Source organism: Paractinoplanes atraurantiacus (genome assembly GCF_900215205.1).
In the GTDB taxonomy this organism is placed as follows: domain Bacteria; phylum Actinomycetota; class Actinomycetes; order Mycobacteriales; family Micromonosporaceae; genus Actinoplanes; species Actinoplanes atraurantiacus.
The window spans coordinates 1-46,572 of the sequence record NZ_OBDY01000047.1; the positions used below are offsets into that span (position 1 = coordinate 1).

Here is a 46,572-nt window from a genome sequence, read left to right on the forward strand (position 1 = left end):
GGGCGAGGGTGAAGGGCTAGGGGCGAGGGGGCGATGGGCGAAGGGCGGCGGGTTCAGGGGTCAGGTGCTGGGGCGGTTGCCGGTGGGGATGGTTATCGGGGTGTAGGTGGCTGAGGTGCCGTTGTTGAGGAACAGCATGGCCAGGCCGCGGACGAAGCGGTCGAACATGGAGAAGCCGCTCGGGATGATGGGGGACAGGCCCTCGCGGAAGGCCACGTACGCGGGCCAGCCGACCTCGATCACGGCGCGTGAGGCGTAGTCGCGGGGCAGGCGCAGCCAGTCGCCGATGCGGTCGCTGAGCAGGTAGCGGGCGAACTCGCGCTGGAAGCCCCGGGTGACGCCGAGGTCGACCTGCGAGGTGAGGCCGAGCAGGATGTCGGCCAGGTTGATGCCTTCGGGGGTCGGAGCCAGGAGCGGGGTCAGCGCGTACGCCGATTGCTGCTCCGCCGCGGCCCAGGTGGCCGGGATGAAGTCGTCGCGCACGCCCAGCAGGTGCAGCGCCACCTGCCATTGGTGCAGGAAGGCCTCGTCCTCGGCGGCCGAGATCCGCAGGCCCCACGATTTCATCTCGCGCCGGACGAACGTGCCCAGGCTGTGGAAGGTGATCAGGATGTCGCCGTTGCTGATCGGGACGAAGTCGTCGGTGACCGCGCGCCATCCGGGGGACTGGGGCAGCAGATGCCGTACCGCCGCATGGGTCAATCGGGTCTTGTTGGAGGTGACCACGAAGTGGCCGGTCGGCTGGAACGCGTCGACGGCGTTCAGGTCGTATCCGTAGGTGAAGGTCTTGGCCGCCCGGGCCTTCATGTCGGCGCCGCCCTCGGACCAGTAGACGTTGCGGGCCTCGCGCGGGATGACCGTGCTCATGATGCCGCTGCCCAGGCCGTAGAGCAGGAACAGATACATGCTCATCCGCTTGTTGAACTGGGCCGCGCGGGCGAGTTTGGCCTGGTCGGTCCAGGACGGCAGCGTGTTGTGCCGCTGGAGCCAGGCGGTGAGCGGGGCGGGCAGGCCGGCCGGTAAGGCGTCGCCGTTCTCGATCCACGAGTCGAACGCGGTGTTCACCGCCGGGATCTGGCCGTTCTCCAGGAGCGAGGCCACGAGCGGGTCGGTGTCGTCGTCCCAGACGCCCCAGGGGTCGCTGACGGTGTCGGTCGCCGCGATCGAGCCGGCCGACGACCAGGCCCACGCCGTGGACGGGGCCGCCACCCCGGCCAGGCCCAGCGCGGCACCGAGGGTCAGGACGCGTCTCCTGCTGAGATTCTGCATTCGCTTACCTCATTCCAACTAGGGCTCCACCACATGTCACGATCATGCTTCGACGGTCATCAATGTGTGATTTCCCGTTAACATAGCGCCATGTGGTGGAGGGGGCAAGCGTCAGCCGTAGACCTGGCAGGGGACGTCGGCCGCGGCCTCCGGCCGGCTGCCGAGCGCCACCGCGACGGTGACGCGGTTGTTGACCTCGTCCGACTCGGCGATCTCGTCGTCCGGGTCTACCCGCGCGGTCAGGACGTGCGTGCGGTTGTAGTCGCCCGGATCGAGGTCGGCCTGCATGGCGGTGACGGCGGTGCCGTCGCTGATTCCGGAGCTTCCCCGCCCGGTGATCCCGGTCCGGCTGCTCAACCGGAACGGCACCAGGCGCCGGACCGGTGCGACGCCGGCGTTCAGGATGGCCAGATCGACCGCGAGGACGTCGGCGCCGCTGAGCGCGCCGTTCCGTACGACCGAGCAGCGCAGCTTCGCCGTGGACAGCGTGAGGTCGGGGCGAGGCTCCGGAGGGCCGGTGGTGGTCTCGGAGGGTGTCGGTGTCGTGCCCCGGCCGGTGAGCGTGATCCGAGACGCCGGGCCCTTCAGGTTCTGGTGGATCACGAGTTTGGCCGTGCCGTCCTCGGCGCCCGTGTAGGCGATGCGGATCTCGCAGCTCTTCTTGGGCTGCAGGCGCTGACCGGCGCAGCCGCCGTCGTGCTGGAAGAGCCGGGCGCCGGTTCCGGTGAACTCCACCTCGCCGATGGCCAGCGTCTTGCGGCCGGTATTGGTGACGACGACGGGGCCACAGGGACCGGGCCCGCAGGCGAGCTTGGTGGGCGTGACCCGGATGCACAGCGTCCCCTCGCACGTGCCGCCGGTGGCCGGAGGTGAGGTGGTGGGTGTTGTGCCACCGCCGCTGCCGCCGCCTTTACGCGGGCCGGGCACGGGCGGGAAGATGTCGACGCCCGGGCCGGCCGCCACGCTGACGGCACGGCCGCCGCCATAGGTGAGCAGCAGCGCGATGACCGTGATGGCGACCGCGGCGCCGGCCCGCACGTTCAGCCACGGCCCGGCCACGGTGAACAGCGCCGCCACCACAGTGCCGATGACCGCCCCGAGCAGCCGGGTCTCGGCCGAGCCGTCGAAGGCGGCGGCGAGCAGGGCGCCGCAGACGCCGGCGAGGATCTCGAACAGAAGGGCGGCGCCGAAGGGCTGTGCCCGGGCGCCGGGGCTTGCCGCGTCACGGGCGCCGGGCGTAGCGTCTCCCGCGAGCGGTACGGTCGGGTCTTCCTGCCATGAGGTTCGCATCGGTGGGCCGCCGTTCCGTGGCCGGCCGCCGGGTGACGGCCGCGAACGAACAGCGTGCCCAGGCCGCCTTATCGGAGTGCTTATACGCCGGCTACAGGCTGTGCCGCGATGAGCCGCAGACCCTCGGTGACCAGCGGGCGCCAGTCGGACTTCGCGCCGCTCAGCCAGGCCTCGCGAGCGCGGTCATCGCCGAGGACGGCGCTGACCTCAGCCCGGGCCGTGGCGACCCAGCGGTCGAGGAACGGGAACTGGCCGGTGCCGGCCAGGTCGCGCAGGGCGGCTCCGGCACCGAGGAAGCGCGCGGCCGCCAGGTGCCGCCCCCGGTTCGTCAGCAGGAAACCGGTCAGCATGAAGGTCTGCGACAGGCCGAGCACCGCGCCGAGCCGGGCGAAGATCACCAGCGCGCTCCGGAGGGCGACGCCGGCCTGCTCGTGATCGCCGCCGACCCAGTAGGCGCCGCCCCGGAGCAGACAGTTCCAGCCGGCGGCCTCGAGGTCACCGACGGGCGTGAGCGCGGCGTCGGACCGGTGAGTGCAGTCGATCGCGGTCACCCAGTCCTCGCGGGACAGGGACAAGGTAGACCGGAAGATCAGCGCCCAGCCGAGCTCCCAGGCCGCGCCTGACTCCGTGGCCACTGCCTCCGCCTCGGCCAGCAGCCTGTCGGAGCGGTCGAAATCCTCCGCCCACTGCGTGATGAAGCCCTGATAGTTCAGCGCGTGGGACAGGCCGGCCGCGTCACCTGCCGCGCGGCTGAGCGCCTCGGCCTGCGCGCAGGCCTCCGTCGCGCGTTCCGCGTCGCCCTGGAGCACGGCCAGGGTGGTGACACCCATCAGGACCCGGGTGCGGACCGGGGCGGTGAGCTCGCCCGCCGCCAGCGCCCGTTCCAGCCACTGCCGGCCCTCCCGGTACAGCCCGGTCAGGTCCCAGAACGGATAGATCGCCCCGGCCAGCCGGCCGGCCTCCTCGGCCCGGCCGGTCTCCAGGAACCAGGCCAGCGCCGCCCGCAGGTTGTCGTGCTCGGCCGCCAGCCGTTCGAGCCAGGCCGGCTGGTCGGCGCCGCGCAGGCCGTCCGCGGCCTGCTTGGCCAGCGTCTGGAAGTAGGCGCCGTGCCGGGCCCGCAGCGCGTCGACCAGCCCGCGCCGCCGCAGCTCGCGCGCCCCGTAGTCGCGCAGCGTCTCCAGCAGCCGGTAGCGGTACGCGGCCGCCGTGGCCGGCGCCTCGGCCTGCACGAACGACTTGTCGACGAGCCGGTCGAGCACCTGCGACATGTCGACCTCGGACGCGAGGAGCGCGCAGACGGCCTCGGCCGCCTCGAAGGTGAACCCGCCGACGAACACCGCGAGACCGTCGAAGATCGTCTGCTCGGCCTCGGTCAGCAGGTCGTAACTCCAGTCGATCACCGCCCGGAGCGTGCGGTGCCGGTCCTCGCCGCCGCGCTCACCCGCCTCGAGCAGACAGAACCGGTCGGCCAGCCGTTCGGCGACCTGCGCCACGCCGAAGGCGCCCATGCGGGCCGCGGCCAGCTCGATGGCGAGCGGCATGCCGTCGAGTCGCCGGCAGACGTGGGCCACGGCCGGCGCCACCTCCGGGGTCAGCCGGAAGCCGGGCCGGGCCGCGGCGGCACGCTCGGCGAACAAGAGCACGGCGTCGGCCCGCACCAGGCCGGACAGGCGGGACACGTGCTCCCCGGCCACGCGCAGCCGCTCCCGGCTGGTGCAGATCATCCGCAGCCGGGGACAGCCGCGCAGCAGCCGCGTGACGAAGCGGGCCACGTCGTCGGCGAGGTGCTCGCAGTTGTCCAGGATGATCAGAGTCGCTCGTTCCGCAGGGCGGCGACGATCTGATCGAGACGGTCGCGTTCGGGATGTTCGGGGATGCCCAGCACCTGGGCGGTGGTCGGCACGATCAGCCGCGGATCGAGCAGCGGCGAGAGCTCGACCAGCCACACACCGCCCGGGAAGTCGCCGCGCAGGTCGCGGGCCACCTCGGTGGCGAGGCGGCTCTTCCCGGCGCCGCCGGCCCCGACGATCGACACCAGCCGGGCGCTGCTCAGGTGGTGGCTCAGGGTGGCGCGGTCGGCGGCCCGCCCGACGAAGCTGGTCAGCGGGCTCGGCAGGTTGTCCCGGCGGCGCCGCGGGGCGGGCTCGGCGGACAGGGTGGGGTCGTGGCGGAGGATCCGTACGCGCAGGTCCCGCAGCTCGGGGCCGGGGTCGAGGCCGAGCTCGGCCGACAGCAGCGCGCCGATCCGGTCGTACTCGGCGAGCGCCTCGGACTGGCGGCCGGACCGGTAGAGGGCGAGCATGAGCTGCCGGCGGGGCCGCTCGCGCAGGGGCTGCGCGGCGATGACGGCCGGGAGCCGCGCGCAGACGTCGTGGTGGCGGCCCGCGAGCAGGTCGGCGTCGACGGCGTCCTCCGCGGCCCGCGCGCGCAGCTCGGACAGCGTCGCGATCCGGGCCGCGGCGAAGTCGCGGCCGGCGACCTCGGGCAGTGCCTCGCCCCGCCACAGGCCCAGGGCGCGTTCGAGCAGGTCGATGGCCTCGGCCGCCTCTCCCGCGGCCAGCGCCCGGCGCCCGGCCGCGGCGAGCTCCTCGAAGACCTCGGCGTCCACGTTGCCGGGTGCGGCCTGCAGGACGTAGCCGGCGGAGCGCCGGGCCAGCAGCGGGGCCGGCTCGTCCGTACGCAGGAAGCGCCGCACCTCGCTGACGCGAACGTGCAGCATCTCGGCCGCGCTGCGCGGAGGTGACGGGCCCCAGAGGATGTCGATCAGACGGTCGGCCGGCACGACCTGGCGGGGGTGTACCAGCAGGGCGCAGAGCAGGGCCCGGTGCCGCGGGCCGCCCAGCGGCACCTCCCGGTCATGATCGGTCACCCGCAGGGGGCCGAGGACGGAGAAACGCATGACGCCTCCAGCTCACCGCATGCCGGGCGGACAGGAAGTCGGGCGGCGGACAATATTTCGGGCCGATTTCCAGTTCCTTTCTTGACAACGTTGTCATCGGCGGTCGAAGCTGACGATCTTCGATTCTGTCTGCCGTGCACAGTGGAGTCCGTATGAAGTCAGTTCTGCCTCGACGGTGGGTGGCCGTCGCCGGTGTGTTTCTCCTACCGATAGGCCTGGTCGGGATCCCGTCCGTGGCCAGCGCCGCGGTCAAGCCCGGCAACTTCAGCTCCTCGTTCGAAACGGGCGACCAACAGCCCCTGGCCAGCACCGCCGAGGTCGGCGCGGACGGGCAGCCGGTGCAGGGAAACCTGAGCGGCTCGATCCGGACCGGGCTCCCCGGCAGCGTGCTCGGGCAGGTCACCGCGGTGACCGCCAGCGCCGAGAACCCGCCGAACGAGACCGCCGTCAAGCTCAAGGACGGCGACTCGTCGACCAAGTGGCTCGTGTTCAGCACCACCGGCTGGGTCGCCTATCAGCTGTCGGCGCCGGTAACCGTCGTGAAATATTCGCTGACCTCGGCCAACGACGCGCCCGGGCGAGACCCCAAGGACTTCGCCCTGCAGGGGTCGAACGACGGCTCGGAGTGGACCGACGTCGACAAGCGGACCGGTCAGAGCTTCGGCGGCCGGTACGCGACGAACACGTACACCTTCACCAACACCACGCCGTACGCCTACTACCGGCTGAACGTCACCGCGAACTCCGGTGACTCGCTGGTGCAACTGGCCGACTGGGACATCAGCGACGGCTCGAACGTGCTGCCGCCGGCCACCCCGATGGTCAGCGTCGTCGCCGACGGGCCGACCCGCGGGGCCAACATGCTGCCCAAGGCCGGGTTCACCGGTGTGGCGTCGCTGCGGTACTCCGGTGGCGCCCGGGAGGACGGCCGGTCGTACGCCACCAACAAGCTCTTCGACGTGAACATCCCGGTCGGGCCGAAGTCGCGGCTGAGCTACAAGATCTTCCCCGAGCTCACGGGGGAGAACCTGCAGTATCCGTCGACCTTCGCGGCCCTCGACCTGCACTTCACCGACGGCACCTATCTGAGCAAGCGCTCACCGGTGGATCAGCACGGCAACGCGCTGACCGCGGCCGGGCAGGGCGCGGCCAAGGCGCTGTTCACCGACGAGTGGAACGCGGTGCAGTCCGACATCGGCGCCGTCGCCAACGGCAAGACCATCGACCGCATTCTTCTTTCGTACGACAACCCGGGTGCCACGGCCTCGACGAGGTTCCAGGGCTGGCTCGACGACGTCACCGTCACCGGCACGCCGGCGGCGATCGACGGCTCGAAGCTCACCAACTACGTCGACACGCGCCGCGGCACCAACGCGTCCGGCTCCTTCTCGCGCGGCAACAACCTGCCGCTGGCGGCCGTGCCGAACGGGTTCAACTTCCTCACGCCGGTCACGAACGCCACTTCCAATTCCTGGGAGTACGAGTACCAGCGCGCCAACAACGCGGCCAACCTCCCGCTGTTGCAGGGCCTGGCCGTCTCGCACGAGCCCAGCCCGTGGATGGGCGACCGCAACCAGATGTCGATCATGCCGGTGCTCGCGGGTGGCAACACCACCGGGCAGCCGAGCACCCGGGCCGTCCCGTTCAGCCACGACGACGAGATCGCCCGGCCCGACTTCTACAGCGTCAAGCTGCAGAACGGCCTGACCGCGCGGATGGCGCCGGCCGACCACGCCGCGATCATGGACTTCACGTTCCCGGCCGGGCAGACCTCCGGTGCCCTCGTCTTCCACAACGGCACCTTCACGTACGCCGCGGACGGCACCTTCACCGGATGGGTGGACAACGGCAGCGGGCTCTCCGCCGGCCGGAGCCGCATGTTCGTCTACGGCGCCTTCGACCGCGCGCCGATCGGCACCGCGGCCGCGTCCGCCTCGTTCGACCTGGCGGCAGGCTCCACGGTCACCGTGCGTTTCGCGACCTCGTTCCTCTCGGTCGACCAGGCGCACAAGAACCTCGACCTCGAGGCCACCGGCAAGAGCTTCGACCAGATCCGGGCCGCCGCCACCGCCGCGTGGCAGGACCGGCTGGACCGGATCTCGGTGAAGGGCGCGACCGAGACGCAGCTGGTCACGCTCTACTCGAACCTGTACCGGCTCAACCTCTACCCGAACTCGCAGTCGGAGAACACCGGCACCGCGGCCGCGCCGCACTGGCAGTACGCGAGCCCGGTGTCGGCCGCGACCGGCACGTCGACCGCGACCACGACCGGCGCCAAGATCGTGGACGGCCAGATCTACGTCAACAACGGGTTCTGGGACACGTACCGCACGGTGTGGCCGGCGTACACGCTGCTCTACCCGGACATCGCCGGGAAGATCGCCGACGGCTTCGTCCAGCAGTACCGCGACGGGGGCTGGGTCGCCCGGTGGTCGTCGCCCGGCTACGCCGACCTGATGACCGGCACGAGTGCGAACGTGGCGCTCGCCGAGGCGTACGTCAATTATGTCGATCTTCCCGATCCTCTCGCGGCCTACGACTCGGCCGTGAAGGACGCGACGGTGGCCTCGGGCCGCAGCGCGGTGGGGCGCAAGGGCATCGAGACCTCGCTGTTCCTCGGCTACACGCCGACCACGACCGGCGAGTCGGTGTCCTGGGCCCTCGAAGGCTTCATCAACGACTACGGCATCGGCAACATGGCGTACGACCTCTCGCGTGACCCGGCCACCCCGAAAGCGCGACGGGCGCAGCTCGCCGAGGAGTCGACCTACTTCCTCAACCGGGCCCGCAACTACGTCAACATGTTCGACCCCAAGTCGAAGTTCTTCCAGGGCCGCAGCGCCAACGGCACGTTCAACGACAGCAACCCGCTCGACTGGGGTGACGCCTACACCGAGACCAACGGCTGGAACTTCGCCTTCACCGCGCCGCAGGACGGGCAGGGCCTGGCCAACCTGTACGGCGGCCGGGACGCTCTGGAGAAGAAGCTCGACGAGTTCTTCGCGACGCCGGAGAAGGCCGACCACCCGGGCGGCTACGGCGGCATCATCCACGAGATGCTCGAGGCGCGCGCCGTGCGCATGGGCCAGCTCGGCATGAGCAACCAGCCCTCACACCACATTCCCTACATGTACGACTACGTGGGCGCCCCGGCCAAGACCCAGTCCCTGGTCCGCGAGATCCTGCGCCGCCTCTACGTCGGCAGTGAGATCGGCCAGGGCTACCTGGGCGACGAGGACAACGGCGAGATGTCGTCCTGGTACATCCTGAGCTCGCTCGGCCTCTACCCGCTGCAGGTCGGCTCGTCCGGCTGGGCGTTCGGCTCGCCGCAGTTCAGCCAGATGACGGTGCACCGCCCGGGCGGCGACCTCACGGTCAAGGCCTCGAACAACAGCGTCAAGAACGTCTACGTGCAGAGCGTGAAGGTCGACGGCCGCAAGTACACCTCGACCACCGTCGACTCGTCGATCTTCCGGACGGGCAGCACCATCGAGTTCGTGATGGGCCCGAACCCGTCGTCGTGGGGCTCGGCGGCCAAGGACGCGCCGCCGTCGCTGACCGAGGGCACCGAGGCGCCGAAGCCGTTGCAGGACACCACCGGCCCCGGCCTCGGCACCACGAACGCGACCCAGCTGTTCGACGACTCGTCGGGCACGCAGCTGACCTTCGACTCGGCGACGCCCACTGTCACGTGGGCCTATCGGGGCGGCAAGCAGACGCCTACCTACTACACGCTCACCTCGGGTGCGGTGGCCGGCGACCCGGCGGACTGGAAGCTGCAGGGGTCGAAGGACGGGATCACCTGGACGACTGTCGACTCCCGTAAGGGCGAGGTCTTCCCGTGGCGTAACCAGACGCGGCCGTTCGCCATCTCCAAGCCGGGCAGTTTCTCGCAGTTCCGCTTGGTCGTCGGGGCTTCTTCTGCTGAGAAGACGACCCTCGCGGAGATCGAGCTGCTTGCGGGCGGCGACGTCGAGCTCGGCGGTGGCGCGGTCACGGTGGACGGCGTCTCGACGGTGCCGGCCACGTCCGGGACCGCGGTGTCGGTGCCGCTGGCGACCGTCACCGGCGGCACGGCGAGCGGCTACAAGGCGACGATCGACTGGGGTGACGGCACGCCGGTCACCGCCGGGACGACGGCGCTGAGCTCGCGGGCGGTGTACAGCGTGAGCGGTTCGCACACGTACGCCGAGCCGGGCTACTACCAGGCCTCGGTCACGGTGACGGACGGCGTCAGCCAGGGCTCGGCCACGGTCGGGATCGATGTGGCGTACGCGCCGGCGGGCGGCCTGGTCCGCGCGTTCGACAACGTCTGCATCGGCGAGGACGGGGTGCGGGCGGCCAACTGCGACGCCAAGAACTGGGCGTACTCGGCGACGGCGCTGGCCGCGGCCGGCGTGACCAAGGGCAAGCCGGTCACGGTGCCCGGGACGGCGCTGCACTTCACGCTGCCGGCGACACCGGCCGGTCAGCCCGACAACGCCACCGGCAACGGCAAGACGATCACGCTCAGCCTGCCCGCCGACGCCAAGAGCATCTCGTTCATCGGCGCCGGCACCCAGGGCAACCAGAGCACGACCGGCGTTTTTAAATTCGCCGACGGCAGCACGGCGAATGTTCCGATCCAGATGAGCGACTGGACCCTCGGGGGCAACCCCAACGGCACTCCGTCGTACGGCAATGTGATCGTGGCCAAGTCGGGCTATCGCCTGCTGGGCACGAGCCGGGACAACGCGCAGCCGTTCCTGTTCGCCACCGCGCCCTACCAGATTGCGGCCGGCAAGACGCTCGTCTCGGTGACCCTTCCGACGCAGACCGGCGATCCCGGCTCGGCGGGACGGATCCACGTGTTCGCGGTGGCCGACGACGGCACGCCGGCGCCGGCCCTGGAACTGACGGCCCCGGCCAACCAGACGGCCACGGCCGGCCAGTCGCTGACGGCCCAGCTGGGCACGACGACCGGCACCAACGCCCGCGTCCAGTGGGGCGACGGCACGGCGCCGGCGGACGCCACGGTCACGGCCGGGACGATCGGCGGTTCCCACACGTACGCCCAGGCGGGCACCTACACGGTGCACGTCACGGCGTGGGACGCGCTGTCGAGCAAAACGGCCACGTTCACGGTGACCGTGGCCGCGTCGCTGAAAGCCACGGCCACGACGGTCAAGCCGGCCGCCAAGTCGGCCGCCCCGGCCACCACCCCGGAGGCGTCCCTGTCGGTCACGTCGGGCCCACGAGGCACGGCGATCACGGTCGACGGCGCGGGCTTCGCCCCGAACGAGACCGTCACCGGCACCTTCGGCGACGGCCTGACCACCACAACCCTGAAGGCCAACGCCGACGGCATCGTCTCCGGCGAAACCGTCAGCGTCCCCGGAGGGGCCAGCCCCGGCACCACCGCCATCACCCTGACCGGCACCGACTCGTCGGCCAAGGTCGAGATTCCCTTCACCGTCACCAAGTGACGTGACCGCTGGTGGGCCGACCGCAACCGCGGCCGGCCCACCAGCTCGTAGGATCAGACATTGTGGGATACCGGCCGATGGCCGAGCACCTGGCCGCCCAACTCGATCTCGCGCCGCCGGAGTGGTCCCGATCGCGAACCCTGGCCACCCCCTGGTTCCCGTCCTCACTCCCCTCCAAGCGGATGGAGGCGCTGGTCTGGGCGCCGGCCGCTTTCCGTAAGCACGGCGTCTACCTCTCCGCCCGCGACTTGGAGGCGGCATGAGTTGCCCTGTGTCAACCCGTCACGATTTGATCTTGGTTGAGGAGTTGTTGGAGGGCTCGGTGCCGGTTGGGTTCGTAGCGGGTGTTGGTGGTCCAGCACTTCCAGATGATGTCGAGCCAGGCTTTGGCGAGGATGCGAACGGCGTGGGGGTGGTCGAGGCCGCGTCCGCGGGCGCGGTTGTAGAGCTCGGCGGCCCAGGGGTTGGCGCGGCGGCTGTCGCCGGCGAAGTCGCAGACGGCGTCGCGCAGTTGTTTGTCGACGGCCCAGCGGAACGCGACGATACGAACTTTGCCGGATTGGCGGGTCGAGGGGGCGACGCCGGCGAGGCAGGCCAGCGAGGCCGCGGTGGGGAATCTGCCGCGGGCGTCGCCGATCTCGGCGAGCAGCCGGGCGGCGCGGATCGTTCCCGAGCGGGGCAGGCTGGTGAAGATCTGCCGGTCGGGGTGCAGGGCGAGGGCTTCGGTGATCTGTTGCGCCAGAACCTCGATCTGGGCGGTGATCGTTTGCAGGGTGGCCAGGTAGGCGTGGGTGATGCCGGCCAGGGCCCGGCCGTGATCGCCGGCGGCGCCCGCCGGTGCTGCGGTGATGCGCTGGTGCAGCACGGCGGGATCGACACGTCCGCAGTAGCCGACGTTGGACAGCCAGGCAGTCAGGCGTTTGGGCGAGAGCCAGTCGAGGGCGTCCTGGGTGTCGAAGCGGGTCACGAACCGCAAGCTGATCGCGGAATCGAGGTCGCGGAACAGGTCGATGACTGCGGGCAGCGCGTTTTGCAGATGCGCGCGCAGCTGGTTGGTCACGGCGATGCGGTGGGCGACGAGGTCTTTGCGGGCCCGGACCAGTTTCCGCAGCGTCGTGGTGGCCGGGCTGTCGAGCAGCAGCGGAGTCAGCCGCCGCTGGTCGGTGCGCACGGTGTCGGCCAGGACGAACGCGTCGAACCGGTCGTCTTTGTTGCCGGCCGAGCCGTAACGCTGCCGCAAGGCTTTGACCTGCGACGGCGGTATCACATAGATGATGCGGCCGGCGGCCAGCAGAGCGTCGATGACCGGTCCGTCACCACGCTCGATGCCGATCGTGTTTACATCATGGCGGTCCAGGACCGCGTTGAGCCGGGCCAGGCCGGTCTTGTTGTGGGCCACGGTGAAGCGTTCGACCGGCTCACCGTCACTGTCGATGATGCAGACGGCGTGGTTGTCCTTCGCCCAGTCGACGCCGGCGGTGACCGCTCGCGCCGTGCCCGGGGTGTCCTGCACACTCATTATTGCCTCTCCGCTGCGCAACCAGTGGGGAAGCACCTGGCGGTTCCGGGACACCACAGCCGGTTGCTCATTGAGCGGCGTTCGCACACGCATAGCCCTGTGGCCGATCGGGGCGTCCCGGGCCGCCGGGCCTCGCAGAACTCATGCTGGATCTCGAAGATCGAGCGAGCGGGGCGATGGCCCGACGGTCACCGGTGCACTCGAACCAACATCAGCTCGAGTGAGACAAGGGTGCACCAATGAGCGCCGACGGCCTGCTGGGCCGCACGGAACTCGAGCGCGCCGTTGCCGCCCAGGTCCCACGCCATGCTTGAGGACTTGTTCCCCGCCGGCGAGAACACCGGCGACTCCGCGTAGCCGCTTCTATGAGCGCAGGTAGCTCAGGACGGCCAGGACTCGGCGGTGGTCGGTTCGGGCCTGGGGAAGGTCGAGCTTGGTGAAGATGGCGGTCACGTGTTTTTCGACGCTTCGCTCGACCAGGTGCAGGTGTTCGGCTATGGCCACGTTGGAGCGGCCCTCGGCCAGTAAGGCCAGGATCTCGCGTTCCCGGCCGGACAGACGGGCCAGGCCCGCGTCCACGGCGGGGGTGGCCAGGAGCTGGCGGACCACCTCGGGGTCGAGGGCGGTGCCGCCGTCGGCCACGCGGCGCAGGGCGCCGATGAAGTCGCTGGTGCTGACGATGCGGTCTTTCAGCAGGTAGCCCACGTGGCCCGCGTTCTCCGAGAGCAGGCGGCGGGCGTAACCCGTCTCGACCCATTGGGAGAAGACCAAAACCCCGATTCGGGGGTACGAGGACCTGATCGTCAACGCCGCCCGCAAACCCTCGTCGGTGTGGGTGGGTGGCATGCGCACGTCGACCACGGCGGCGTCCGGCGGGTCGGTGGCGACGGCCTTGAGCAGCGCCTCGGCGTCCGGTACGGCGGCGGTCACCTCGATGTCGTGCTCGGCCAGCAGCAGTGCGATGCCGTCGCGGAGCAGAGGGTTGTCCTCGGCGATCATCACGCGCACGTCAGGCTCCTTCGGGGACGGTCATGGTCACGGTTGTCGGGCCGCCGTCGGGGGAGTCGACGGTCAGGTCGCCGTCGAGGGCCGCCGCCCGGCGCGACAAGCCCGCGAGCCCGGTGCCGGTGCCACCCGCGGCCGCGCCGCCTTGACCGTTGTCGGTCACGGTCAGGCGGAGACGGCTGCCCTCGGGGCGCAGGTCGACCCGGGCCCGCGTGGCGTTCGCGTGGCGGGCGATGTTGGTCAGCAGCTCGGCCACGGCGAAGTAGAGGGCCGAGGCGGTGGCGTCGGGTGGGCGGGCGGTCAGGGACACGCTCACCTCGGCCGGGACGGCGCTGCGGGCGGCCAGCGTGGCCAGGGCCACCTCCAGGCCGTCGTCGAGGGCGGGTGGGTGCATGCCGCGGACGATGTCGCGGAGCTCGGCCAGCGCCTCGGTGACCGTGTCACGGGCGTCGGCGGCCAGCTTGCGGACCGGGTCCTCGGTGCTGCGGGACTCTATGCGGGACAGGGTCAGGCCCAGCGCCACCAGGCGGGCCTGGGTGCCGTCGTGCAGGTCGCGTTCGACACGGCGCAGCAGGGCGGCGGCGTCGGACCGCAGGGCGGCCCGGCCGGCTTCGAGGGCGGCGATGCGTTGCTGGGCCCGGCTCGGGTGGAGCAGACCCCGTACGAGGAAACGGTCTATCAGCACCATCAACCGCAACCACCAGGGCGTGGCCAGAAGCAGGGCCAGGCCCTGCAGCGCCACCCACCAGGTGCCGGCCCAGGTGTCGCTGTCGGCGAAGCGGAAACCGTCGGGGACCAGGAGCCACCACAGTGGATAGGTGATGCCGAGCGGGGCGACCACCACGCAGATCAGGCCCGGATAGGCGCCGGCGACCATGACCGGCCAGTGGGCGAAGCAGTAGGCCAGGGCACGCCACGCCGTCGGGTCGCCGGGCAGGGACCGGACGCGGACCCAGAGGGTCCGGCCGGCCATCGGCGGCGGGTCGTCCCACTCCCAGCCGAGCATCGCGCGGGCCGGGCCCCGGAAGTAGCGGGGGAGGAGCCGGGCCAGCGCCAGCACCCCGACCAGCAGGGGCAGGCCGATGGTCAGCACCGACGCCGCGGCGGCGACGATGCCGACCAGGGCGAGCGCGAACGGCAGCAGCCCCACGAACACGCCGGTGACCAGATAGACCAGCTCGCGCCAGGCGCGACCGGTCGCCCAGGCCGTCAGCGCGGCCACGATGGCCCGGCCCAGGACCGGTGGGGGCGCGGCGGTCAGGAGACCACCTCGATGGGTGGGCGGCGCATGGCCAGGGCGGCCGGCAGGGCGGTGCCGGCCAGCACCAGGGCGGCCGTGGCCAGGACGCCGGTGAGCAGCCAGGTCGCGGGCATCCACGGGGTCCAGGTGCCGAGGGCGGTGTGCAGCAACGGCACCGTCGTCGTGGCGGCCACCGCGGCGCCGACCACCAATGCTGTTCCGGTCACGAGCAGAGCCTCGCAGATGACGACCCGGAGCGCGCGCCCCCTCGTCGCGCCGGCCAGCCGGGTGACGGCCAGGTCGCGGCGCCGGGCCAGCACGACGGTCACCAAGGTGTTGACGGCGGCCACGGCCGCGAAGGCGACGTAGACGGCCGTGCCCGTGTACTCCAGCCAGCGGTCCGCGGCCGGTGGCGCCGTACCGGTCTCGTGCTCGGTGGTCTGCAGGACGATCACCTTGACCGCGGTGAACGCGATGGCCAGGGTCAGCGGCACCAATGCGCCGGAGAGCGCTTTCGCCCGTACACCAATGATGTCTCCCGCCATGCGGCCCGTGTCGCCGAACAACCGTCCCGCCAGCGCGGCGACCTTCAGAAGGGCCGGGCCGAGCAGGCCGGCGCCGACGCAGAGCGCGAGCATGACGAACAGGCCGAGGGCGTCGGTGGTCTCCGCATCGAGATCGGCGATCGCCACCGACAGCACAACCCCGGACAGGACCAGGACAAGGCCGGTGGTGGTACGCGCGGGGCCGATCCGCCGCCGCGGAGCGCTCGACTCGGCCAGGGCCATCGAGGGCCGTACCCGGGACGGACGGATCGCGGCGATCAGCGCGCCCGCCAGCGACGTGCCGACCGTGACGGCCAGCGCGATCGGAAGCGTGCCCGGGTGCGGGTGGAAGGTCACCCCGGCCGGCGCGAGACCGTGCGCGACGACGCCGTCGATCCAGGCGCGGCCGCCCACGCCACCCAGCGGCACACCGAGCAGGGTGGCCGGCACCGCGACGATGGCCGCCTGCGCGGCCACCGCCCGGCGCACCCGGCCCGGGGTGGCGCCGATCGCCCGGACCAGCGCGATGTCCCGGGCCTGCTGGGCGATGGTCGCGCTCATCGTCACACCCACGATGATGATCGACAGATAGATGGCGACCATGAGGAAGACGATCCCGGCGTCCTCGACGGCGGTGCCGATGCCGAGCCCGGCCGTGACCAGCGCCGCCGCCAGCATCTGGGTGGAGAACGGGCCGAGGAACGACCAGGGGTTGCGCCGCAGCGCCTGCCGGATCACGCCGCCACCTCCCGCAACCGGCCGGCGATCGCGGCCGCGTCCGGCGTCGCCGTATCGGTGGTCACCGAGCCCTCCCGCAGCAGCACGAGGCGGTCGCTCCAGGCCGCGGCCCCCGGATCGTGGGTCACCATCACCACGGTCACCCCGTCGCGGTCGACCGCGCGCCGCAACAGGCCGAGGATCTGGCCGCCGGTGGCCGGGTCGAGCGCCCCCGTGGGCTCGTCCGCGAAGATCACCGACGGGCCGGTGATCAGCGCCCGCGCGATCGCCACCCGCTGGCGCTGCCCGCCGGAGAGCTCACCGACCGGCCGCTTCTCGGTACCCGGCAGACCGACCGCGGCCAGCACGTCGCCGACCCCGTGCCGCCGGGGACCGCCGAGCCGCCCGGGTAGCCGCAGGTTCTGGGCCACGGTCAGCTCGGACAGCAGGTTGTAGGACTGGAAGACGAAGCCCACCCGGTCGCGCCGCCAGCGGGTGAGCGGGCCCTCCCGCATCCTCTCGATCTGCCGCCCGGCCAGCCGCACCGACCCTGAGCTGGGCCGGTCCAGGGCGGCCGCGCAGTGCAGCAGTGTGCTCTTGCCGGAGCCGGTCGCGCCCATCACGGCGACGAACTCCCCGGTCCGTACGCTCAATGACACGTTCCGCAGGGCGACGATCCCGCGCGGAAAAGCGCGGGCCACGTTCTCGAGTGCCAAGACGTTCTCCATGCCGTCGAGCCTCGTCGCCGGGCCGGTGCCGGGGCATCCGTGCTGGCACTGGTCCGCTGGTGCGGCTAACCGGGTAGAGTTTGCGGCTTGCTGCGCTTGGCGCGGAGGTGCCGTGATGAGGACGGGAGCCGCCCGCGGCTTCGTGGGCCACTTCCACGAGGCCGGCTTCTACGCCTCCGACGCCGAGTTCCTCCAGCTGATGGTGCCCTTCGTCGAGGAGGGGCTGGCCGCCGGCGAGCCGGTCGTCATCGGGTACGACGAGCGGAAATCCGACCTGCTGCGATCGCGGCTGAGCGCACCGTCGGCCGTGGAGTCCATCACCGGCCCGGGCCTGTACGCGACGCCGGCCCGGGCGATCGCCACATATCGCCGGTTGTTCGAGTTCTACATGACCCTGGGCGCCGAGCAGATCCGGGTCGCCGGGGAGTTGCCGCATCCGGGCAACGGGGGGCAGTACGAGGGCTGGGACCGTTACGAGAGCGCTGTCAACAAGGTGTGGCAGGACTTCCCGGTGTGGGGCCGCTGCCTGTACGACACCACCACGACCCCGGCGACCGTGCTCGACGTCGTCGAGCGCACACACCCGCGTCTGATCACCCCGGCCGGGCACCGCCGGGTCAGCGAACGCTTCCAGGAGCCGGCGGAGTTCGACAGGTTGCCGGCCCCACCCGAACCGCTCGAGGCGGGCCCGCCGCTGACCGAGCTGATCGACTGCACCCCGGCCGAGGCCCGCCGCGCCCTCATCCGGATCGGGCGCGGCCGGGTCGCCGACAAGACGCTGAAGGATCTGACCCACGGCATCTCGGAGGCGGTCACCAACGCCGTCTGCCACGGCACACCGCCGGTGACGACCCGGATCTGGGCCACCTGGCACCGGGTCGTGGTCAGCGTCCACGACCGCGGCCCCGGGCCCACCGACCCGCTGGCCGGCCTCGTCCCGGCGACCCCGGACGCCATGCTGCCCGGATGGGGCCTCTGGCTCATTCACCAGCTCGACATCGACACCACCCTCATCCGCTCCGGCGACGGTTTCACCGTCCGGCTGAGAGGCTGAGACGAACCGCGATCACGACGATCGGGATCAGCGTCAGGTGGCAGAGAGCCAACGCCACCGTGCTGACCGTGTCGAAGTCGGCGGGCAAGGTCATCAAGGGGATGGTGCCGAGCGCCAGCAGCGGGCCCAGGACCAGCGCGGTGCGGGCGGCCCAGGGGCCGAGCAGGGCCACCGCGGTCAGGCCGGCCAGCAGTGGGACCGCGCTGAAACCGGCGACGGTGACCGCGTCCACCTCGGCCGGCTCGCCCGACGTGGTGAAGCGGAAGGTGCCACCGGCGGCGCGGCCCACCGCGTACACCAGAAGGTTGACCGCGACCGCGGCGACCACGCCGAGAAGGACGATCCTAGGCATCGGCCTTCGCCTTCAAGAAGGCCTCGATACGGTCGAACGCCCCGGCCCACACCTCGCCGGTGAAGAAGTCGCGGACCTCGGGCACGGGGAAGCCGCTCTGCACGACGGTCATCAGCGTGCCGCCGTCGCGCGCCTCGAAGGTGATCTCGATGCGGGTGGTCATCGTGGTGCCGTCCGGGCTGGAGCCGGTCGAATCGGTGACCAGCCGGTGCGGCCGGTCGATCTCGACGAAGGTCTGTGTCTCGCGGAACAGCGCGTCCGGGCTGGGACCCCACACCGCGGTCTGCCGGCCGCCGACCCGCAGGTCCACTTCGATCTCCACGATGCCGGGCTGCTCGTCCAGGATGGTGAACCAGATCTTCTGCTTCTCGGCGTCGGTGTACGCGTCGAAGACCTCCTCGGGCGTCGCCGGCAGCTGTCGCGTCACTCGCATGTCAAGCGTCATGATCGGATTCCTCGCCTTTCCGCAGCGTGAAGTAGACGTCCAGCCCGTCCAGACGACGAGCCCAGAGGCGCTGGTAGAAGCTGATCCAGCTCATCGCCTCGTCCAGCGGCGCCGGCGCGAGCCGGCACTGCCGGGCCCGCCCGACCTTCTCGGTGACGATGAGCCCGGCCTCCTCGAGCACCCGAAGGTGCTTCTTCATCCCGGTCAGACTCATCTCGGCCGGCGCGGCCAACTGCCCGACGGTCGCCGGCCCTTCCCCGAGCCGAACAAGAACGGCACGGCGAACCGGATCGGCCAGGCACGAGAAGACGCGATCGAGGACCGCTTGCTGAACCATACGGTTCACCATATGACACTGAACCACAAGGTTCAACGTCTGAGAGTGGACCGCTTATGTAACCCAAAGCAGTCGAGCCGCCACTCAAGGTGTCGACGAAAGTGAGTGTGGTCGATAGCCTCAATCGACGGCGTCGATGACGTTCGACCCCGGTGACCTGGAAGCCCCGGCCCCGCGGCCTGAGTGGCGAAATTATGAACCTTCCGCGCCGGGGATGCTCTCGTCGTTGTTCGGCGGCCGTGAGCGTCATCAAGCCGCATCATCGCGGGCACGCCGTCGTTTCGACGACGCCATGGCCTCATGGGAACAGCAGGAGTCGGACCGGCAAAGGCGGCTGGCCGCGGCGCGCGCGGCGTTCGATGCCCGGGTGGCGGCCGACCGAGCGGAACGCGCCGAACACAACCGCCAGATCGACGAAGAGATCAAGGCCATCGCCGCCAGGCGCCGACCGAGCGTCGAGCGATATTGCGAGCAGGTGCTCTCACGGTTGTTGCTGCCGCCGCAATTCCCGCGCCGCGCCGAGGTCGCCTACAACCCCGAGGCAGAGCAGCTTGTCGTTCAGCTGCAGTTGCCTGGAACTGACATAGTGCCGACCGCGAAGTCATTCCGCTATGTCCAGAGCGGCCAGAACGCAGACACGATCGTCGAAACGAAGCGGCCGGACGCGGAGGTCAAGAAGCTGTACCGTGACGTCATCGCCCAGGTGACGCTGCTGGCGTTGCGAGATTTGTTCGACGCCGACCCCAGGTTGCGGGAAGTGGCCTTCAACGGGCACGTCGACTCGATCAATCCAGCTACCGGCCGCCAAGAGTATCCGTGCCTGATCAGTCTGGATGTCGAACGGGCAGCGTTCGAGCAACTCGTCCTTGATCGTGTGAAGCCGGCCGACTGTCTGCCTTACCTGCGGGCACGCGTGTCCGAGCATCCCTATGCGCTGAAGCCGATCGAGCCCATCCTCGTCTTCGACCTGAGCAAGTTCGCCTTCATCGACGGCCTTGATGCGGTCTCCACGCTCGACCACCGTCCGGACCTGATGCAGATGGGTCACGGCGAGTTCGAACATCTGGTGCGCCAGGTCTTCGAAGCCATGGGCATGCAGGGGTGGACTACCACTTCCAGCAAGGACGACGGTGTGGACGCGGTGGTCAAGAATCCCGACCCCTTCGTCGGCGGGGTGACGATCATCCAGGCCAAGCATTACAAGAACGTCGTCGGGGTCAACCACATCCGCGAGTTGGCCGGCGCTATGGAAGAGAAAAAGGCCGGCCGAGGCATCTTGGTCACGACCTCCTGGTTCACTACCGGTGGCCGGCAAAAGGCGTACGAGCATGGGCGAATGCAGCTCGTCGATGGTCGGCTGGGCCTGCATCGAGCGCTCGGGTTGCGGGCTGGCAAAATCGGGCTGTGAATGGTCCCGAATTGGTGCTGGTTCTGCGGTACCGCAAGGCGGTGACGTACGGCTTTCATGCGCTGCTGGGCGCGCTCGGCGAGCATGAGACCGCCACCCGGTACGAGGTTCGGTTCGGGGAGACGGCCGAGGCCACAGCCGAGCACATTCGGGCCGCCGGCGGCGCGCGGGTGCTGGTGCTCTGGTCGTTCTACTCGCCGGACGCGGCCGCCATGGCCGAGGAGTTGAAGGTGATCCGCTCCCTTGCCGATGGGCCGAACGTCACGCACGTCGCCGGGGGAGTGCATGCGACGGCGGAGCCGGTGCAGACTCTGGACGCGGGGTGGGACGTCGCGGCGCAGGGCGAGGGCGAGTCGACGCTGCTCAGCCTGGTCGACGCCAAAGGGGACCCGGCGGGGATCACGGGGCTGGCCTATCGGGATGCGGCCGGCGGGGTGAAGAGGACCGGCAAAGCGCGGCAGCGGCCACTTGACGACTTTCCGGGGTTCGCGCTCAAGTGGGGGCGGTTCAACGCGCTGGAGATCACGCGGGGGTGTGTCTACGCCTGCCGGTTCTGTCAGACGCCCTTCATGTTCTCGGCGCGGTTTCGGCATCGCAGCGTCGAGAATGTGCGGTGGCATGTGGATCGGATGCGGGAGCGGGGGCTTCGGGACGTCCGGTTCATCACGCCCACGGCGATGAGCTATGGCAGTCAGAGCGAGGAACCCAACCTGGCCGCGGTCGAGGAGTTGCTGGCCACCTGCCGGGAGGGCATCGGCCCGAACGGGCGGGTCTTCTTCGGCAGCTTCCCCAGTGAGATCCGGCCCGAGCATGTCAGCCGGGAGGCGCTGCGGCTGGTCAAGAAGTACTGCGACAACAAGAACATCATCGTGGGCGCCCAGTCGGGGTCGGACCGGGTGCTGGACGCGGCCAAGCGTGGTCACGGCGTCGAGGAGGTCATGCGGGCCGCGCGTCTCGGTGTCGAGGAGGGCTTCCAGATCAACGTTGACATGATCTTCGGGATGCCGGGGGAGGATCAGGGCGACGTGGACGCGTCGCTCGGTCTCGCCCGGGAGCTGGCCGATCTGGGGGCCCGCATCCACGCCCACACGTTCATGCCGCTGCCCGGCACCCCGTGGCGGGACGCCCCGGCCGGTGACGTCGCCCCGGAGACGATCAGCGAGGTCGACCGCCTGTCGCAGCGCGGCGCCCTCTACGGCCACTGGCAGCGCCAGCGCGACCACGCCCAGCGCCTGGCCGCGGCCGCCGAGGCGTACCCCCGGCCCGGTCGTAGCCGGACCCTGCTGCCTCAGGTGTCTCCGGAGTAGTCAGCCCCGTTTCCACCAGCGGCGGCCCGGGCGGGCGCGCAGGGCCGCGACCTCCTTGCGGATCCGGTCGAAGGGTGCGATCTCGTCCGGCAGGGCGACGCCGAGGCACACCAGCTTGGAGCTCCCGCCGGGGCGCGGAATGTCGGTGAAGACCGGCGCGCCGACGAGGCCGGCCAGGATGTCGCCGTTCCAGCGCAGCCGTCCTCGCTGGTCCAGGGCCACCTCGCCGACGACCACGATCTGGTCGCGCTCGCCGCCGGCGTAATGACCTAGGACGTACGCGGGCACGGGCGTCCGCCCGATCGTCGCGATGTCCGACTCGGTGGCGGCCAGCCCGTCGGTGATCTCATCGGTGGTCCACCGCCAGCCTTTGCGGTCGGCGTACGCGTGCATGTGCGCCGCCGGCATGGCGGCGACGCCGATGCGGGGGAGCCGCTTCCACTGTGCGGCGAAATCGAGCGTCAGGGCACCCTGGGCGCTCGGAGCGGGGTCGGCGAGCTCGGGCCGCAGGGTCCAGGCGGCGACGTCGAACGAGGTCAGGGCCTCGGCCGTGAGCAGGTACTGGACGTAGACCTCGCCCTCGATCAGATCGTTGTACCAGAAGGCCGTGCCCTGCAGGCGGCCTCCCGGCTCCTCCCGGAAGGGCAGGGTGGCGCGGGCGGCGTTCTGGAGGATGAGATCGATGACCTGTTCTGCGGGCGCGTACACGGCGGCACCCTACAGGGGGCGGTCGGCCGGGCGGTCCCAGCCGTCGCAGGCGTCCTCCTCCTCGGTCTGCTCCCGCAGGTAGTCGAGCAGGTCGGGGCCTTCGTGGCCGGTGTCTATCGAGCGGCCGGTCAGGCCCAGCAGCGTGGCGCAGTCGCGGCCGAAGCCCTTCACCATGCGGTCGGCGCGCGTCAGGTGGCCGCAGCGCGGGCAGCGGCGCATGACGGGGGCTTCCGGTGGTGGTGCCATCGCACTCCAGTATCACGTGCGGATCTTCAGCGTGGGGGTTAAGGTCTGACTCGTGGGAGTTCGGACCTGGATCGAGGGCTGGCCGGTCTACCGGCAGCTGACCGGGACCGACCCGCTGGGGCGTGGCGCGGCCGCGCAGTCGCAGCGGTCCAAGGAGCTCACCGCGCGCACCGAGACCGCCGACCGAGTGGCCAAGTCGGTCTGCCCGTACTGCGCGGTCGGCTGCGGGCAGCGGGTCTTCGTCAAGGACGAGAAGGTCGTTCAGATCGAGGGCGACCCCGACAGCCCGATCTCGCGCGGGCGGCTCTGCCCCAAGGGCTCGGCCAGCAAGAGCCTGGTCACCTCGGACCGCCGGCAGCAGAAAGTGCTCTACCGGCGGCCGTACGGGACCGAATGGGAATCTCTCGATCTCGACACGGCCATGGACATGATCGCCGACCGGGTGCTCGCCGCGCGTGAGCAGACCTGGGAGGACGCGGACGCCGACGGGCGTCCCCTGAACCGGACGCTGGGCATCTCGAGCCTGGGCGGCGCGACGCTGGACAACGAAGAGAACTACATCATCAAGAAACTCTTCACCGCGCTCGGCGCCATCCAGATCGAGAACCAGGCCCGTATTTGACACTCCGCCACCGTTCCCGGTCTGGGAACCTCCTTCGGCCGTGGCGGGGCCACCGGATTCCTCCAGGATCTGGCCAACGCCGACTGCATCATCATCCAGGGCTCGAACATGGCGGAAGCGCACCCGGTGGGCTTCCAGTGGGTGATCGAGGCCAAGAAGCGCGGTGCGAAGATCATTCACGTCGATCCGCGGTTCACCCGGACCAGCGCGCTGGCGCACAGCTTCGTGCCCGTGCGGGCCGGTGCCGACATCGCGTTCCTGGGCGGCGTGGTCAACTACATCCTCAGCAACGAGAAGGACTTCCGGGAGTACGTGCTGGCGTACACCAACGCGTCCATGATCGTCAGTGAGGAGTTCCAGGACACCGAGGACCTGGACGGGCTGTTCTCCGGCTTCGACCCCGAGACCCGCGCCTACGACCAGTCCAGCTGGCAGTACGCGGGCCAGCAGGACGAGGGCCAGGAGGAGGGCGAGTCGCACGTCGACCGGGAGACCGCCTCCGGCCTCGAGCAGGAATCGCACGGGCCGCCCATCCCGGCCGACGTGCCGCGCGACCCCACGCTGCAGGATCCGCGCTGTGTCTACCAGGTCCTCAAGCGGCATTACGCGCGCTACACGCCTGAGGTCGTCGAGCGTCTGTGCGGCGTACCCCAAGACAAGTTCTTGGAGGTTTGTGAGGCCTGGACCGCCAACTCGGGGCGGGAGCGCACGACGGCGCTCGTGTACTCGGTGGGGTGGACGCAGCACAGCGTGGGCGTGCAGTACATCCGGACCGGCGCCATCATCCAGCTGCTGCTGGGCAACATGGGCCGGCCCGGCGGTGGCGTCATGGCGCTGCGCGGGCACGCCAGCATCCAGGGCTCGACCGACATCCCGACGCTGTTCAACCTGCTGCCCGGCTACCTGCCGATGCCGCACGTCTCGCAGCACGAGACGTTCGGCCAGTGGATCGACGCGATCCGGCATCCGGAGCAGAAGGGCTTCTGGGCCAACGCCAAGTCGTACGCGGTGAGCCTGCTCAAGTCGTACTGGGGTGACGCGGCGACCGAGGAGAACGACTACGGGTACGGCTGGCTGCCCCGACTGACCGGCGACCACGGCACGTACCAGCAGGTCCTCGACATGATCGACGGCAAGATCAAGGGGTACTTCCTGCTCGGGCAGAACCCGGCGGTCGGCTCGGCCCACGGCCGGGCGCAACGGCTCGGCATGGCCAACCTGGACTGGCTGGTGGTCCGCGACCTCTTCATGATCGAGAGCGCCACGTTCTGGAAGAACGGTCCCGAGGTGGAGACCGGCGAGATCGTGCCGGAGCAGTGCAAGACCGAGGTCTTCTTCATGCCGGCCGCCTCGCATGTCGAGAAGGAGGGCACCTTCACGCAGACCCAGCGCATGCTGCAGTGGCGCGAGAAGGCGGTCAACCCGCCCGGCGACGCCCGCAGTGAGCTGTGGTTCTTCTACCACCTCGGCCGCCGTCTCAAGGCCCGCTTGGGTGATTCTGACAAATCACGAGATGAAGCCATAAAAAACCTGACTTGGGAGTACGGATCCTCCGACGAGCCAGAAGCAGAGCTCGTGCTCAAGGAGATCAACGGGTACGACCTCGAATCCGGCAAGCTGCTCAGCTCGTTCACGGAGATGAAGCCCGACGGCTCCACCGCGGGCGGCTGCTGGATCTACACCGGCGTCTACAAGGACGGCGTCAACCAGGCCGCGCGCCGCAAGCCGGGGAGCGAGCAGAACTACGTGGCCCCCGAGTGGGGCTGGGCCTGGCCGGCCAACCGGCGCACGCTCTACAACCGCGCCTCGGCCGACCCCGAGGGCAACCCGTGGTCGGAGCGCAAGAAGTACGTCTGGTGGGACGCCGCCAAGGGCGAGTGGACCGGCGACGACGTGCCCGACTTCGAGAAGACGAAGCCGCCGTCGTACCGCCCACCCGAGGGCGCCTCGGGCGTCGAGGCGATCTCCGGCGACGACGCCTTCATCATGCAGGGCGACGGCAAGGGCTGGCTGTACGCGCCGAGCGGCCTCATCGACGGCCCGATGCCCACGCACTACGAGCCGGCCGAGTCCGGAGTGGCCAATCCGCTCTACGGCCAGCAGGCCAACCCGACCCGCAAGGTGTACGACCGCAGCGACAACCTGACCAACCCCAGCGCGCCCGACCGGCACGCCGAGGTCTTCCCGTACGTCTTCAGCACGAGCCGTCTCACCGAGCACCACACCGCCGGCGGGATGAGCCGCCAGTTGCCGTACCTCTCCGAATTGCAGCCGGAGATGTTCGTCGAGGTCTCGCCGGCCCTGGCCGCGGAACGCGGGCTGACCCACCTGGGCTGGGCGCACATCGTCACCGCGCGGGCGGCCATCGAGGCCCGTGTCATGGTGACCGACCGGCTGAGGCCGTTGCGTATCGAGGGCCGCACCGTCCATCAGCTCTGGATGCCCTATCACTGGGGCGGCGAGGGCGTGGTCACCGGCGACTCGGCCAACGACCTGATCGGCATCACCCTGGACCCGAACGTGCTCATCCAGGAGAGCAAGGTCGGCACGTGCGACATCCGGGCCGGGCGGCGGCCCGCCGGTCCGGGCCTGCTGGCGTACGTCAAGGACTATCGCCGCCGTGCCGGTCTGGAGGACGACAGTGGGAAGTAACAGCCTGTACGGACCGATCGACCCGGCGACCGACGCCGGTTACGTCGACGCGCCGCCGCGCATGGGCTTCTTCACCGACACCTCGGTCTGCATCGGGTGCAAGGCGTGCGAGGTCGCGTGCAAGGAGTGGAACGCGGTCCCGGACGACGGTTTCAACCTTCTGGGTCAGTCGTACGACAACACGGGCGGCCTGTCGGCGAATTCGTGGCGCCATGTCGCGTTCATCGAGCAGCCGGTCACCAGTGATGTTCTCGGCTCTGTTTCCTCTTCGAAAAGCCCGCAATTTCTCGGCATGCCGACGTCGGAGCCGCCGGGGAAGGCGTCGCCGGGGCCGACGTCCGATTTCCGCTGGCTGATGATGTCGAACGTGTGCAAGCACTGCACACATGCCGGGTGTCTGGATGTCTGCCCGACAGGAGCTTTGTTCCGTACGGAATTCGGCACTGTCGTGGTGCAGCAGGACATCTGCAATGGCTGTGGGTACTGCGTTTCCGGCTGTCCCTATGGCGTGATCGACCGCCGCGAGGATGACGGGCGGGCCTGGAAGTGCACGCTCTGTTACGACCGGATCGGCGACGGCCTGACCCCCGCATGCGCCAAGGCCTGTCCGACCGAGTCCATTCAATATGGGGAATTGTCGGAATTGCGGGAACGGGCTTCGCGCCGGGTTGCCGATCTTCATTCGCAAGGCGTTCCGGCGGCGCGGCTTTATGGGCACGAGGAGGACAACGGCGTCGGTGGGGACGGGGCGTTCTTCCTCCTGCTCGACGAGCCCGAGGTGTACGGGCTGCCGCCCGACCCGACCGTGGCGACCCGTGACCTGCCGAAGATGTGGAAGCGGGCCGGGCTGGCCGCGCTCGCCATGGCCGCCTCGGCCGTCGTGGCGTTCGCCGGGAGGCGTGGATGAAAGACCGGTCCATGGTGCCCAAGGCGGAGTTCGAGTCGTACTACGGGCGGCCCATCGTGCGGCCTCCGGTGTGGACCCACGACATCGCCTCGTACCTGTTCACCGGCGGCCTGGCCGCCGGGTCGGCGCTGCTGGCGGCGGGCGGGCAGGCCACCGGCGACGTGACCCTGCGCCGCGTGGGACGGATGACCACGCTCGGCGCGCTCGGCGCCAGCACGTACTTCCTGATCATCGACCTGGGCCGCCCCGAGCGCTTCCACCACATGCTGCGGGTGGCCAAGCCGACCTCGCCGATGTCGGTCGGTACGTGGGTGCTGGCCACGTTCGGCGGGGTGGCCGCGGTGGCCGGTGCGGCCGAGTTCGCCCCGCTGCTGCCGTCGCGGCTGCTGAAGCGGGTGCTGCCGCCGGTGGGCGACGTCGCGGGGTTCGGGGCGGCTGCGCTCGCTCCGGCGCTGGCGACGTACACCGCCGTGCTCTTCGCCGACACGGCCGTGCCGAGCTGGAACGCGGTTTACCCGGAGCTGCCGTTCATGTTCGCCGGCAGCGCCCTGGCCAGCGGCGCCGGCGTCGGCCTGATCGCGGCCCCCGGCAAACCGGCCCGGCGGATGGCGGTGCTCGGCGCCGGCATCGAGCTGGTCGCCGGTCACCGGGTCGAGCACGGCCACGGCCTGCTCAGCGAGCCCTACCAGCAGGGCCGCCCCGGCACGCTGCTCAAGGCGGCCCGCCTGCTCACGGCGGCCGGAGCGGTCGGCGCGGTGCTCGGCCGCCGCTCGCGGGTGGTGTCGGCGCTGTCCGGCCTGTCCCTGCTGGCCGGCTCGGCCCTGACCCGCTTCGGGGTCTTCGAGGCCGGCGTGGCCTCGGCCAAGGACCCGAAATACACGGTGGTGCCTCAGCGCGAAAGGCTCGAGCGCCGCTCCGCCAGCTCCCCGTAGATCGCGATCTTGGCGTCGAGGACCGCGAGGTCGGCCTGAAGCTCGGCGATGCGGGCCAGCACCCGCTCCTTGTGCTCCACGAACAGGCGCAGGCGGTCGCCGACCGTGTCGTCACCGGCCCGGACCATGTCGGCGTAGCGCCGCATGTCGCGCACCGGCATGCCGGTCGTCCGCAGCCGGATCAGCAGGTCGAGCCAGCCCAGATCGGCCTCGCTGTAGCGCCGGTGACCGGCCGTGTCCCGCTCGACCGGGTCGACCAGGCCCTCCTGCTCGTACCACCGCAGGGTGTGCACGGTGAGCCCGACACGATCCGCGACCTCGCCGACTGTGAGTCCGTTCGCCATGGCTCACAGCCTGCCTCTTGGAGTGCACTCGAAGTCAAGCGTTTATCCGCAGCGTTGTGCCCTCCTGGGCCGCGACCAGCTCGCCGATCACGGGATAGCCGGGAACCTCCCCGGCGATGAGCAGCCCACCCGAGGTCTGCGCGTCCGCGAGCAGTAACAACTCGTCCTCGCTGATGCCGCCGGGGTCGAGGTGGGGTCGCACCCAGTCCAGGTTGCGGCGGGTGCCCCCGCTGACGTATCCGTCCCTCAGCGCCTGCCGGGCCCCTTCGAGATAGGGCACGGCGGAGGCGTCGATCCGGGCCGTGACGCCGCTGGCCCGGGCGAGCTTGTGCAGGTGGCCGAGCAGCCCGAACCCGGTCACGTCGGTGGCGCAGACGACGCCGTTCTCGAGGGCCGCGCGGGAGGCGCCGGCGTTGAGGGTGGTCATGGCGGCGACGGCCTCGGCCGAGACCTCACCGGTCGCCTTGTGCCGGCTGTTGAGCACCCCGATCCCCAGCGGCTTGGTCAGGGTGAGCGGCACGCCGGGCCGGCCGGCGTCGTTGCGCATGAGCCGGGCCGGGTCGGCGACGCCGGTGACCGCCATGCCGTACTTGGGCTCGGGGTCGTCCACGCTGTGCCCGCCGGCCACATGACAGGCCGCCTCGGCCGCGACGTCGAGGCCGCCGCGCAGCACCTCGGCCGCGAGCTCCATCGGAAGCACCTCGCGCGGCCAGGCCAGCAGGTTGACCCCGACGACCGGGGTGCCGCCCATGGCGTAGACGTCGGAGAGGGCGTTGGCCACGGCGATGCGACCCCAGTCGTACGCGTCATCGACCACCGGCGTGAAGAAGTCAGCCGTGGCGACGATGGCCGTCCCGTTGGCGATCCGGACGACGGCCGCGTCGTCCCCGTCGTCGAGCCCGACCAGCAGCTCCCCGGGCCCTTCCGGCGTCTTCGCCCCGACAAGGCCCGCGACCACGGTCTCGAGCTCCCCGGGCGGAATCTTGCAGGCACATCCGCCACCGTGCGCGTACTGCGTCAGACGAGTCACCCGCCAACTCTGGCACAGGACCCGTTAAGGTTCCTGTCGGAGGCGTTCAGGTGGCTGGTGCCCCTCCCGGTCTTCAAAACCGGTGTGACCCGGCATCCGGGTCAGGCGGGTTCGATTCCCGTCCGCCTCCGCTGACCAGCCCGGGCCTCAAAGCGACTTGGCCAGCACCAGTTCCTGGCCCCGGCCATCGGGGGTGGGAGCGCCGAGTTCTCCCGTGTCGGCGAACCCGTGCCGCCGGTAGAGCTCGATCGCCTTCCCGTTGCCCGGCATGACCGCCAGCCGCAGCTTCTCGGCCCCGCACGCCTGCACCGCCCAGGAGGCGATCTCCTCGATCAACCGATCGGCCACGCCGCTGCCGCGAGCGGCCGGAGCCACCCACATCGAGATCAGCTCCACCAGGCCGGGCAGATCGGTCCGTACCCCGCTGGCCATTCCCACCGGCTCTCCATCGAGCACCGCCAGCACGTTGTGTGACCCCGGAATCGTGAGCCGATCGCGCCACCGCTGCTCGCTGTCCCCGGCTCCTTGCCAGTCGCTGAGCCTGCTCCCGAACGCGTAGGGCGCCTCCTGCAACGCGGCCAGCCGCAGTCCGCGCCAGACAGCCCAGTCCTCACCGGACAAAACCAGGATCTCCATCACGCCCCGCACCGTACGACCAGGCGGCCCTCCAGCGCCTGCGGTTTACGGCAGCGCGCAGGGTCAGCAGTTCGCGTGGGTGGACCGCGCGACGATTCCCGTCCCCCTCCGCTCAGCTTTGGTGCAGCGACAACGCGCGGTTGAGGGCTCGCGGGCCGGGCAGCAGGTGGCTGACCTGGATCCGGAAACCCGTGCCGCCGGGCAGTTGGTGCAGGGCGGGGACGGTGCCGTGCGGCGCGGGGGACGTCACCTGCGTGAGGTCGGCCGGGACGATGTCGAGCGTGGCGAACAAAGGCCGGCCCCGCACGGAGGCGGAGGCCACGTTCGTCCACCGGATGAAGATCGGGGCGTCGCCGTTCGCCAGCTCGATGCCGGCGTCGGACACGCGGACCCACTCGGGGTGGCGGCGCTGCCGCGAGACGTTGACGATGGCGCCCAGGAGCGGGATGGCCAGGAAGAACAGCAGGCCGCCGTCGGGCGCGGGCCAGTGATCGAAGATCAGGCCCAGTGCGACGAAGAGCAGAGCCATCGCAAGCACCATGGCCGCGAGCGTGACGACGAGGAATGTCCAGGGCCGGGTGCGAAACAGCGACTGCTCCATTGTGTACGGAGGATATCAGCGATCGAGCGCTCGCAGAACCGCGTCGGTGACCGCGCCGTAGGCCAGGTGGGGGAGAGCGTCGCTGAGCCAGTCGGTGACGGTCCAGTCGCGGGGGTCGGTGACGCCCAGGGCGATCATCGACGCGTTCGTCGAGGCCATGGTGGTGGCGCCGATCAGGGCGCTGCCCAGCACCGGGCCGGGGCGCAGGCCGGCGCGGCGCAGGAGGCCGAACGTGGCGCCGATGGCCACCCCGGTGGCTATGCCGGTGAGGCTGGCCAGGCCCGATGCTCGATGGCCCCGGGCGTCGGGGGCGTCGGAGGTCCGGTCCTCGGGGATCGGGCCGGCGGGGCGGGCACGGAGGGCGGTATCGACGTAGGTGGCGGCGTTCAGGGCCGCGGTGCCGGCGGCACCGGCTGCGGCGCCGGCGAGGATGCCCGTACGCATGACGGAATCTCTGCCCGGTCAGCTCGGGGCGAAACCTCGCAGGGCGCGGGCGACGTCGAAGTCGGTGAGCTGGGTGAAGTCGTAGTACCACTGGCCCACGGCGCGGAACTGCGGTGGTGCGCTCAGGCAGATGACGGCGTCGGCGTCGCCGGTCAGGGCGTCGCGGGCCTGCGGGGCGCAGACGGGGACGGCCACGATCAGGCGGGCCGGGTGGCGGCCGTGGAGCCAGCGCAGGGCGGCCCGTGCGGTGACGCCGGTGGCCAGCCCGTCGTCGACGACCACGACCTCGCGGGCCGTGGGATCGGGGGCGGGGCGATCGGCCCGGTACAGGTGGGTACGGCGGGCCAGTTCGGCGCGTTCCCCGGCGACCGTGGCCGCCAGGTCGGACTCGGACAGGCCCAGGGAGGTCAGGGCGGCCTGGTCGAAGACGGGTGGGCCGTCCTCGGCGAGGGCGCCGATGCCCCACTCGGGGTGGCCGGGTGCGCCGATCTTGCGGGCGATGACCACGTCCAGCTCGCCGCCGATGCGGGCGGCCACGTGCACGGCGATGGGCACGCCGCCGCGGGGGAGGGCCAGCACCAGCGGGGCCGGTCCGGGGTGGCGCGGGAGCTGGGCGGCGACCGCGTCGGCCAGGTGGCGGCCGGCGTCGTCACGGTCCTCGAAGATCAGCGGAGGTGCGTCGCGAACCATGTCGCGGCCTCCTCGGCGACAGTGTCGAGGGTGCCGGGCTCCTCGAACAGGTAGGTGGCGCCGGCCACGATGCGCAGCTCGGCGGTGACCGTCATGGCGTTGCGGGCCTCCTCGTTCAGCTCGATCACCGTCTGGTCGTTGCCGCCGACCAGCAGCAGCGTCGGTGCGGTGACCTGGATGAGCGCGGGGCCGGCCAGGTCGGGACGGCCGCCCCGGGAGACCACCGCCCGCACCGGGCGAGGGCGGGCCGCCGCGGCCACCAATGCTGCCGCCGCCCCGGTGCTGGCTCCGAAAAGTCCTACTTTGAGCGCTGGGCAGGCCGCGACCAGCCAGTCCACCAGGCCTATCACGCGGTCGGCGAGAAACCCGATGTCGAAGCGCCGGTCGTCCTCCTCGTCCTGTGTGAGCAGGTCGGTGAGTAACGTCCCCAGGCCCTGCTCGTTGAGGTGGGCGGCGACGGCCCGGTTGCGGGGGCTGTGCCGTGAGCTGCCGCTGCCATGGGCGAACAGCACGATCCCGTACGCGTCGCCGGGCAGCGTGAGGTCTCCGGCCAGCTCGGTGCCGGCCGCGTTGAACGTCCGTTCGTGCGTCACGGTGGCCATGCCCCCGGGAATACCCGGAGGCATGGGTCCTATACGTCCGACTTGTCAGTGCTTGAGACCGGCCAGTACGAGGTTGAAACCCGTGTCGGCCGCGACCACCGGTGCGTCGAAGCCCGCGGCGGCCAGCAGCTCCAGCCGCGCGGTGGGGCCGCCCTGGGTGCCCAGGCCGTACGCGCCGGGCTGGCTCAGCGACCCCGGCGTGCACAGCGCCGTCGAGGCCGCGTAGTTGGCCCGCGCGACCGGGTTGCCGACGACGGTGGTGAAGTCGTCGGCCGACCACGGCTCGACCGCGATGAGGATGCCGCCCGGCGCCAGCGCCTCGTAGGCCGCCCGCAGCGCCGCCGGCGGGTCGCCGAGGTCGTGCAGCGAGTCGAAGAACGCCACCACGTCGAACCGGCCGTACCGGTCGATCTCCGACGCCGGGGCGACGTGGAAGTCGACCCCCGCAGCCAGGGCCGCCCGTGCGTTCACGATCGACGCCTCGTGGTTGTCGAAACCGGTCACCGTCGACGCCGGCCAGGTCGAGGCGATCAGCCGGGTCGCGACGCCGTGCCCGCAGCCCACGTCGGCCACGCGGGCGCCTTTCTCCAGCTTCTCGACGAGGCCGGGAACGGCCGGGAACCATTCCTGGGCCAGGTGATTGACATAGGCCGTACGGAAGAAACGCTCGATGCCGTGGTGAAGGCAGCCCGGCATGTCGGCGTAGGGAAGGCCACCGTCGCCGCGGAAAGCGGCCTCGAGCTGGGGCAGGGCGAGGAAATAGCCGGCGATGATGTCGCCGCCGCCCACCACGTAGGCCGGTGAGTCGACGACCGAGAGCGCGAGCGCGTGCTCGATCGGCAGTTCGAAGGTCTCGCCGTCGCTGGTCACATATCCGGACACGGCCTGCGCCCGCAGCCATTCGGTGACCAGCCTCGGATGGAGCCCGGTGGCCGCCGCCAGTTTGGCCGGGGTGACCGGGCCGGCGCCGGTCATCGCCCGATAGAGCCCGAGCCGGTCGCCGATCACCGTGAGGGCGGTGGTGCCGGCCCCGGCGAAATCGGTCAGGAGTTGTCCCGCGAACGCTTCCACGCGGGCTTCGTCAATGTGGGTGTCGGTCATGCCGCCTAACGTGCCGTCCGGCCCTTGCCGGCTGCTTGCTGGAGCCTTGCCAGGGCGAATTCGGCCGCGTCGGTCTCGGGTGGCGTTGCCGCCGCCCGCAGGCGTTCCAGCCGGTCACGGTCCGGGCCCATGACGGCCGGGGCGTACGGATCGGCGTCGGCGGCCGCCACGATGGCGGCGGCCGCGGCGTGGTCACCCCGGTCGGCGAGCAGTTCCGCGGTGAGCCGCAGAAGCGTCCACAATTGGGCGGTCATCCCGGCCGCGCGAACGGCGGCGATGGCCTCGCGGCAGGCCTCGGCGGCCTCCTTGTGGCGGCCCAGCCGGATGAGCACGGCCGCGCGGCCGATCCGCGCGATGTTCGCCGTGTAATTCAGCCCGGCGCGGGTCGTGCGGCGCAGCGACTCCTCGTAGCATTCGAGCGCCGCCACCGGATCGCTCGCGGCCAGCAACTCGCCCCGGGTGAACGGCTCGAAACCGTCGCCCTTGTCGGCGGTCAATTCCTTCTCGTACGTCTTCAGCCAGTCCATTCCGGCCGCCGGATCACCGTTGTAGGCGTCCATCAAGGCCGCGCAGCAGAGCCCGGTCACCCGCACCCACCCCGTGGCGCTCGGCTCGTCGAGCAGAAGCAAGGCGTCCGCCCGTACGTCATCGGCTCTTCCCGCGAACATCGAATTGGAGATGCGGATGAGAATCGCCGGCCCGCGCACCGGATGGCCCGGCGGCAGCACGGCGAGCGCCGCCGCGAGAAGGCGCTCGGCCTCGCCCAGATTGCTGTTGAGCCATTCCCCGGTGCCGGCGGCGAAGGCCCGCAGGGCATCACTTTCGGACATCACCGACGACGGCGCGCACCGCACCAGCTGGGCCGTCAGGCCGGGGTCGGGCGCGTCGGAGCCGGCCACCGCCGCCCACGCGGCGAGCCGGGCGCCCTCGTCGCGATCACCCAGCCAGGCGATCGCCTCCTGAAGGTTGCCCAGCTCACGCCGCAGGGCCGGCGTCGTGTGCGGGTTGCGGCGACGCTGGCGCCGCACGAGATCGGTGACGAAGTCGAGCATCCACCGCGCGTGGGCGTCTCTCGCGTCGTCGCTTCTCAGATGCGCCAGCCCGACATGTCGTACGGTGTCGAGCAATCGATAGCGCGGCGGCTCCGCCTCCAGATCGCACACGACCAGCGAGGCGTCCACCAGCTCCGCGAGCAGCGGCTCGGCATCGTCCGCGAAGTACGGCAGAGCATCGAGCCCGAACCCGCCCCGGCACACCGCGAGCCGGTCGAGCAGCCGCTGCGCCGCCGGATCGAGCAGCCGGTACGACCATTCGACGGTCGCCGACACCGCCGTGGCCCGGTCACCGCCGCGGGCCGGATCGAGCACCTGCAAGCCTTCGCCGAGCCGGTCGCGCAGATGGGCCAGCCCGAACACCGCCTCCCGCCGGGCCGCCAGCTCCACCGCGAGCGGCAGCCCGTCCACCAGCCGGCACACCTCGGCCGCGAGTTCCCGGCTGCGCGCGTCGGCCGGGAAGCCGGCCCGCAGCAGCGCCGCCCGATCGCAGAACAGCGCCACCCGGTCCTGTTCGGGCAGCGGCCCCAGCCGCAGCACCCGCTCGCCGGCCACGCCGAGCCGCTGCCGCGAGGTGGCCAGCACCCGTACCCGCGGGCAGCGCCGCACGATCTCACCGACCAGGTCGCGCACCGCCTCGAGCAGATGCTCACAGTTGTCCAGCACGAGCAGCGCCGCCGACCCGCCCAGCCGCTCCGCGATCGCCGCCACCGCCCCGCGCGGCGCCGCCCGCAGCCCGAGCGCCCCCGCCACGGCCGCGGCCACATCGGCCGGCACGGACCGCTCGGCCAGCTCGACAAGCAGCTCGTCCCCGGCCAGCGCTTCGGTCATCAGCCGCGTCTTGCCCACCCCGCCGGGCCCGACGAGCGTGGTCACGCGGCTCTCTTGCAGGGCTTTCCGCAGTACGGCCATCTCGTCGCGCCGCCCGAAGAACCGGTCCGGCCGGGCCGGCCGCGCCGCCCGGACGGACGGTCGCAGCGCCGGATCCTCACCGAGAATCCGCTGCTGCAACTCGTCCAGCGCCGGCGAGGGGTCGATCCCGTGCTCGTCGGCGATCCGCTCCCGGAAGCTTTTCGCCACGGCGAGGGCCTCGGCCGTACGACCGGTCTGATGCAAAGCTCTCATCCACAGCAGATGGGGCCGTTCCCGCATCGGCTCGGCCGTCGCACAGGCCTCGATCTCCGGCAGCGCCTCGGCCCCGCGCCCCGCCGCCACTCGGCGAGCCAGCCATTCTTCACGCAGATGCCGCCGCCACTCGGCGAGCCGCGCGACCTCGGGCGCGAAGGTCAACCGTTCCGCCACACCGGACAGCGGATCGCCTCGCCACACCCCGAGCGCCTCGGCCAGCGTCTCGGCGGCCTGCTCGTCCCCTTGCCCACCCGCCACCGCGACGAGCCGCTCCACCCGGCTGACATCGATCGCCCCGTCGGGAAGCACGAGCCGATATCCACCGGGCTCCCGCCGAACGGCATCCCCACCGGCATGCCGCCGAAGCCGGGACACATAGCTGTGCAGATTCCCGACGGCGTTCCCCGGCGGCGCCTCCTCCCAGAGCGCCTCGATCAGCTCCCCGACCGGCACGACCCGCCCACCGGCCAGCGCGAGCCGCGCCAGCAGAACCCGCTGCGGCGCGCCCGACAGCCCCGCCACCCGCCCGTCAACGCGCAGCTCAACCGGCCCGAGCAGCCCCACTTCGACGCCCACGCGCCCATTCTCGGCCGCCCACCCACCCCGGGCAAAGCCCTTTCCCCACCCAGCCCGAGCGCTTTCCCCGCGCGGCCCAAGCGCTTTCCCCGCGCCGCCCAAGCGCTTTCCCCGCGCGGCCCGAGCCCTCCCCGCGCGGCCCGAGCCCTTTCCTCGCGCGGCCCGAGCCCTTTCCCCGCGCGGCCCGAGCCCTTTCCCCGCGCGGCCCGAGCCCTCCCCGCGCGGCCCGAGCCCTTTCCCCGCGTGGCCCGAGCTCTTTTCCTACCCGAGCCGAGCCCTTCCCCGCCCGAGCCGAGCCCTTCCCCGCCCGAGCCGAGCCCTTCCCGCCCAGGCCGAACCCTCGCGCCGCCCCTCGGCCATGATCAACCACTGCGGCAATCGCCGGCGGTAGGTTGGTCTCACGCAATGCCGAAGGAGACAATGTGCCTCAGGATCCGAATGCGACCTCCCGGGATCCGCACCGCACTGCCGCTTCTGTGGATCCGCGGCGGCGTGTACCCCGTACCGACGCGGTCTTGGCCGATCCCCAGCTCATAGCCGCCGCCGAGACTGTTGGCCGGCCGGCCGTCAAGGCCGCCGTGGTCGCCGCGCTGCAACGGGTCCGCGAGGGCGAGTTGCCGCCCGCCGGCGCCGTGGACGCCGCCCTAGCCGCACTTCCCCGAGGGCCGCGCCCCGTCCTCAACGCCACCGGCGTCGTCCTGCACACCAACCTGGGCCGCGCCGCGCTCTCGACGGCCGCCCGCGACGCGGTGGCCGCCGCCTCCGGCCACACCGACGTCGAGCTCGACCTGGAGACGGGCCGCCGCGCCCGCCGGGGCCGCGCCACCTTGGCCGCCCTGGCCGCCGCGGTGCCGGCCGCGGGCGACGTCCACGTGGTCAACAACGGCGCCGCCGCCCTGGTCCTGGCGGCCACGGCCCTGGCCGCCGGCCGCGAGATCATCGTCAGCCGCGGCGAGATGGTGGAGATCGGCGACGGCTTCCGCCTCCCCGACCTGCTCGAGTCGACCGGCGCCCGCCTCCGCGAGGTGGGCACCACCAACCGCACCACGCTCGACGACTACGAGCGCGCCGTCGGCCCCCAGACCGGCTTCATCCTGAAGGTCCACCCCTCCAACTTCGTCATCCGCGGCTTCACCAGCGACACCCCCGTGACCGCCCTGGCCACCCTGGACCCTCCGGTGGTGGCCGACATCGGCTCCGGCTTGCTGCGCCCCGACCCGCTGCTGCCCGACGAGCCCGACGCCACCACCGCCCTGACCGCCGGCGCCGCCCTGGTCACCGCGAGCGGCGACAAACTCCTGGGCGGCCCCCAGGCCGGACTCCTACTGGGCGACACCTCCCTGATCGAACGCCTCCGCCGCCACCCCCTGGCCCGCGCCTTGCGCGTCGACAAGCTCACCCTGGCCGCCCTCCAGGCCACCCTGACCGGCCCTCTCACCCCCACCTGGCAGGCCTTGCGCACCGACCCGTCGTCCCTGCGCACCCGCACCGAGGCCGTCCGCGCCCGCCTGGCTGCCCAGGGCATCCCGGTCACTCTCACCGAGTCGGTCGCGGTGGTCGGCGGAGGCGGCGCGCCCGAGGTCACCCTTGCGTCGTGGTCGCTCTCATTGCCTGAGTCGTACGCCCATACGCTGCGCACAGGCGCAACCCCCGTGGTGGGCCGGGTAGAGCGAGGCCGCCTGCTCCTGGACCTGCGCTGCATCCCCACCACCGCCGACCCCGACCTGTTCGCCGCAATCCTGGCCGCCGCCGGAGCCCCGACCGCCCCGGCACCGACGGTCGCAGTCACCCTCGGAGCAGATGGCGGGGTTGGTGCGACTTCTCCGTCCGCCGTCGCTGCCGCGGCTGAGGACGTCACGAGTAGCGCGTCTGCTGGCTCCGACGTGACGAGTCGGGCGTCTGCCGCTCGGCCGGCGGTGGTCACGGGCCGGCCGCGTGCCACCAGCGGCGCTGTGGTGGCGCCCGACGCGGAAGATCGTCTCCATGCCGGCGTGCCAGGTGGCGGCGGAACGAGCGGATCGGGCGTGGCCTCCGGCTCGGGGGCGGGGGCGTAGGGCGTGCACGTCGTTGCCACGGCTGGGCATGTGGACCACGGGAAGTCGACGCTCGTGCGGGCGCTCACCGGCATGGAGCCGGATCGGTGGGCTGAGGAGCGGCGCCGGGGGATGACGATCGACCTCGGGTTCGCGTGGATGGGGTTGCCGTCGGGGCAGACGGTGGCCTTCGTGGACGTGCCCGGGCATGAGCGGTTCGTGCCGAACATGCTGGCCGGGGTGGGTCCGGTGCCGGCGGCGATGATCGTGGTGGCGGCCGACGAGGGGTGGATGCCGCAGTCGGCCGAGCACCTGGCCGCGCTGCACGCGCTGGACGTGCGGCACGGGCTGCTGGTGGTGACCCGCAGCGACCTGGCCGAGCCGGAGGCCGCGATCGAGCTCGCCCAGGCCGAGATCGCCGGGACGTCGCTGGGCAAGGTGGAGGCGGTCGCGGTCAGCGGTGTCACCGGGGCCGGGCTCGACGACCTGCGGGCCGCACTCGACCGGCTCGTCCAGCGGCTGCCCGCCGCCGAGCCGGAGGCGCCGGTCCGTTTGTGGATCGACCGGGTCTTCACCGTCAAGGGCGCCGGAACGGTGGTCACCGGCACCCTGGGCGCGGGACGGCTGCGCACCGGCGACGAACTGACCCTGGGCGACGGCACGGTCCGGGTGCGCGGCCTGCAGACCATGGGCAGGCAGGCGGACGAGGTGACCGCCGTGGCCCGCGTCGCCGTGAACCTGCGCGGCACCCCGCGCGACGACCTGAGCCGCGGCGACGCCCTGCTCACCCCGGGCCGGTTCCGCTTCGCCGACCTCATCGACGTCCGCATCGACGGCGACCCGGTGGCCGGCCTCCCCGCCCAGGCGACACTGCACGTGGGCGCGGCCGCCGTCCCGGCCCACATCCGCCCCTTGGGCGCCGACACCGCCCGCCTGCGCCTGGCCCACCCCCTGCCCTTGCGCATCGGCGACCGAGCCCTCCTCCGCGACCCCGGCCGCCACCACGTGGCCGGTGGCGTGACCGTCCTCGACGTGGCACCCCCCGGCCTCAAACGCCGCGGCGCCGCCGCAGCCCGCGCCGCGCAACTGACCACCATGGACGGCCATCCTTCCCTCCGCTCCGAACTCACCCGCCGCCTCCTCGCCAGAGGCGCCGACCTGGCCGCCATGGGCGTCCCCCTGCCCACCCCCGCAGACTCACCAACCGAAACCCCCGCCACCAAGGCTTCAGCGACCGCCGGCCCAGCCCCAAGAGGGCTGATGCCCACCGGACCTGCCGTCACTACCCGCGGCGACACCACACCTGCCCGGGCAGCGCGTGCCGGCACCGCACCTGCCGGCACCGCACCTGCCGGCACCGCACCTGCCGGCACCGCACCTGCCGGTGGCGCGCCTGCTGGCATCGGGCCTGCTGGCACCGCGGGCGGCGGCGCTGCGCCTGGCGGGACCGGGCGCAGCGGCACAACGCCTGGCCGGACCGGGCGCGGCGGCACTGCACTGGGCGGCGCTGTGCCTGCTGGCACCGCGCGCGGCGGAGCTGTGCCTGGCGGCACTGGGCGCGGCGGCACTGCACCTGATGGCGCTGCGCCTGCTGGCGGCGCGCGCGGCGGCACCCCGCGCGGCGGAGCTGTGCCTGGCGGCACTGGGCGTGGCGGTGCTGCGCCTGGCGGTGCTGTGCCCGCGGAACCGGCGCCCCCGCGGCCGGTTGTGGGGGACTGGTATGTCGATGCGGAGCATTGGGCTGTGCTTGGTGGGCGGCTCGTTGATGAAGTTGCCGCCTATGCCAAGGCGCAGCCGCTCGAGCCTGGGATGCCTGTGGAAGCGTTGCGGCATCGGCTCGGGCTGCCGGATCGGGCTCTGGTCACCGCGCTGGTCAAACCTCCTGTCACGATCAGGAACGGGCGTGTGGTGGGTGGCGCCTCGGGGGCGCCGGATGAGCTTGTGGCGCTGGTCGGCAAGGCGTTCGACGGGCTTGGGGCGTTTGCTGCTCCTGAGGCGTACGACCTGGCGGCGCTCGGGCTCGGTGCGCGTCAGGTGGCGGCCGCGGAGCGGACGGGGCTGCTCCTGCGGCTCACGCCGCAAGTGGTGCTGCGTGCCGGTGCGGTCGAGGAAGCCGTTCGGGTGCTGGCCGCGCTGCCGCAGCCGTTCACGCTCAGCGAGGCGCGCCAAGCCCTGGGCACGACCCGGCGGGTGGCCGTGCCCCTGCTGGAACTGCTCGACCGCAAGGGGCGCACCCGCCGCGAGCCCGACGACCGGCGGACCATCGCGTCATAGCCGGGCGATCGCCGTCACCTCCACCTCCAGAACCGCGCCGGGCAGGAACAGGCGGCTCACCTCCACTGTGGTGCTCGCGGGCGGGTTCACCGGGAAGTGTCGGCGACGGACCGCGCCGTAGGCCGGCAGGTCGTCGAGGCTGGTCATGAACGTGCGGATGTGCATGACGTCGGTCAGGGCGGCGCCGTGCGCGGCCAGCAGGCCCGCGACGATCTCGAAGATGCGGGTGGCCTGGGCGCCGGCGTCGCCGGGGGACACCACGGCGCCCGTGTCGTCGACCCCCACCTGGCCGGAGAGCATCAGCAAGGCGCCGCCGCCCGGCAGGTCGGCGCGGGCCACGTGGGCGAATCTGTCGCCGAAGGGTGCGGCGACGGTGGACGGGTTGTCGAGGGTCAGTTCGGGCATGGGGGTGACGCTACGGAGGTTCGAAGCATGCGACCAGCGAATGTCTGGCATGGGTGCCATGCCTGGCTAGCATGGCTCGGCATGGAGACCCAACTGCTGGAAGTGTTCCGGACCGTGGCGCGTCTGGGGTCGATCACCGCGGCCGCGAAACAGCTCCAATTCACCCAGTCGGCGGTCTCCCGGCAGATCAGCGCGCTCGAGTCGGAATGGGGAGCGCAGGTCTTCGACCGCCTGCCGCGCGGGGTCGCGCTGACCGAGGAGGGCCGCGTTCTCCTGCCGCACGCGGAGGCCGTGCTCAATCGGCTGTCGAATGCGCGTACGGCCGTGGAAGAACTGCGGGAACTCGGCGGTGGAAGACTGCGAGTCGGAGCTTTTCCGACGGCCGTGGCGGCCTTGGTTCCGCGTGCTCTTGCCGGCTTTCGGAAGGCGTACCCTCAAGTGGCTTTGGGGTTGGTCGAAGGCCTGACCCCGACGCTGCTGGAGAAGCTCGCCGACGGTGAGGCCGATGTGGCCGTGGTGAGTTCCTCGCCGGGATTCGAGAATGACGAAAGCCGGTTCGAGTTGCGGCACATCCTGGACGAGCGCCTGCTCGTGGCGGTCGCCCTGGACCATCCTCTGGCGAATAGAAGGACGGTACGGCTGGCGGAACTGGCCGACGATCCTTTCATCGCGGGATCGGCCCACGCGGAAGAGACGTTGTTGCGAACCAGTCTGCCGAGTAGTTTCGAACCGCGGATCGAGATCGTGGCAGCCGAATGGACCGGCAAACTGGGATGCGTCGCGGCCGGATTGGGGGTGGCGCTCGTGCCCGCCCTCGCCTTGCGAAGCACGCCGCCGGACATCGCTCTGCTGCGCCTGCATCGCGACGACGAGCCGACCCGGCGCGTTTACGCGGCGACGCCGGCCGGCCGTTCCGTGCCGCCCGCGGTCAGCCGTTTCCTGGGCTTTCTCGAGCACGCTCTGCCAGGGATCTGAATTCGTCGATCGCCGGCATGTGGCGCTCGGCCCAATCGCGCAAAGCGGCCAGCGGCTCGTCGAGGGAAAGGCCCAACTCGGTCAGGCGATAACGGACGCGCGGCGGCACGGACGGCTCGACATGCCGGGTGACCAGCCCGTCGTCGGTGAGCGAGCGCAGCGTCTGCGACAGCATTTTGTGGGAGATGCCGGGCGATTCTCCTGCTCCACGGCTTTCCGCACACCTGGCAGGTGTGATCGGCGGTCATTCCGGAACTCGCCCGCACCCGCCGCGTCATCGCGCCCGATCTGCGCGGCCTGGGTGCCACCACTCGCGCTCTTCGGGGGTACGACGGAGCCACCATCGCCGAAGACGCCCGCGCTCTGCTCGACGCGCTGGGCGTCCGCACCGCCGACGTGGCGGCGCTCGATCTGGGCGTACAACCGGCGGTCTTGCTGGCCTTGCGTCACCCGAGCCGAGTGAGCCGCCTCGTATTGATGGAGGCCTTTGTCGAAACGCCCGTCGCGCCTCCGTGGTGGTTCGGCTTCCACGGCGTTCCGGGCCTGGCCGAGCGCGTTCTCGCCGGCCACGAGGCGGACTATATCGACTTCTTCCTCCGAGCCGGAACCCACAATGGCCAGGGCATCGCACCGGCAGTTCGAAAAGCTTTCATTGAGGCGTACGCCGGGTCGGAATCGCTGCGCTGCGCCTTCGAGCACTATCGCGCGATGCCCGAGACGGCCGCCCAGCTCGCCGCCGACAAAGGACGGCTGAGCATGCCGGTGACGGCGATCGGCGCGCAGCCCGTCGGCGATCGGCTGCACCAGCAGCTGAAACCGATCGCCGACGACCTGACCGGGCACCTGATCGAGAATTGCGGCCACATCATTCCGCTCGACCGTCCCCGGGAATTGCTCGCCTATCTATGAGGTGCGGGTCAATCGCCACCACAAGGACGGCGACTCGGTCGCGCTGTCGGTGCGGAGTTCCACTCGTACGCCCGAAGCCTGCACCGTGCCGACCGACTGGGCCGCCGTGACCTCGGCCGAGGGCGACGTGGTGGTGACCTTGAGCGGGACCGTCAGGCCGGGCCAGCCGACCACCTTGAGGGCCTTGGCCGGGCGGACCGCGGTGGTGGCGCCCCAGGCCGTCTCCACCTGGCCGACCGGATCGGCGGGAAGCAAGGTGTACTCCTTGACAACCTTGGCCACGGCGGTGAGCAGCTTCTTGACCTCCTTATTGACCTTGGCCAGCTGCTGCGGGGTCTGCGCGCCCGGCTGGTTGAAGACGGCGCCCACCAAGGTCAATTTGCGGCTACCGACCGTAAGGTGCGAGGCGAAGACCAGGTTGCCGCCGGCCTCGTCGGTGGAGCCGGTCTTGATGCCGAAGACCCCGTTCACACCGAGCAGGTCGTTGTAGTTTTTGATCGTTCCGACGACCGGGATCTCGGCCTCGGGCAAGGCGACGATCTCGGCGAAGACGGCGCTCTTGAGGGCGGCGCGAGCCAGAAGGACCTGGTCGGGGGCGGTGCTGGTGGTGGTCGGCAGATAGCCGCTGGGGTCGGTGTAGTTGGTGTTCTTCATGCCGAGGTCCGCGGCGGCGGCGTTCATTTTGGTCAGGAAAGCCTCCTCCGATCCGGCGTCCCAGACGGCCAGCTGATGGGCGATGTTGTTGGCCGACGGCAACATCAAGGCCTCGAGGGCGTCACGCTCGGTGAGTTGCTCGCCCACTTCCACTTGTACGAGGGACTGGCCGCTCGAGATCCGCGACTCGAAGTCAGCGACATCGGCCGCGGTCACGGTCAGTGTCGGGCCCTCCTCGGCGCCGCTCAGAGGGTGGTCACGCAGGATCACATAAGCGGTCATGACCTTGGCGACGCTGCCGATCGGCGCGGCCGCGGTGGAGCCGGAACCGCCGATCCGGCCGAGGCCTTCGATCATGAGCTCGGCGCTGCCGGTCGCCGGCCACGGAAGATCGGGCGCGGCACCCGGGATCTTCATGCTGGCGGCGATCGAGGTGGTCAGGGTGGCCGCGGGCAGCGAACGGGTCAGCTGAAGGGTGGCCCCACCACCGAGCAGAACGACGAGCAGGACCAGGGCGATGAGTACGGGGAGACGGCGGCGCCGGGCCTGGGGAGCAGGCTGCCGGCCGCCGCCGTAGACGGTGGAACCCGGCCGCGTCGGCGGCGGAGGGGTGACGGGAGCCGGCCGGGAGGCGGGAACTGTGACGGCGGACTGGGCACTGACGGTGACCGGCGGCGCCGCGATCATCGGCTGAGTGAGGTCAGCTTCCGCGGTCCGCCCGCCTGGCGGTATCACGGGCCACGCGGCGGGAGGCTGCGTGGTGGGCGGCGCGGCTGGCGTGGCGCTCCACGCGGCTGGCGGCGTGGTGGGCGGCGCGGCTGGCGTGGCGCTCCACGCGGCTGGCGGCGTGGTGGGCGGCGCGGTCGGCGTGGCGCTCCACGCGGCAGGCTGCATCGAGGACGGCGCGCTGGGCGGCGTCGCGGTCCGCGCGCTGGGCGGCGTCGCGGTCCGCGCGGTGGGCGGCGTCGCGGGGCGAGCCAGCGGCAGCGCGACCTGCGCGGGAGGCGCGGCAGGGCCGGCCTGCGCGCCCGGCCCGGCCTGATCCCGGCCGGGGGCGACCTGAGTCGGAGGGGCAGAGGCTTGCGACTGAGGTGGCGTGGTTTGTGTGGGGCGCGCCGGAGGCCGGGAGAGGGGCATCGCGGCCTGGGCCGGAGGCGGCGTAGGGCTCGGCGGCGAAGTTGAAGGCGGTGTCTGCTTCGGCGTGGCCGCTAGGGGAGCGGTTGAGGGCTCCGGCACTGAGGCGGCGGTCAGCGGCTGGGTCTTGTCGGCGTCGGCCGGCGTTTCGGCCTTGGCCGGTGACGTGCGCGTCAGCGGTCGAGTCGCGTCGGCCGGCGCGGGCGATGGGGAAGACACCGGCGAGGGAGCGGGGGAAGGCTGCGGCGGAGGTGCGGGGGAGGGCTGCGGCGAGGGAACGGGAGAGGGCTGCGGCGATGGAGCGGGAGAAGGCAGTGGCGGAGGTGCGGGGGAGGGCTGCGGCGAGGGAGCGGGAGAGGGCTGCGGCGAGGGAGCGGGAGAAGGCTGCGGCGAGGGAGCAGGAGAAGGCTGCGGCGAGGGAACAGGAGAAGGCGGCGGCGACGTAGCGAGGGTCGCGGCCGGATTCTTGCTGGGTGTGGGCTTGGCCGCGGTGATCGGCTGTGTGGCGTCCGCCGGCGGAGAAGGCTTCGGGGCCGAGGGCTTGGTGGCCTCGTCCGGGGTCGAGGGCTTACTGTCCGCGGCGGCCGGAGCGGGAACATCGAACGGCCGGGTGGCGTCGGACTCCGGCTCGTCGTCCGCGCCCGCTGCGGGAGAGGCGGCGAACGGCTGGGTGGGCTCGTCCTGATCGGCCGTCGCGGCCTTGGCCGGTGGTGTTATCTCCGTGGCGTCCGGATCGGCTTCGGGGGCGGCACCGCCGTACACCTTGCCGGTGGCCTCGGGTTGTCGTGGTGCTGGAGCCGGAGCCTTCGGCTCGGCGGGGCCCTCGTTCTCCTGCGAGAGCGGGCGGGTCTCGTCGGTCGGCTTCGGCGGGTGGGTCATCTCTCTCCATAAGGTTGTTGATCGTCTGGGGTTGATGCTCCGGATGCCCGGGAACGGCGGGGTGTGGCTGATGTCTCTCTGCCGTTGGGTGGTTCCGAAGGAGTGGCCGCCCTGCCGTTGCCGATGGCCTGGCTGCTGATTGAGATCTGCGTACGTCGCTGTTTATGGAGCTGCTGGCAGTGCCATCGACGGGGTTGAGCTGTGGTTAGCAGGGGAGGTTCAAGCTGGTGAAGGTCCGGGAGTGGATCTGGGTCGGGATCGATGTCGGCAAGGCGCATCACCACGCGTGCGCGGTCGACGAGACCGGCAAGGTGGTGTTCAGCAAGCGGCTGGTCAACGGGCAGGCCGAGATCGAGGCGTTGATCGCCCGCGCGGGCAAGGCCGCTGGACGTGTGCGCTGGGCCGTGGACATGACGTCGGGTAGCGCCGGGCTGCTGCTGGCGGTACTGCGCCATGCCGGCGCGGAACTCGTGTACGTGCCCGGCCGGCTGGTTAACCGAATGGCCGGCGCTTTCGCCGGTGAAGCCAAGAGCGACGCCAAAGACGCGTTCACCATCGCCGAAACAGCCAGGCTGCGCCACGATCTGACGCCGATCACCGAGCCGGATGTGCTGATCACCGAGTTGCGGGTACTGACTGCCCGCCGCGAGGACCTGATGGGTGACTGGGTGCGTGGGGTCAATCGGTTGCGGGAGCTGCTCGCCTCGATCTTCCCGGCCTTGGAGGCGGCATTCGACTACTCCACCCGCTCGGCGCTGGTGCTGCTGACCGGCTTCCAGACTCCCGATGGTTTGCGCGTGGCCAGCGCCGGCCGGGTTGCTGAGCATCTGCGCACCGGCGGCGCGTGGCCCAAAGGCATCCCGGCGATGGTCGACAAAGCCCTCGCCGCGGCGGCTGCGCAGACCGTCGCGCTGCCTGCCGAGGCCGCAGTGGCGCCGCTGATCGCGCGGCTCGCCGCCCAGCTGCTCGATTTGGACCGCGAGATCAAGGACCTGGACAAGCAGATCACCGGCACCTTCGGCGAGCATCCCCACGCGGCGCGGATCACCAGCGTCCACGGGTTCGGGCCGATCCTGGGTGCCCAGTTGCTGGCCGACACCGGCGGGGACTTGCTGGCCGCGTTCGGTAGTTCGGCCCGGCTGGCCGCCTACGCCGGCCTGGCTCCGGTCCCGCGTGATTCCGGACGCGTGCGCGGCAACCTGCACCGACCCAAGCGGTACCACCGTGGCCTGCGCCGGGTGTTCTACCTCGCCGCGTTGTCCGCGATCAAACCCGACGGCCCATCGCGCGTCTTCTACCAGCGCAAACGCGCCGAGGGGAAACTCCACACCCAGGCCCTGATCGCCCTGGCCCGCCGCCTGATCGACGTCATCTGGGCACTGCTGCGCGACGGCCGCGAGTTCCATTCCTCACCGCCGATCACGGCGAAGGCGGCTTGACACGGTCATTGAAACTCCT

39 protein-coding genes, 1 tRNA gene and 2 pseudogenes are annotated in these 46,572 nt (G+C 71.3%); 16 read left to right on the plus strand and 26 right to left on the minus strand.

Annotation, left to right across the window (positions count from 1 at the left end; genetic code table 11):
* Positions 1 to 60: 60 nt before the first annotated feature.
* The 4 genes from CRP55_RS48935 to CRP55_RS48950 form a co-directional block, all read right to left on the minus strand.
* A complete protein-coding gene (locus tag CRP55_RS48935; protein ID WP_097328972.1) occupies positions 61 to 1,269 on the minus strand; it encodes an oxygenase MpaB family protein in 1,209 nt (402 codons plus the stop codon).
* A gap of 111 nt (positions 1,270 to 1,380) precedes the next feature.
* The gene (locus tag CRP55_RS48940) at positions 1,381 to 2,559 is read right to left on the minus strand and encodes a hypothetical protein (RefSeq protein WP_097328973.1); all 1,179 of its coding nucleotides are present in this window, start codon (positions 2,557 to 2,559) and stop codon (positions 1,381 to 1,383) included.
* Positions 2,560 to 2,639: 80 nt separating this feature from the next.
* Entirely contained in the window at positions 2,640 to 4,331 is a 1,692-nt protein-coding gene (locus CRP55_RS48945; protein WP_097328974.1) for an ATP-binding protein, read from the minus strand.
* A gap of 35 nt (positions 4,332 to 4,366) precedes the next feature.
* Positions 4,367 to 5,458, minus strand: a complete 1,092-nt coding sequence (locus CRP55_RS48950) for an AfsR/SARP family transcriptional regulator (protein ID WP_097328975.1) — start codon at positions 5,456 to 5,458, stop codon at positions 4,367 to 4,369.
* A 152-nt stretch (positions 5,459 to 5,610) separates the two neighbouring features.
* Between CRP55_RS48950 and CRP55_RS48955 the strand changes: the two genes are divergently transcribed.
* A complete protein-coding gene (locus CRP55_RS48955; protein ID WP_097328976.1) occupies positions 5,611 to 10,923 on the plus strand; it encodes a GH92 family glycosyl hydrolase in 5,313 nt (1,770 codons plus the stop codon).
* Between the two features lie 62 nt (positions 10,924 to 10,985).
* Positions 10,986 to 11,186: a hypothetical protein gene (locus CRP55_RS48960; protein ID WP_143235500.1), complete on the plus strand. Its 201-nt coding sequence runs from the start codon at positions 10,986 to 10,988 to the stop codon at positions 11,184 to 11,186.
* Between the two features lie 11 nt (positions 11,187 to 11,197).
* On the opposite strand, the gene CRP55_RS48965 is transcribed toward CRP55_RS48960, so the two are convergent.
* From CRP55_RS48965 to CRP55_RS48985, 5 genes are all read right to left on the minus strand, one after another.
* The gene (locus tag CRP55_RS48965) at positions 11,198 to 12,442 is read right to left on the minus strand and encodes an IS110 family RNA-guided transposase (protein WP_097328978.1); all 1,245 of its coding nucleotides are present in this window, start codon (positions 12,440 to 12,442) and stop codon (positions 11,198 to 11,200) included.
* Between the two features lie 363 nt (positions 12,443 to 12,805).
* Positions 12,806 to 13,441, minus strand: coding sequence for a response regulator transcription factor (locus CRP55_RS48970; RefSeq protein WP_097329009.1), 636 nt, complete (start codon positions 13,439 to 13,441; stop codon positions 12,806 to 12,808).
* A 10-nt stretch (positions 13,442 to 13,451) separates the two neighbouring features.
* Positions 13,452 to 14,669, minus strand: a complete 1,218-nt coding sequence (locus tag CRP55_RS48975) for a sensor histidine kinase (RefSeq protein WP_097328979.1) — start codon at positions 14,667 to 14,669, stop codon at positions 13,452 to 13,454.
* A gap of 35 nt (positions 14,670 to 14,704) precedes the next feature.
* Positions 14,705 to 15,970: an FtsX-like permease family protein gene (locus CRP55_RS48980; protein WP_097328980.1), complete on the minus strand. Its 1,266-nt coding sequence runs from the start codon at positions 15,968 to 15,970 to the stop codon at positions 14,705 to 14,707.
* Entirely contained in the window at positions 15,967 to 16,677 is a 711-nt protein-coding gene (locus CRP55_RS48985) for an ABC transporter ATP-binding protein (RefSeq protein ID WP_097328981.1), read from the minus strand. The genes CRP55_RS48980 and CRP55_RS48985 overlap by 4 nt, the downstream gene beginning before the upstream one ends.
* 115 nt (positions 16,678 to 16,792) lie before the next feature.
* On the opposite strand from CRP55_RS48985, the gene CRP55_RS48990 reads away from it, so the two are divergent.
* The gene (locus CRP55_RS48990; protein WP_179855685.1) at positions 16,793 to 17,731 is read left to right on the plus strand and encodes an anti-sigma factor RsbA family regulatory protein; all 939 of its coding nucleotides are present in this window, start codon (positions 16,793 to 16,795) and stop codon (positions 17,729 to 17,731) included.
* Here the strand turns inward: CRP55_RS48990 and CRP55_RS48995 are convergent.
* Genes CRP55_RS48995 through CRP55_RS49005 form a run of 3 tightly spaced genes read right to left on the minus strand, consistent with a single transcriptional unit; the run spans position 17,709 to position 18,865 of the window.
* Complete coding sequence (locus CRP55_RS48995; protein WP_097328983.1) at positions 17,709 to 18,083, minus strand: DUF6069 family protein; 375 nt, start codon at positions 18,081 to 18,083, stop codon at positions 17,709 to 17,711. The two genes, CRP55_RS48990 and CRP55_RS48995, sit on opposite strands and share 23 nt — an antisense overlap.
* Positions 18,076 to 18,528: an SRPBCC family protein gene (locus CRP55_RS49000; RefSeq protein WP_097328984.1), complete on the minus strand. Its 453-nt coding sequence runs from the start codon at positions 18,526 to 18,528 to the stop codon at positions 18,076 to 18,078. The genes CRP55_RS48995 and CRP55_RS49000 overlap by 8 nt, the downstream gene beginning before the upstream one ends.
* Positions 18,518 to 18,865 carry an ArsR/SmtB family transcription factor gene (locus CRP55_RS49005; RefSeq protein ID WP_097328985.1) on the minus strand — a complete coding sequence of 116 codons (348 nt, stop codon included), beginning with the start codon at positions 18,863 to 18,865 and terminating at the stop codon, positions 18,518 to 18,520. Before CRP55_RS49005 ends, CRP55_RS49000 begins: the two co-directional genes overlap by 11 nt.
* A 136-nt stretch (positions 18,866 to 19,001) precedes the next feature.
* Between CRP55_RS49005 and CRP55_RS49010 the strand changes: the two genes are divergently transcribed.
* Together CRP55_RS49010 and CRP55_RS49015 are read left to right on the plus strand one after the other, a co-directional pair.
* Positions 19,002 to 20,273 (plus strand): restriction endonuclease, encoded by a 1,272-nt coding sequence (locus CRP55_RS49010; protein ID WP_097328986.1) that lies wholly within the window; start codon positions 19,002 to 19,004, stop codon positions 20,271 to 20,273.
* A complete protein-coding gene (locus CRP55_RS49015; protein ID WP_097328987.1) occupies positions 20,270 to 21,580 on the plus strand; it encodes a TIGR04013 family B12-binding domain/radical SAM domain-containing protein in 1,311 nt (436 codons plus the stop codon). The genes CRP55_RS49010 and CRP55_RS49015 overlap by 4 nt, the downstream gene beginning before the upstream one ends.
* On the opposite strand, the gene CRP55_RS49020 is transcribed toward CRP55_RS49015, so the two are convergent.
* Both CRP55_RS49020 and CRP55_RS49025 read right to left on the minus strand, forming a co-directional pair.
* Positions 21,581 to 22,288, minus strand: a complete 708-nt coding sequence (locus CRP55_RS49020; RefSeq protein WP_097328988.1) for a hypothetical protein — start codon at positions 22,286 to 22,288, stop codon at positions 21,581 to 21,583. It lies immediately after the preceding gene.
* Positions 22,289 to 22,297: 9 nt separating this feature from the next.
* Positions 22,298 to 22,534: a hypothetical protein gene (locus CRP55_RS49025; RefSeq protein WP_245923960.1), complete on the minus strand. Its 237-nt coding sequence runs from the start codon at positions 22,532 to 22,534 to the stop codon at positions 22,298 to 22,300.
* A gap of 52 nt (positions 22,535 to 22,586) precedes the next feature.
* Here CRP55_RS49025 and fdh point away from each other — a divergent pair.
* From fdh to nrfD, 3 genes and pseudogenes are all read left to right on the plus strand, one after another.
* Positions 22,587 to 25,796: pseudogene (gene fdh, locus CRP55_RS49035) on the plus strand (formate dehydrogenase); the annotation flags it as partial.
* Between the two features lies 1 nt (position 25,797).
* Positions 25,798 to 26,715 (plus strand): 4Fe-4S dicluster domain-containing protein, encoded by a 918-nt coding sequence (locus CRP55_RS49040; RefSeq protein WP_097328992.1) that lies wholly within the window; start codon positions 25,798 to 25,800, stop codon positions 26,713 to 26,715.
* Positions 26,712 to 27,647: an NrfD/PsrC family molybdoenzyme membrane anchor subunit gene (nrfD, locus tag CRP55_RS49045; protein WP_245923962.1), complete on the plus strand. Its 936-nt coding sequence runs from the start codon at positions 26,712 to 26,714 to the stop codon at positions 27,645 to 27,647. The genes CRP55_RS49040 and nrfD overlap by 4 nt, the downstream gene beginning before the upstream one ends.
* Here nrfD and CRP55_RS49050 read toward each other — a convergent pair.
* Positions 27,605 to 27,991, minus strand: a complete 387-nt coding sequence (locus CRP55_RS49050) for a MerR family transcriptional regulator (protein WP_097328994.1) — start codon at positions 27,989 to 27,991, stop codon at positions 27,605 to 27,607. The two genes, nrfD and CRP55_RS49050, sit on opposite strands and share 43 nt — an antisense overlap.
* Positions 27,992 to 28,025: 34 nt before the next feature.
* Complete coding sequence (selD, locus tag CRP55_RS49055) at positions 28,026 to 29,021, minus strand: selenide, water dikinase SelD (RefSeq protein ID WP_097328995.1); 996 nt, start codon at positions 29,019 to 29,021, stop codon at positions 28,026 to 28,028.
* Positions 29,022 to 29,059: 38 nt separating this feature from the next.
* On the opposite strand from selD, the gene CRP55_RS53730 reads away from it, so the two are divergent.
* Positions 29,060 to 29,153: transfer RNA gene (locus CRP55_RS53730), tRNA-Sec, on the plus strand.
* A gap of 15 nt (positions 29,154 to 29,168) precedes the next feature.
* Here the strand turns inward: CRP55_RS53730 and CRP55_RS49060 are convergent.
* The 7 genes from CRP55_RS49060 to CRP55_RS49090 form a co-directional block, all read right to left on the minus strand.
* A complete protein-coding gene (locus CRP55_RS49060; RefSeq protein ID WP_245923967.1) occupies positions 29,169 to 29,657 on the minus strand; it encodes a GNAT family N-acetyltransferase in 489 nt (162 codons plus the stop codon).
* A gap of 112 nt (positions 29,658 to 29,769) precedes the next feature.
* A complete protein-coding gene (locus CRP55_RS49065) occupies positions 29,770 to 30,198 on the minus strand; it encodes a hypothetical protein (protein ID WP_179855687.1) in 429 nt (142 codons plus the stop codon).
* Positions 30,199 to 30,273: 75 nt separating this feature from the next.
* Positions 30,274 to 30,702, minus strand: a complete 429-nt coding sequence (locus tag CRP55_RS49070; RefSeq protein WP_097328997.1) for a hypothetical protein — start codon at positions 30,700 to 30,702, stop codon at positions 30,274 to 30,276.
* An 18-nt stretch (positions 30,703 to 30,720) separates the two neighbouring features.
* Positions 30,721 to 31,392 (minus strand): phosphoribosyltransferase, encoded by a 672-nt coding sequence (locus CRP55_RS49075; RefSeq protein ID WP_245923964.1) that lies wholly within the window; start codon positions 31,390 to 31,392, stop codon positions 30,721 to 30,723.
* Complete coding sequence (locus CRP55_RS49080) at positions 31,368 to 31,994, minus strand: dienelactone hydrolase family protein (protein ID WP_097328998.1); 627 nt, start codon at positions 31,992 to 31,994, stop codon at positions 31,368 to 31,370. Before CRP55_RS49080 ends, CRP55_RS49075 begins: the two co-directional genes overlap by 25 nt.
* Before the next feature lie 45 nt (positions 31,995 to 32,039).
* A complete protein-coding gene (locus tag CRP55_RS49085; RefSeq protein ID WP_097328999.1) occupies positions 32,040 to 33,095 on the minus strand; it encodes a class I SAM-dependent methyltransferase in 1,056 nt (351 codons plus the stop codon).
* A gap of 5 nt (positions 33,096 to 33,100) precedes the next feature.
* Positions 33,101 to 35,851, minus strand: a complete 2,751-nt coding sequence (locus CRP55_RS49090; protein ID WP_179855688.1) for an AfsR/SARP family transcriptional regulator — start codon at positions 35,849 to 35,851, stop codon at positions 33,101 to 33,103.
* Between the two features lie 476 nt (positions 35,852 to 36,327).
* Here CRP55_RS49090 and selA point away from each other — a divergent pair.
* Both selA and selB read left to right on the plus strand, forming a co-directional pair.
* Positions 36,328 to 37,599: pseudogene (gene selA, locus CRP55_RS49095) on the plus strand (L-seryl-tRNA(Sec) selenium transferase); the annotation flags it as partial.
* 309 nt (positions 37,600 to 37,908) lie between these two features.
* A complete protein-coding gene (selB, locus tag CRP55_RS55470; protein WP_281260870.1) occupies positions 37,909 to 40,158 on the plus strand; it encodes a selenocysteine-specific translation elongation factor in 2,250 nt (749 codons plus the stop codon).
* Here the strand turns inward: selB and CRP55_RS49115 are convergent.
* A complete protein-coding gene (locus CRP55_RS49115; protein ID WP_097329002.1) occupies positions 40,153 to 40,563 on the minus strand; it encodes a RidA family protein in 411 nt (136 codons plus the stop codon). The genes selB and CRP55_RS49115 overlap by 6 nt on opposite strands.
* Before the next feature lie 81 nt (positions 40,564 to 40,644).
* Here CRP55_RS49115 and CRP55_RS49120 point away from each other — a divergent pair, with 81 nt between their 5' ends.
* Positions 40,645 to 41,538, plus strand: a complete 894-nt coding sequence (locus tag CRP55_RS49120; RefSeq protein ID WP_097329003.1) for a LysR family transcriptional regulator — start codon at positions 40,645 to 40,647, stop codon at positions 41,536 to 41,538.
* On the opposite strand, the gene CRP55_RS49125 is transcribed toward CRP55_RS49120, so the two are convergent.
* On the minus strand, positions 41,492 to 41,776 hold the full coding sequence (locus CRP55_RS49125) for a winged helix-turn-helix transcriptional regulator (protein ID WP_438865858.1): 285 nt from the start codon (positions 41,774 to 41,776) through the stop codon (positions 41,492 to 41,494). The genes CRP55_RS49120 and CRP55_RS49125 overlap by 47 nt on opposite strands.
* 8 nt (positions 41,777 to 41,784) lie before the next feature.
* Between CRP55_RS49125 and CRP55_RS49130 the strand changes: the two genes are divergently transcribed.
* On the plus strand, positions 41,785 to 42,447 hold the full coding sequence (locus tag CRP55_RS49130; RefSeq protein ID WP_218855176.1) for an alpha/beta fold hydrolase: 663 nt from the start codon (positions 41,785 to 41,787) through the stop codon (positions 42,445 to 42,447).
* Here CRP55_RS49130 and CRP55_RS49135 read toward each other — a convergent pair.
* Positions 42,442 to 43,788, minus strand: coding sequence for a D-alanyl-D-alanine carboxypeptidase family protein (locus tag CRP55_RS49135; protein WP_097329005.1), 1,347 nt, complete (start codon positions 43,786 to 43,788; stop codon positions 42,442 to 42,444). The genes CRP55_RS49130 and CRP55_RS49135 overlap by 6 nt on opposite strands.
* 70 nt (positions 43,789 to 43,858) lie before the next feature.
* On the opposite strand from CRP55_RS49135, the gene CRP55_RS49140 reads away from it, so the two are divergent.
* From CRP55_RS49140 to CRP55_RS49155, 3 genes are all read left to right on the plus strand, one after another.
* Positions 43,859 to 44,143 carry a hypothetical protein gene (locus CRP55_RS49140; protein WP_143235502.1) on the plus strand — a complete coding sequence of 95 codons (285 nt, stop codon included), beginning with the start codon at positions 43,859 to 43,861 and terminating at the stop codon, positions 44,141 to 44,143.
* 298 nt (positions 44,144 to 44,441) lie between these two features.
* A complete protein-coding gene (locus tag CRP55_RS49145) occupies positions 44,442 to 44,681 on the plus strand; it encodes a hypothetical protein (protein ID WP_097329007.1) in 240 nt (79 codons plus the stop codon).
* A 660-nt stretch (positions 44,682 to 45,341) separates the two neighbouring features.
* Positions 45,342 to 46,553 (plus strand): IS110 family RNA-guided transposase, encoded by a 1,212-nt coding sequence (locus tag CRP55_RS49155; RefSeq protein WP_097321559.1) that lies wholly within the window; start codon positions 45,342 to 45,344, stop codon positions 46,551 to 46,553.
* Positions 46,554 to 46,572 lie beyond the last annotated feature (19 nt).

Coding starts and splice junctions, on each gene's coding strand:
- CRP55_RS48935 (WP_097328972.1), bottom strand. CDS start 1,269: ATGCAGAATCTCAGCAGGAGACGCGTCCTGACCCTCGGTGCCGCGCTG.
- CRP55_RS48940 (WP_097328973.1), bottom strand. CDS start 2,559: ATGCGAACCTCATGGCAGGAAGACCCGACCGTACCGCTCGCGGGAGAC.
- CRP55_RS48950 (WP_097328975.1), bottom strand. CDS start 5,458: ATGCGTTTCTCCGTCCTCGGCCCCCTGCGGGTGACCGATCATGACCGG.
- CRP55_RS48955 (WP_097328976.1), top strand. CDS start 5,611: ATGAAGTCAGTTCTGCCTCGACGGTGGGTGGCCGTCGCCGGTGTGTTT.
- CRP55_RS48965 (WP_097328978.1), bottom strand. CDS start 12,442: ATGAGTGTGCAGGACACCCCGGGCACGGCGCGAGCGGTCACCGCCGGC.
- CRP55_RS48970 (WP_097329009.1), bottom strand. CDS start 13,441: ATGATCGCCGAGGACAACCCTCTGCTCCGCGACGGCATCGCACTGCTG.
- CRP55_RS48985 (WP_097328981.1), bottom strand. CDS start 16,677: ATGGAGAACGTCTTGGCACTCGAGAACGTGGCCCGCGCTTTTCCGCGC.
- CRP55_RS48990 (WP_179855685.1), top strand. CDS start 16,793: ATGAGGACGGGAGCCGCCCGCGGCTTCGTGGGCCACTTCCACGAGGCC.
- CRP55_RS48995 (WP_097328983.1), bottom strand. CDS start 18,083: ATGCCTAGGATCGTCCTTCTCGGCGTGGTCGCCGCGGTCGCGGTCAAC.
- CRP55_RS49000 (WP_097328984.1), bottom strand. CDS start 18,528: ATGACGCTTGACATGCGAGTGACGCGACAGCTGCCGGCGACGCCCGAG.
- CRP55_RS49005 (WP_097328985.1), bottom strand. CDS start 18,865: ATGGTTCAGCAAGCGGTCCTCGATCGCGTCTTCTCGTGCCTGGCCGAT.
- CRP55_RS49010 (WP_097328986.1), top strand. CDS start 19,002: ATGACGTTCGACCCCGGTGACCTGGAAGCCCCGGCCCCGCGGCCTGAG.
- CRP55_RS49025 (WP_245923960.1), bottom strand. CDS start 22,534: ATGGCACCACCACCGGAAGCCCCCGTCATGCGCCGCTGCCCGCGCTGC.
- nrfD (WP_245923962.1), top strand. CDS start 26,712: ATGAAAGACCGGTCCATGGTGCCCAAGGCGGAGTTCGAGTCGTACTAC.
- CRP55_RS49050 (WP_097328994.1), bottom strand. CDS start 27,991: ATGGCGAACGGACTCACAGTCGGCGAGGTCGCGGATCGTGTCGGGCTC.
- CRP55_RS49060 (WP_245923967.1), bottom strand. CDS start 29,657: ATGGAGATCCTGGTTTTGTCCGGTGAGGACTGGGCTGTCTGGCGCGGA.
- CRP55_RS49065 (WP_179855687.1), bottom strand. CDS start 30,198: ATGGTGCTTGCGATGGCTCTGCTCTTCGTCGCACTGGGCCTGATCTTC.
- CRP55_RS49070 (WP_097328997.1), bottom strand. CDS start 30,702: ATGCGTACGGGCATCCTCGCCGGCGCCGCAGCCGGTGCCGCCGGCACC.
- CRP55_RS49075 (WP_245923964.1), bottom strand. CDS start 31,392: ATGGTTCGCGACGCACCTCCGCTGATCTTCGAGGACCGTGACGACGCC.
- CRP55_RS49080 (WP_097328998.1), bottom strand. CDS start 31,994: ATGGCCACCGTGACGCACGAACGGACGTTCAACGCGGCCGGCACCGAG.
- CRP55_RS49085 (WP_097328999.1), bottom strand. CDS start 33,095: ATGACCGACACCCACATTGACGAAGCCCGCGTGGAAGCGTTCGCGGGA.
- CRP55_RS49115 (WP_097329002.1), bottom strand. CDS start 40,563: ATGCCCGAACTGACCCTCGACAACCCGTCCACCGTCGCCGCACCCTTC.
- CRP55_RS49120 (WP_097329003.1), top strand. CDS start 40,645: ATGGAGACCCAACTGCTGGAAGTGTTCCGGACCGTGGCGCGTCTGGGG.
- CRP55_RS49135 (WP_097329005.1), bottom strand. CDS start 43,788: ATGATCGCGGCGCCGCCGGTCACCGTCAGTGCCCAGTCCGCCGTCACA.
- CRP55_RS49145 (WP_097329007.1), top strand. CDS start 44,442: ATGGGGAAGACACCGGCGAGGGAGCGGGGGAAGGCTGCGGCGGAGGTG.